Origin of the sequence: Shinella oryzae, from assembly GCF_023038235.1 — a bacterium.
Lineage (GTDB): Bacteria > Pseudomonadota > Alphaproteobacteria > Rhizobiales > Rhizobiaceae > Shinella > Shinella sumterensis.
Window position 1 is genome coordinate 801,452 of record NZ_CP081988.1, and the last position, 56,237, is coordinate 857,688.

Consider the following 56,237-nt stretch of genomic DNA (forward strand, 5'->3'; position numbering starts at 1 on the left):
TGCGCTTCTTTCCGGCAACTGAGCCGATCGCCTGCCTTGCAAGCCCGGTCGCGCCGGGCTTGCTTTCCAAACGGGAGATGATGATGACAGCCACGCCCGATGACGGCCAGCGAGCCGGTACAGCCGTCGACGCCGCGCACTCGCCGTTCCTGCCGCGTTTGCGCCCGCGGGGCGCGGTGTGGCTGACCGCTCCTGCCGTTCTGGTGCTGCTCGTCGCGCTTGCCTATCCACTTGGTATCGTGGTCTGGCGCTCCTTTTCCGATCCGGCGATCGGCATTGACAACTACGTCTGGTTCTTCCAGTCGGCCGTCAACCGCACCGTCTTGCAGAGGACCTTCGTCGTCGCCGCCTGGGTCACGCTCGCCAGCCTCATCTGCGCCTATCCCTACGCCTATGCCATGACCATCGTCGGCAGGAACATGCGGCTGGCGCTCATCCTGTGCGTGCTGGTGCCCTTCTGGCTCAGCGGCGTGGTGCGCACGCTCGCATGGGTCATCCTCCTGCAGGATTCCGGCGTCATAAACTCCATCCTGCGCGGCATCGGCCTCTCGCCCGTAAAGCTCATCCGCACGCTTCCGGGCGTCGTCATCGGCATGACGCAGGTCCTGTTGCCCTTCATGATCCTGCCGATCTATTCCGTGATGAAGGGCATAGACACACGTCTGCTGCAAGCGGCGCGGAGCCTGGGTGCCCGGCCCTGGAAGGCATTCCTCCAGATTTACGTTCCGCTCTCTCTGCCCGGCGTTTACGCCGGCGCGATCATCGTCTTCATCCTCTCGCTCGGCTTCTACATCACGCCGGCGCTGCTGGGTGGCCCGCGCAGCATCCTGTTATCGTCGCTCGTGCAGAACCAGGTGCTCAGCCTGCTCAACTGGGGGCGCGGCGGCGCCATGGGTGTCGTGCTCCTCGTCGCCACTTTCGTGCTGCTCGCCATCGCCGCTCCGTTGATGCGCCAGAAACACACATCCTCGCGCAAGGAGGCGTGACCATGCCGTCCTTCCCGCGCATTCTTCTCGGACTCTTCTGCCTGCTCGTGGCGATCCTGCTTCTTGCGCCGACACTGGTCGTCATTCCGATGTCGTTCAACGCAAACAAGTCACTCGCCTTCCCGCCCGTCGGCTTCAGCTGGCAGTGGTACGGAAATTTCTTCAGCAGCCCGGATTGGACGACGAGCTTCTCCAACTCGCTGATCGTGGCCATCATCGTGGCCGTCGTGGCGACCGTAATCGGCACGCTCGCGGCCTTCGGTGTCAGCCGCGCCGCCGCGCGCACGGGCGGCCTGCTGCGTGCATTGCTCATCACGCCGATGGTCGTGCCCGGCGTGGTGCTAGCGATCGGCATTTATGCGGTCTATCTCGATACGCACCTCGTCGGCACCGTCACCGGCTTCGTGCTGGCACACACCATGCTTGCCATTCCCTTCGTGCTGATCGCCGTGCAGGCGAGCCTCGAGGTCTTCGACCGCCGGCTGGAAACGGCAGCCTCCAGCCTGGGCGCCGGCCGCCTGACCGTGTTCCGTACGGTGACGCTGCCGCTGATCCTGCCGGGCGTGCTATCAGGCGCGCTCTTCGCCTTCATCACATCGTTCGATGAGATCATCGTCGCGCTGTTCATCACCAGCCCCTATCTCAAGACGCTGCCGGTGCAGATCTACACGTCGATAACGCGCGACGCTGACCCAACGGTCGCGGCCGTCGGCACGCTGCTCTTCCTCGCCACGTCGCTCATCATCATCGCCGGCCTCCTCTTGGGCATGCGCCGCGAAAGGACCTGACCATGCCTGTTTCCCAACGCTCCGCGGGTGCCGCGATCGAAATTCGAAGGGCCTCCAAACGCTACGGTCGCTTCACGGCACTCAACGACATCGACCTGCATATCCGTCCCGGCGAATTCATGACCCTGCTCGGTCCATCGGGCTCCGGCAAGACGACGACGCTGAACCTGATCGCAGGCTTTACCGACATCACCTCAGGCGTACTCGAAATCGGCGGAAAGAGCGTCACCGGCCTGCCCTCCCACAAGCGCAACATCGGCGTGGTCTTTCAGCACTACGCCCTCTTCCCGCACATGACGGTGGGCAAGAACGTCGCCTATCCGCTGACGCTGCGCGGCATCAAGGGCGATGAACGCGACAAGCGCGTCCACCGTGCCCTGGACATGGTGAAGATGGCCGACTTCGCCCATCGCTACCCGAGCGAACTTTCGGGTGGCCAGCAGCAGCGCGTGGCGCTCGCCCGCGCACTCGTCTTCGATCCGCCGCTTTTGCTGATGGATGAACCGCTTGGTGCGCTCGACAAGAAGCTGCGCGAGTGGCTGCAACTGGAGATCAAGCGCATCCATCGTGAACTCGGCACCACCTTTGTATATGTCACGCACGACCAGGAGGAAGCCCTGGTGCTGTCCGACCGTATCGCCGTGTTCAATGGCGGCCGGATCGAGCAGATCGGCACGGGGCGGGAACTCTATGACAGCCCGGCGACGCTCTTCGTCGGCCGCTTTATCGGCGAATCCACAATTTTGCGCGGAACCGCCGAGATTTCAGGCGGCGACACGGTCATGACCATCGGTGGCCAGAAGGTTCTCGCGCATGGCCATCTGGCCGGTGACGGGCGCCCGGTCATCCTTCTGCGGCCCGAGCGTTTGGCGCTGAAGCGCACCGGCGCGGATATCGTGTCCGGCGAGAACCGTCTGGCAGGTACGGTCGTGGAAGCGATCTATCTCGGCTCCGGCTCGAAATATGAAATCCGGCTGGCCGACGGCACCACCGCGGTCGTGCGCAGCCCGCTGGGCTCCGCGGATTTCGCGATCGGCGACACCGTCGACGTTACCTTCCTGCCCTCCGATCTTATCCTCCTCCCCGACGATGCCAGCGCCGACGTGACGCTGACCTGAACCGAAAGCTCTGCCATGGACGTCAAGACCAACGGTAACATCTCCTTCTGGTATGCCGATATCGGCGGCTTGCCGCTGAAGCGTTCTCCCCTGCCCGGCGACCGCACCGCCGATGTCTGCATCATCGGCGCCGGCTATACGGGCCTGTGGACCGCCTACTATCTGAAGAAGGCCAATCCTTCGCTCGACATCGTCGTCGTGGAGCGCGAATTCGCCGGCTTCGGCGCATCCGGCCGCAACGGCGGCTGGCTTTCCGGCGGGTTCGGATGGTCGCGCGAAAAATACCTGAAGACATCTACCCGTGGCGCCGTTGTCGACATGCAGCGTGCCATGGCGGGTACGGTCGACGAGGTGATCCGGGTGGCGGAAACGGAAGGCATCGATGCCGATATCCTGCGCGCCGACAACCTGACCGTCGCCACCAACCAGCCGCAACTCGACCGCGCGCGGGAGGAGTATCAGTTCTATCTCGACTGGGAGATGCCGCCCGAGCAGATCGAAATGCTGTCGGCTGAAGAGGCCGCGAAACGCATCCGCATCGCAAACGTGAAGGGCGGCTTCGTCATTCGCGATATGGCGCGCGTGCAGCCGGCGAAGCTCGTGCGCGGGCTCGCCGCGGTGGTCGAGCGGCTTGGCGTTCCGATTTTCGAAGGCACGGCCGTCACCGTTTTCGAGAAGGGCCGCGTGACGACCGATCGCGGCACGGTGCACGCACCCGTCATCATCCGTGCCACGGAAGGTTTTACCGCCGGCCTGCCGGGAGAAGAGCGCACCTGGCTGCCGCTCAACAGCGCGCAGATCGTCACCGAGCCCGTGCCTGACGCGCTGTGGGAGCAGATCGGCTGGGAGGGGCATGAACTGCTCGGCGATGCCGCGCATGCCTATTGCTACGCCCAGCGCACCCGCGAGGGCCGCATCACCATGGGCGGACGCGGCGTGCCCTACCGCTTCGGCTCGCAGACCGACGTCAACGGCCAGACACAACAGGCAACCATCGAAGCGCTGCACGCCATCCTGACGCGCCTGCTGCCGCAGACGAAGTCGTTGAGGATCGACCATGCCTGGTGCGGCGTGCTCGGCGTGCCGCGCGACTGGTGCACGACGGCCGGCTTCGACCGGCAGACGGGGATCGGCTGGGCCGGCGGCTATGTCGGCCTCGGCGTCTCCAGCTCCAACCTTGCCGGGCGCACCCTCGCCGATCTCGTCCTTGGCCGGGAAACGGCGCTGACCGGCCTGCCGTGGGTCAACCGGACGGTGCGCAAATGGGAGCCAGAGCCATTCCGCTGGCTCGGCGTGCATTCCATGTACCAGCTCTATCGAATTGCCGACGAACGCGAATTCGCCGGCCTTGCCCAAACATCCAGGCTCGCCGCGATCGCGGACGCTATTACCGGCCACTGACGCCTTTCAAGGACATACTCAATGATCAATTTCGAGAATTTCGGCGACCTTCACGACCGCGAGATCGGCGAATTCACGCCAAAACCCACGTCTATCGCCGGCGACCAGATGGAGGCGACGCTGGAGCTGTGGAGCAGTGCAAACGGCCAGATGGAAACGGGTATCTGGGAATGCACGCCGGGTCGCTTCACCGCGGACCGCAGCCAGAATGCCGAAATCTGTTACATTCTCGCCGGCCGCGTGACGCTTCACAATGGCAACGGCACCTCCCGGGAAATCGGTCCCGGCGAAATGTTCGTCCTGCCGCTCGGCTGGCGTGGGGAATGGACCATTCACGAGCAGACCCGCAAGATTTACACGATGGTCGCAGGCGGCGTTTGATGTAAGCTGAAGGAGCCGGTTCCTGAGATTGAATTGATTAGTTTCAGTGTCAGGAACCGCTCTTATGAACATCTCCAGACCAACGGTGCTGTTTGGCTGGAACAAGCGGTTCGGAGTGAACGCGCTATTTCCGCAAGGGAAACCCGTCAGACTTCAGAGTTTCGCCAGCTTTCGGATGAAAAGCCCGAAGAGCTCTGCCTGGCTCGTGATGTTCAGCTTCTGGTGGATGTTCTTCCGGTGAATTTTCACCGTCCCTGAGGTGATCTTAAGCGTCGCGGCGATCGATGCGTTGGAATGGCCGCGCAGGATCAATGACGTTACCTCGATCTCGCGCGGTGTCAGCACGCCGTTCGTCATCCGGTTCAAAGTATCATTGATGGGATCGTGTCCCGGCACGGGGCCCGCACCGGTATTGCTGCCAACGACACTCCAATGTCTCTCGCAGATGGTTCGAAGCAAGGGCTCAGCGCCGCGGATCAGGGAAAGATCCCGTCGGCCGAAGGCTGGCGCGGTGACGGGACGCGTGAAGCTGATGACAATTCCGGTCCAGTTCGGCGTGCGGCACAGAATACCGACCTCATCCCTGATGCCCGTCAGGACATAGTGCTGGCGATAATATTCCGAGCTGTAGAAATGATCCGGCGCCATGTCCTTCAGCCGAAGGATCGACGTTTTCTTCGTATCCAGGGCAGCGCCATAGAAGGGGTCGAGCAGGTAGGGACCGGCGGTATAGGCGTCGATGATGGTTCGCGCCCGCTTCGGATCGATGTTGTGGTAGCAGCAGACAGGCTTTTCCGCGCCGCGATAGGCGAACACCATCAGCACGTCGAAATCGATGATGGTTGCAAGCGCCGCTGCTAGGCTTTGCCCAAAGCTTTCCGTACCGACAGCCTTCATGGCGCCCGCAAGCGCGCTGTTCCATGCTGCAAACCCCTGATCCAACCGCTGCCCCTTGCCCGTTTGCCGACGTCGAAACCGACAGGCGCGTTCTATCCCCCCGGGGATATTTTCACGCAACGACATCACGCCCTAGGCTAACCGCAACAACGGGAACAAGTCATGCCGAAATCTCCGGATACGAACAAATCCTTCGAAACGAAACTGCAAGAGATCGGTGCCCGGTCGGTCCATATCGGCATGGTGGACCCGGAAGGTGAATTCCGCGACAAGCTGGTCTCCGCCGAAAAGGCGGTGAAGCTTGCCAAAGACGGCTATCCGTTCTGCGAGGTTCTCTATTTCTGGGACATTGCCGAAAACACCTATCGCGATGGATCGTTTATCGATCGGCCGGCCAAGCTCGACGCGACGACGATCCGCACATATCCCTTCGCCGAAAACATGGCGCTGTGCATCGCGGATTTCGACGGCGAATTCGGCCGTCGCTCGCCACGCAATGTCTGCCTGGAGCAGATCGAAAAGGCTGCCGAACTCGGCTTTGATGTGCATGCCGCCTTCGAATTCGAGTTCTTCGTTTTCGACGAGACCGCAGAGAGCATGAAAGCGAAGCAGTATCGCGATCTCACGCATTTCGCGCAGGGAAACCGGACCTATTCCCTTCAGACGTCCGCGCTTCACGGCGATCTTCTGGCCGGCCTCGAAACGACGATGGAGACCATGGGCGTCAGGCTCGATGCCATCCACACGGAACTCGGTCCCGGCTGCTTCGAAGCGCCGCTCTATCATGCGAAGGGTATCAAGGCGGCGGACGACGCGATGCTTTTCAAGAATTTTGCCCGTGCGTATTTCGCCCGCAATGGCAAAACGGTGAGCTTCATGTCGAAGCTGTCGCCCAAGCTGTCCGGTCAGTCGGGCCACCTTCATCTGTCGTTGCGCGACCGTGATGGCCGCCCGGTCTTCTCCGACACATCAACGTCTGACGGCCTCAGCAAGGCGGCGCGGCATTTCCTTGGCGGCCTCCTGAAGCTCATGCCGGAGCTTCTGGCCATGTGCTCCTCCACCATCAACGCCTACAAGCGCCTCGTGCCGGGCGCCTGGGCACCGACGGCAGCCAATTGGGGGGTGCAGAACCGCACTGCTGCCGTGCGTGTCATCAACGACCAGCCCGAAAGCACCCGCATCGAGTTCCGCGTGCCGTCGGCAGACACCAATCCTTATCTGGCCCTGTCGATGATGCTGGGCGCGGGCCTCGCCGGCATTCGCGAAGGCATCGAGCCGCCACCGGGCAGCGCTGCGGACTTCTATGCATCGAAACCGGCGCCGGAAACCGTCTTTCCGCGCGATCTCCACGAGGCAGCCACCCGCTTGCGCGCGAGCAGCAAGGCAAGAGAGCTGTTCGGCAGCGATTTCGTCGAGAGCTTCGCGGAAAGCCGGGAGGTGGAGCATGCGGAATATCAGCGACAAGTCAGCGAATGGGAGATCCGGCGCTATCTGGGCGTGGTCTGATGCCGCGCCCCAATGAATGATCAAGAGAGGAAGAAAAAATGAAAAAGGGAACAGCAGATACCAGCTCCAACATCGGCGCCATGAAGCGCCGGTCCGTGCTCAAGGGCATGGGCGGTCTCGGCCTCGGCCTGGCCGCAGCCGGCAGCGGCTTCCTGGCGTCACGGCGTGATGCCGCAGCGGCCGAAAGCCTCAACTACATGTGCTGGGAAGGTTATAACGCACCCAGCATTCTGGAGCCGTTTCAGAAATCGAAGGACGCCTCGATCTCGATCGACCTGATCACCGACTCGGCCGGCGGTTTCGCCAAGCTCGCAGCCGGCGCATCGCGTGACTTCGACCTCGTGTCCTCAGACAGTCCCTGGATCCAGCGCATGGGGCCGGCGGGCTTCTGCCGCTATATAGACGAAGCCGATTTCGCCGACCAGTTCGCCGAATTTTACCCGCAATTCCGCGCGCCCTTCGCACCGCTCGCATTCGAAGGCAAGTCGACCGGCCTTCCGACGCGCTGGGGCTGGGTCGGCCCGACCGTCAACACCAAGTTCGACAAGCTGGAGACATGGTCGAGCTACGCGCCTGTCTTCGACAGCGCCTACAAGGATAAGATCTGCCTCCTCGACTGGGGTGACTGGCCGATCATGCCGCTGGCGCTCTATGCCGGCATCAACCCCTACGAGGAGCTGGACGATGCAGCGCTCGAAGAGGTCCGCAAGGTCCTGCGCGCCGCCTTCAAGAACACGCGCGCCATCGTCGCCGACCTCGCCGTGGCGCAGAAGGGCCTGATCGACGGCTCTTTCCGCGCCCTTATCGGTGGCGGCACCTATGCGACCTCGGCGCTCCGCATGAAGGGCCACGACTTCATCCAGTCCATCGTGCCCGAGCCGAAGAACGGCTTGAAGCAGGGCATCATCTGGATGGAAGCGACCGGCCTGATCGACAACGGCAAGAACTCGCAGATCGCGGCGGACTTCCTGAAATACATCGTGTCTCCCGATGTCGCCAAGCAACTCGCAATCACCGAGGCGACCTGCAACCTCGTGCCGAACAGCAAGGCCGAGGCGCTGTTCTCCGAAGTGGAGAAAAAGGCCTTGCAGATGGACTACATGTGGACGGCCTGGGACAACAGCCAGTTCCACACCGTAGCGCCCAATATCGACGACATGCTGGCGATCTGGCAGGAAGAGCTCGCCGCTCGCTAGTCGCGCAAAACAACGACAGGCCGCCCGAAGGGCAGGCCTGTCCGTTCCCATTGCAGATATCAAGGAAATCGAGCTTGGCCAGCCCCATCATCGATGCATCCGGCATCGTCAAGGACTATGGAACGGCGCGTGCGCTTCACGGCGTTTCGCTGCAGATCGGCACCGGCGAATTCGTTGCGCTCGTCGGTCCGTCGGGCTGCGGAAAGACGACGCTGCTGAAAATCCTTGCAGGTTTCGAGGAGCCGACAGGCGGGCATCTTCAAATTCAGGGCAAGGATATGCGCGGCGTACCGGCGGCAAGCCGCCCCACGCGTATGGTTTTCCAGAAACTCGCGCTCTTTCCGCACAAGACGGTCGCGCAGAACATCGGTTTTCCCCTCAAGCTCCAGAAGGTCGGCAAGACGGAAGCGAACGGTCGCATTCGCGCGATGCTCGACCTGATGCATCTGAAGCCGGACTATCTCGAGCGCTATCCCGCACAGCTTTCCGGCGGCGAGCAGCAGCGCGTGGCGCTCGCCCGTGCGCTGGTGTCCCAGCCCGGCGTGCTGTTGCTGGACGAGCCCATGAGTGCGCTCGACGCCAAGCTCAAGAAATCCCTTCAGGCGGAACTGAAGAAACTGCACCGCGAACTCGGCACCAGCTTCGTGCTCGTGACGCACGATCTTGAGGAGGCGATGATGCTGGCGGACCGCATCTGCGTGATGCGCTCAGGGCACGTCGTTCAAGTCGGAACGCCCGCTGACATCTACTACCGTCCAGCCAACATGTTCGTCGCGGGCTTCATCGGCGAGACCAATTTCCTGCCCGTGACCGCAAGCGCCGCCGGTGACGGGATGGCGGTCGTTTCGCCCTTGGTCGCCGCCGGGAAAACGACCATCGCGTCCGAGCATGTCTCACCGTCCCTGTCCGCGAAAGGCACGGCGCTTCTTGTCCGCCCCGAGACCATTCGTTTCGTCAAGGGGGATGCCGCTCCCGGCGAATGGGTGCTGGACGGTCACGTGGAGGAATATTTCATCAAGGGTGCGTCGACGCAGTACCGTGTCCGCGTCCACGGGCTCGACAACGCCGTCATTCTGGACCTTCCCGGCTCGATCGTACTGCCGGCCGCTGTCGGCGAGGCGGTGCGCATCGGCTTCGACCCCACCCAAGCCTTCCTTCTTTCGGAGTGAGCATGAGGATCGAACGCAAATCCTGGAACGATCCGGTTTTCGTCGCCACGGTCGCGCCGCTCGCGCTGGTCATGGTCGCGTTCTTTCTCGTGCCACTCCTGATGACCGCGGTCCTGACCTTCCAGACCACGCAATATTACCGGCTCGTCTGGACGTGGGACCTCAAGATCTGGACCGAGGTCTTCTCCAAGCCGCATTACTGGACGATCATGCTGCGCACGGTGGCGATGGCGCTGATCTGTGTCGTTCTGACCGTGCTGATCGCCTTTCCGGCCGCCTATGCGCTTGCCACGCGGCTGAAGACCTTCAAGACGCAGATCCAGATCCTGATCATCTTCGCCTTCCTGACCGATGCGGTGCTCAAGACCTTCGGCTGGATCCTCATCCTCGACAAGAATGGCGTGGCGAACTGGCTGCTGATGCATTTGGGCTTCCCGCCGGAAATGCTGAACCTGCTCTTCACGCCGACCGGCACCATGATCGGCATGGTCTACAATCTCGTCGCTTATCCCATGTTCACGATCTACCTGTCGCTGGTGCGTATCGATCGCGACCTGATGCTCGCGGCCTATGATGCCGGGGCGTCGCGAATTCGGACCTTCTTCGAGGTTACTCTGCCGCTGTCGCGGCCGGGACTTTACTCCGGCGCGGTGCTGGTCTTCGTGCTCAGCCTTGGCGCATTTCTCGAACCCAAGGTGCTGGGCGGCGGCACGTCTCCGCTCGCATCAGAACTGATCCGCCAGAGTTTCGAGACCCGTGTGAACTGGCCGCTCGGCGCGGCGCTGACCATGGTGCTGATTACCATCGGCGCGCTGATGCTCGCCGCGTGTGCGGCATTCGCCCTTCGCCGCCCGTCCACCGGGAGGAGACCCGCATGATGTCGCAACGCATGCGCAACGCGCTCGTCGATACCACACTGGTCGGCTCGGTCGTTCTGCTTCTCGTGTTCTTCTACGCGCCGATCGCCACGCTGGTCGCGTTTTCCTTCACGTCGAGCCGCGTGCTGACGCTGCCGATCGAAGGTTTCTCCCTGCAATGGTATGGCGAACTGTTCAACAAGCCGGACTTCCTGCCCGCCGTCCTGAACTCCGCCGCGGTTGCAACGATCTCAACGCTCTTCGCGACGGTACTCGGCACGGCAGGGGCCGTCGCATGGGTCAGATACCGTTTCCGCCTGCAGGGTGCATTCCGCGGGCTCACCTTCGCGCCGCTCCTGTTTCCGCAACTGCTGCTCGGCGTGGTCATGCTGTTGTGGTTCTCGGTGCTCGGCAGCTGGCTGGGTTTTTCGACCGGCCTTGTCACCGTTATCATCGGCCACGTCGTCTACATCACACCCTTCGCACTGGTTGTCGTGGCGGTGCAGGTCTACGGCTTCGACGAGACGCTCGAGGACGCTGCCCGGGATGCCGGCGCAAGCGGTTGGGAAGTCTTCCGCGAGATTACGTTTCCGCTGCTCTGGCCCGGCATCTTTTCTGCCGCCATCTTCTCCTTCCTGCTCTCGTGGGGGAATTTCTACGTCTCCTATTCCCTTGCGGGAACGGCGCGCACGCTACCGATCTTCGTCTATAGCGGCATCGCAGTCGGCTCGTCGCCGATCTATCCTGCGCTCGCCACCGTCAATCTCGTGCCGGCCCTTCTCCTGGTCATCGTCGCCGAAGTGCTGCGCCGCCGCGCGCTGAAGCGGCAGGCTTCCAGCATCGCCACATCCTAAAAAGCAAGGTTCCAACATGCCTGTTGATACACCCATCGCCACCAGCAACTGGAGTTTTCCCACGGCCGTGCGCTTCGGGAACGGCGGCATCGCTGGCCTGGGCGAGATGGTACGCGAACTCGGCGCAAGCCGCCCGCTTGTCGTCACCGATGCCGGTCTGAAGGATCTTTATCCCGTACAGCGCACGCTTGAAGCGCTGAAAGCGGCAGGTCTTGCGGCCGGGCTCTACTGGAACGTCAAACCCAATCCGACCGGCGGCAATGTCGCCGACGGCGTCGAGGCCTTTCGCGCCGGCGACCATGATCTGGTGGTGGCGATCGGAGGTGGCAGCGCGCTGGATGCGGCCAAGGCAATCGCCTTCATGGCCCGCCAGACGATCCCCATGTGGGATCTTGAAGATATCGGCGACAACTGGAAGCGCGCCAACACCGCCGGCCTCGTGCCTGTCATCGCCATTCCGACAACAGCCGGGACAGGCTCGGAACTCGGCCGCTCCTCGGTGATCACGCATGAGGACGACAGGCGAAAGGTAATCGTCTTTCATCCGCGCATGATGCCCGAAATCGTCGTCATGGACCCGGAGCTCACCGTCGGCCTGCCTGCGCATATCACGGCCGCAACAGGCATGGACGCCCTGTCCCACGCGCTTGAAGCGCTGAGCGCCCCCTCCTTCCATCCCATGGCGGAAGGCATTGCGCTCAACGCGCTGCGGCTGATTCACAAATGGCTGCCGATCGCCACGCACGACGGCAGCAATCTGGAAGCACGTGGTCAAATGCTGATCGCTTCCGGCATGGGCTGTGTCGCGCTGCAGAAGGGCCTGGGCGCCATCCATGCGCTCGCTCATCCGCTTGGTGCTCTCCACGACGCACACCACGGCCTGCTGAACGCCGTGCTGATGCCATATGTCGTCGCGTTCAATGCCCCGGCGATTGCAGATAAACTCGAACTGCTGGCCCGCGTTCTGGATCTCCCGCGCAAAGACGCGGACGGTGTCATAGACTGGATCGTTTCACTGCGCGGCGACCTCTCCATTCCGGACAAACTATCGGGCATGGGATTGAAAGACATCAACCTCGACAAGGTGGCGCAGATGAGCCTGCTCGATCCCTGCGCCGGCGGCAATCCGGTCAAGCTCGACGAAGAAAGTGTGCGCGGCATTCTTTCTGAAGCGAAGTAGCCCCGACATATAGAAACCGATTTCCCAACCTTGCCCCGGTCGTGCGACTCCGGCAGGCGAGGAAAGCCTGACAAGGCGGCAGGACCTTGCCTCGCTTAACGCGAGGCGAGATCCTGCCGCCTTGCTTTCGTCTGGCCGACGCCACTTGGCTCAGTCCGTCGGCCTTACTGCCCTTCTCCTCCAATCGGAAATGCCGTCGCGGCAGAGCCCGTGAGCGCTTCCCGGCCTCCATCCTCCACTGATCTGCGAAGCAAACCACGCACGCGTTGGAGACCGTTTTCCGCGCAGGCCGGAACATCGGAGCAAAATCATTTGACGTAACGCCGCAAATTCACTATTTTGATTGAGTTCAATATACTGAACGAAAGCGGAGGATGGACGTGAGCGGACGCGGAGTGGAGCGTGTCTTGGACATGATTGAGTGGTTTGCCGCCTCACCGGAAGGCGCAAGCCTCTCCGAGATCGCGGCTGCTCTCGCCATGCCCAAGTCGAGCGCGCTTCTGATGCTGCAGTCGCTGACCGAACGCGGCTACATTCATCGTCTTGGCAGCGGCGAATACCAACTGCTCAGGCTGCCGGGCGAAATATCGCCGGACGGCCGCAATTACGGTGCACTCATCGCTCTCGTTTCGCCCTATCTTGCGGACGCAGTCCAGCAGAGCGGCGAGACAGGCTTTGTCGCCGTCCTGGAAGGCCCGTCCATCCGCTATCTCAACAAGGTGCTGCCGAAACGCGAAATTCTCTATGATCGCGATATCGGTCCCACACGCCCCGCGCATAAAGTCGCCAGCGGCGTGGTCCTGCTGGCAGCCGGAAGCGACGCGGAAATCGAGGCTTACGCCGTGTCCGCCTCACTGTCCGAGGCAGAGCGTTCGAAGCTCCTGGACGCCGTCGAAAGCGCCCGCAAATCAGGCTTCTACGTCAATCCCATGGGGATCGTCGAAGGCGCAGCGGGCGCCGCCGCGCCGATCATGGGCGCAAACGGCAAGGCGATCGCCGCGCTCAACATCTCCGGACCTCAGGTCCGGTTCGTCAAGAATTCCGACCGCATTTCTGAAGTGGTCCGGGAAACGGCGGTGACGATCAGTGAGGAGCTGGCGCGCCGCAGTCGTCGTTTATCCAAAGGGAGGTAAGAATGAAAATCGTGGCTCTGACAGCCGTTGCAGGTCTGTTTGCCGGCATCGCCGGTTTCGCGCAGGCGCAGGACGTGCCGGCCGGATATCCGGAAGACTACGCCAAGATCATCGAGGGTTCGCGCTCGGAAAAGGGCCTGATGATCTATTCCAACATGGCTGACAACAATTGGCAGCCGATCATCGCGGGTTTCACCGCAAAGTATCCCTGGATCAAGGTCGAGACCGTCGATCTCGGCTCCGGCACCGTGCATTCGCGCTGGGAAGCCGAGAAGGGATCGAGCGCCCGCACCGCCGACGTGCTCGTATCGGGCGCCAACGACCGCTGGGCGGCGTATGGCAAGGACGGCCTGATGGACGATTACAAAAGTCCGGAAGCCGATAAGCTGCCGGAATTCGCGCGCCCCTATCCGGGCGTGAACGTGCTTTCCACCGATCCGCTGGTCATTACGTACAATGCGGCCCTTCTGACGGAAGATCAGCGCCCGAAGGGCTTTGCATCGCTGGTAGAGGCCGCGACGGCCGATCCCGGCAATTTCAACGGCAAGATCACGACCTATGATGCGGCCCGCAACAGCTTCGGCCTGACAGCCTGGTGGGCCTATATGAACAAGAAGGGTGATGCCGGCTGGGACGGCCTGCGCAAGATCGGCCCGATGATCCGCGGTGAAACCTCCGGCGGCCCGATGAACGAAAAGATCGCCACCGGCGAATATCTGATGGGTATCGCCGTGTCCGGCATCACCATCTTCCCGCGCCTCGAGCAGCCGGGCGGCGAGATTCTCGGTTTTGCCTTCCCCGACGACGGCACGATCATGATGCTGCGCGGCATGGGCATCCCCAAGGGCGCGGCCAACCCGAACTCCGCCAAGCTGTTCGTTGACTACGCGCTTAGCCAGGACGGCCAGACCCAGGTCGGAAAGGGCGGTCTGGTGCCGTATCGCGAAGACGTTCCGGAAGACCAGGTTCGCTACACGTTCCAGAAGATCGGCGAGATCGTAGGCGAGGACAATATCATCACGGCCGGCTTCGACCAGCGCCTGATCACCGAAGCGGGTCCCTTCGTCGAGAAGTGGAACGCCGCGCTCGCCGGCAAATAAGCCGACGCGAAGGGCCGTCGTCCGGTCGGCCCTTCCACCAACCCTGACAGGAAAATTCGATGACGGATCTCAGCCACCCCGGCGCGGCCGGACGGGGGATAGACCGATCACAGGCGATCTACTGGGGCGTTGCGGCGCTGACGACGATCCTCGTGTTTGGTCCGATCACCCCCATCATCTTCCAGGCCTTCCTCGACAAGCCGCTCTATGACGACAGCGCGGTCGTCACGATCGGCAACTTCACGCGCCTTTTCAGTGAACCCGGCATGGCCGGCGTGTTCTTCAACACGCTCTATTTCGGCGCGCTGACCATGATCGTGGCCCAGGTATTCGGCGCCGTCATGGCCGTGCTTGTCGGCAGAACCAATCTACCGGGCCGCAAGTGGCTCGGCGAGATCTTCATCTGGCCGCTCTTCGTCTCGAACCTCGTCATCGCTTTCGGCTGGTTCACGATGTACGGCCCGTCGGGCTTCATAACGCTTGCTGCCAAGACATATCTCGGCGGCGCGCCGTGGAACCTTTACACCGTGACCGGCATGGGGATCGTCGCGGGCCTCAGCCAGGCGCCGCTCACCTATCTCATGTGTCTGGCGGCCGTCACCAAGGCGGATCCGCTGCTCGAAGATGCGGCGCGATCCACCGGCGCAGGTCCCTTCCGGGCACTGTTTTCCGTCACCATTCCCATGATCCGCCCGGCGATCATCTACTCTGCGGTGCTCAACTTCGTCGTCGGCATCGAGATGCTGGCGATCCCGCTGCTCTTCGGCGGACCGTCCGGCATCCAGACGGTCACGACCTTCCTCTACAATGCGGGCATCAACGCGGCGGTCCGGCCTGAATACGGCATCGTCGGCGCTGCGGCGGTGATCCTGCTCCTCGTTGTCGCCTTCCTCGTCTGGCTCCAGGGCTTCCTGATGAAGGGTGCAGGCCGTTTCGTCACGGTACGCGGCAAGGCCAGCCGCCCCTCGACGCTCGATCTCGGCGCTTGGCGCTGGCCCGCTTTCCTGTTCGTCTTCGCCTTCGCGTTTCTCACGATCATCTCGATCTTCGGAGGCATCTTCATGCGCTCGGCCGTGAGCTTTCTCACGCCCCTTATCCCCTTCTGGAAAGTGCTGACGACGGCGAATTTCGAGCATGTCCTGGGTTCGGCCAACTATGTGCGCTCGATCGTAAACTCCGTTCTCGTGGCAACGATCGGCGCGGCGATCGGCACCTTCTTCATCCTGGTGATCGCGCTCGTTGCCCGCCGTTCGGATTTTCGTCACAACCGGGCACTCGAATATATCGCGCTTTTCCCGCGCTCGCTCCCGGGCATCATCGCCGGCCTCGGCTTCTTCTACGCGGTCATCTGGCTTCCCGGAGCGGATGTCATCCGCGGCACGATCCTCGTCCTGATCCTCGCCTTCATGATCCGGTACATCCCGGTCGGCTTCGGCGCCATCGCGCCCGCGCTCGCCCAGGTCGGCGAAGAGCTCGACCGTGGCGCCCGCATATCCGGAGCCGACTGGTGGACGACGGTCACGCGCATCATCGTGCCGATCCTGAAACCCGCATTGTTCAGTTGCTACGCCCTGCTCTTCATCCACTTCTTCAAGGAATATGTGACGGCAGCGTTCCTCTATCAGCCTGGATCCGAAATCATCGGGACCACCATGCTGCAGCTGGTCGCCCAGGGCGATAACGGCCCGGTCTCCGCACTCGCAACCATTCAAGTCGTCATTACCGCCGCGTTCGTAATCCTTGCACGCCGCGTCATGGGAGCCAAAATCTATGGCTGATCTCGTTCTCCAGAACCTGACCATCAAATACGGTGCGGTCACGGCCGTCGACAACCTCAACATCCACGTCGCATCCGGCGAATTCCTGACGCTGCTCGGACCGTCGGGATGCGGCAAGTCGACCTCGCTGTTTGCCGTTGCCGGCCTCAACCACGCGACCTCGGGCACCATCCGCGTCGGCGAGCGGGTGCTTTTCGATGGCAACCCAGGCAACACCGTCCCTCCGGAACGGCGCAACATCGGTCTCGTCTTCCAGTCTTATGCGCTGTGGCCGCACAAGACGGTTGCCGAAAACCTGGCTTTCCCGTTGACGCTGCGAAAGATCGGCCGTGCTGAGCGCGACGAGCGCATCAAGGAAGCTTTGGGTCTCGTGGAGATGCTGCCTTATGCGGATCGATATCCGTTCGAACTGTCCGGTGGCCAGCAACAGCGCGTGGCGCTTGCCCGCGCGCTCGTCTACCGGCCGCCGCTTCTCCTGCTCGACGAGCCCCTGTCGAACCTCGATGCGAAATTGCGCGAGCGCGCCCGCGTCTGGCTGCGCGAGTTGCAGGAGCGGTTGAACGTGACCACCATCTACGTAACGCATGACCAGGCGGAAGCCCTGGCCGTCTCCGATCGCATCGCCGTCATGAGCATGGGCCGGATGCGCCAGCTCGGCACGCCGCGTGAGATCTACGAGCGCCCCGCCGACAGCTTCGTCGCCGACTTCATCGGTTCGTCGAACTTTTTCGATGGCACGATGCTTGAAAACGGCACGGACAAAGCCCGCATCCGTCTGGCTGACGGCAGCGAGATCGTCACACCGCCGGGTGCCGCGGCAAGGGATGGCTCCGTGGTCGTCGCCGTCCGCCCGGAAAAGATCGAGCTTTCCAGCGCGGCCGGCCAGAACACGATGCGCGTCTCGATCGATCAGCGGACTTACCTCGGGTCGGTCTGGCAGTATGCCGTGCGCTCCGGCTCAATCGAGTTCCGCATCCAGACCCCCGTGGAACTGAAGGAGGATTCGGTCCTGGTGCATATCCCGCAGGAACATTGCGCGGTCTTCCCCGACAAGCCCGGCGCGAATTGAGGTCCCCGATGGCAGACAGCAAGAAAACCGTCCGCTTTCAGGCAGACCGCATAGGCCCCCTGCACGGGATCCGTGTCGTTGACCTGAGCCGCGTCGTCGCCGGCAACATGTTGTCGCTGCAGCTTGGCGATTTCGGTGCGGATGTCATCAAGGTCGAGCCGCCGCAGGGAGACTCGCTGCGCGAATGGCGCGATAACGGCTATTCGCTGCACTGGAAGACCTATGGCCGCAACAAACGCTCGATCGTACTCAACCTGCGCCAGCCCAAGGCCCTGGAAGCCCTGAAGAAGCTATTGGCGAAAGCCGACGTCTTCATCGAGAACTATCGTCCGGGCACGCTTGAGAAAATGGGGCTTTCGCCGGAAAGCCTGCTCGAACTCAATCCGAGGCTTGTCATCGCGCGGATATCCGGCTTCGGGCAGGACGGCCCCTATGCGGAACTGCCCGGGTTCGGCACGCTGGTTGAAGCCATGAGCGGTTTTGCGTCGCGCACCGGCTTTCCCGATCGCGAGCCCGTACTGCCGCCGCTTGCCCTGGCCGACATGATCTCCGGCCTCACCGGCGCAAACGCCGTGATGATGGCGCTGTTTGCCCGCGAGCGCGGCGATGCTGCCGGCCAGGTCATCGACCTGTCTCTTCTCGAGCCGATCTTTGCGTCGCTTGGCCCGGAAGCCTCGATCTATCAAGTCACCGGCAAGGTCAAGCAACGCTCCGGCTCGGGCTCCAACACGGTATCGCCGCGCAACGTCTATCTGTGCAGCGACGGGAAATATGTGGCCCTGTCGGGATCCACCCAGGTCATCGCAATGCGCATCTTCGACATCATCGGCCGACCCGACATGAAGGACGATCCACGTTTTTCCACGAACATGGAACGGGTCCGGCATCGTGAACTGGTCGACGCCGCCCTTGGGGCATGGTTCGTCACCCGCACCCGGGACGAAGCCCTCGCCGTAATGCGCGGCGCCGGCGCTACCGTCGGACCTGTCTACGATATCGCCGATATCAGCACCGACCCGCATTTCGCCGAGCGGGAGATTATCGTGGATGTCGAGGATTCCGATCTTGGCAGCATTTCACAACACAACATCTTTCCGCGCTTTTCCGCGACGCCCGGAGTCTTTCGGCATCCGGCGCCTGATGTCGGTGAGCAGACCGAGGCGATCCTTTCCGAAATCGGCATGACGCCGGCGGATCTGGAGGATGAGGCGTGATCTCCTCGCTGCTCTATGTTCCCGGCAACGCACCGCGCTTCCTGGAAAAAGCCGGACAGCGAGGCGCCGATGTCGTCATCATCGACCTGGAAGATGCCGTGCCGGAAAATGCCAAAAGCGAGGCCCGGGACGGTCTGGCGAAATGGGTGCCGGAGATCAAGAAAGGCGGCTGCCAGGTCTATGTTCGTGTGAACCAGTCCGACCGGCTGCTCGACGATGCAATCGCAGCCGTAACAGCCAATGCCGACGCGCTCTATATCCCGAAGGTCAGCAGCGTCGAGAGCCTCGTTCATCTGGCGGAAAGCCTTTCCGGGCATGAAGGCGATCGGCGCCCGATCGGCTTCGTTCCTCTCATCGAGGACATGACGGGTCTGCTGGACGTCCGGACGATCGCCCATGGCCCGCGCGTGTTCGCTCTCACGTCCGGCGGCGAAGACCTTGCGACGGCGATGGGTGCAAAGCCGACGCCTGAAGTGCTGCGCTATCCCAAGTTGATGATCCATTATGCGGCCAAGGAAGCGGGGCTGCTTTCCTTCGGATTGCTGAGAACGACCGTGGATTTTGCCGACAAAGCCGCCCTGCAGGCTGCCGCCCTGGAAGCGCGCGACTTCGGATTTGATGGTGCGACCTGCATTCATCCGTCGGTCGTGCCCATCCTCAACGAGTGCTTCGCGCCGACCGCAGAGGAAGTCGAATGGGCCCGCAAGGTCGTATCGGCCAGCCGGCAGGAAGCGGCGGCAGGGCGAGGCGCCTTCATGCTGGACGGCCAGTTCGTCGACGCGCCAATCGTGACGCGCGCCGAAAATCTACTTCGCAGATCTGAGAAAGGACGAGCCGCCACATGACCCATGATATCATACAGGGCGTCGAGTATGGCACGCGAGGCCGGCGCATTCTCGTGAGCCACAACAAGATCGCCGAAAAGGCGATCAGGCTGCTGAACCAACACGATATCGACGTTTTCTTTTCCCCGCCCTACGACCCGTCCGACGTTGTGGCGAAGCGCGCCGCCGAGCTGGAAATCGACGGCCTGATGGTGCGCCAGGGACGCATCAACGCGGAGGTTATCGCCGCATCGCCAAAGCTCAAGGTCATCGCCAAGCATGGCGTCGGCGTCGACAATGTCGACATTGCGGCGGCGGCCAAGCTTGGTATTCCCGTGCTTCGGGCGATGGGCTCAAATTCTCGCGCCGTCGCCGAGCACACGATCGCACTGGCGCTGAGCCTGATCAAGGAAGTGCTTCCGCTCGACAGGGCTGTGAAGCGCGGCGAATGGCCGAAGCCGACCTTCACGGGCAAGGACGTCCTCGGCGCCACGATCGGCCTGATCGGTTATGGCGGGATCGGCAGGGAGACGGCGCGAATGGCCGAAGCGCTCGGTATGGAGGTCGTGGTCCACGATCCCTTCGCACCGGAAGCCGCCGAGGCCGATGGCTTCGTATCCATCGGCGATATCGATGCCATGCTGCCGTTAGTCGACGTGCTGAGTATCCATTGCCCGCTCACGGCGACGACGCGCAATCTCATCGATGCGCGGCGACTTGGAATGATGAAGAAATCGGCGGTCCTTGTGAACACCGCACGCGGGGGGATCATCAACGAAGCGGACTTGGCGCAGGCCCTTGCCGGCGGCACCATCGCAGGTGCGGCCCTCGACAGCTTTGCCACGGAGCCACCACCCGCTGACAGCCCGCTGTGGACATTGGAGACGCTCATTGCGACGCCGCATATCGGCGGCGTGACCTATGGGTCTGCCGATGCGATGGCGGTCATTGCCGCCCAGCACATCATCAGCGTTCTCGATGGCAACCCGCCCGATCAGCGCTCGATCGCCACTCCAACCGAACTGTCTGCCTGAGGCTTGCAATGACTTATGGATTCCGCATCAAACTGAACTGGGACCGCATCGAGCCTTCGCTCGTGGATGCCTTCGGCAACCTGCCCGTTGCCAATGTCAGCGATTCCATGTCGCGCATCTGCGGGCTCGGCACGAGCATGCGGCCGATGCACCGTTCCGGTACGCTCGCCGGCCCGGCTTTGACGGTGCGCACGCGCCCGGGCGACAACCTGATGCTGCACAAGGCGATCGACATGGCGCAGCGGGGTGATGTCATTATCGTTGATGCCGCCGCTGATATGGCCAATTCGCTGATGGGCGAACTGATGCTCGCGCACGCGATCCGGCGCGGTGTCGCAGGCTTCGTGCTCAACGGCGCCATCCGCGATGCCGAGGCGTTTCTGGAGCACAATCTGCCCACCTTCGCGGTCGGCGTGACGCATCGGGGGCCCTATCGCACAGGCCCGGGCGAAATCGGTCTTCCGATCGCGATCAACGGCACGGTTGTCGAGCCGGGCGATCTGATTCTCGGCGATATCGACGGCGTGGTCTGCGTGCCGAAAGCGCACGCGGCTGATGTTCTCAAGGGAACGATCAAAAAGCACGAGGCCGAGGCCAAGCAGATGGCCGAAACCAAGGCCGGCACCGTCAATCGCGACTGGGTCGACAAGGCGCTGAAGGAAGCTGGCTGCGAATTCCTGGAATAGCCGCAAAAATGGCCTGGAGCGCTGCAGGCGCCAAGGCACCTTCAACGACGTCAGCCGGGCGATTCTTCGCCCGGCATCGGCCACGCTTGGAGCGATTGTTACGAGGCCATCTGAAGTCGCGAAGCGCCTGGCGTGGCGGCATCATCGAAACGGAACTGCCCCACCAAATCACGCAGTTTACGGGCTTCGGCAGCAAGGTTCATGGACGCTGCGGTGGATTGTTCCACCATGGCGGCATTCTGCTGGGTCGTCTGGTCCATGGTGTTGACGGCCTTGTTGACTTCCACCAGGCCAACCGACTGTTCCTTGGCCGCCGTGGCAATGGCGTTCATATGCTGGTTGATACCGGAAATGCGCTCTCCGATCTCGTTGAGCGCGACGCCCGTCTCGCGCACAAGGCGCACGCCGCTTCCAACTTCCGCAGACGACGTGTTGATCAGCGCCTTGATCTCCTTGGCGGCTGTCGCAGAGCGCTGCGCGAGTTCACGGACTTCCTGGGCGACAACGGCGAACCCCTTGCCGGCTTCCCCGGCACGCGCGGCTTCGACGCCGGCGTTCAGCGCAAGCAGGTTGGTCTGGAAGGCGATCTCATCGATGACCCCGATAATGTTTGAAATCTGTTGCGAGGAGCTCTCGATCCGCTGCATCGCTTCCTCCGCCTGGCGTACCACGTCAACCGATCGGACAGCGCCATGGTCAGCCTCCGTTGCGGCCGCGCGGGCCTCCTCGGTGCGTTTGCTGGAATTGCTCACGTTCGCCGTGATTTCATCGAGTGCGGCCGCGGTCTGTTCGAGTGAGGCCGCTTGACGTTCCGTGCGGTGAGCAAGATCGTTGGCGCCGGACGAGATTTCCTGCGTGCCGCCGTCGATGGCCGAGATTGCCTGGGAGATCGCCATCAGCGTTCCGCCCAGCTGGCTCAGGGACGCATTGAAATCGTGGCGAAGGCTCTCGAAATCCGGCGAAAACGGCTCGTTGAGCTGGAAAGCAAGATCGCCTGATGCCAGGCGCTTGAGGCCACCGGCGAGGCCGGAGGTTGCGATGCGCAGCCGCTCAGCCGCGTCGGCCTCCGCCTTCTGCTGCGTCGCGATACGGTCGCTCTCCGCCTGCTCGCGAGCCTGCGCAGCCTCCATCTCGAGTTGGCGTTTGGCAATCGCCGCCTTGCGGAACACCTCGACCGCGGCGGCCATCGTCCCGATCTCGTCCTTGCGACCAAGCCCGGCGCAATTCACATCCGTATCACCATCGGCAATTTTCACCATGCCTGCCGAGAGCTGAAGAATAGGAGCCGTCACGGACCGACGGAAGAAGACAAAAAGGGCGATGGACAGGATCAGCGTCAGTCCGAGAATGGCTTTCAGCATGTCGTTGATGGTGTTCGCGGTCTGGGTGCTCTGGTCGGAGATCGATGCGGTGACTGTCTCGATTTGATCGCCGGCGTGCTCCATCGCGCTTTCAAGCGCCGAGAACTGCGTCATGAAATCCGGTAGCGCAGTCATCGCATCGACAGGGCTTTTCTCCGCCGCTGCCACCATCTTGGTGGCGCTGTCGATGTAGGTGAGGAGCGGCGGCTCGACATCTGCAAGCGCCTTCTGCGTGACGGGATCTTTCGCCAGCACCTTGTTCTCGTCGATCACGCTGCGGAACGAGGCGATATGCTCCGCGAGATCGGCTTTCACCTGGTCGAACTTGATACCGGCCGCGGGATTGGAGGCATGCAGCGCGGCAAGTACATCGGCGCGAAGGGCGTCATGCATCATGTCGGCCTGCATGTGATTGCGAAGGATCTGCCCCGACCCGGCAATGTCGACGGCATCCGCATTCATCGTAGACGCCGACCAGATTCCGACGCCGGCAGCGCCCCCTGCGATGAGAAATATGGCAATGCTCGCGGCGGTGATCTTGTGTTGAATTGATGCCATTGTGCTGTCCCCAAAAATATGGAGCCATTATGTTAGATTACCCTTAATAAGCGGTGAACCCTTCAGGTTTGCAGCAACTGCCGCAACCGGTGCAATTTTTTCCGAAAAACTCTTGAAACGCGGATTGCTTGCAACCAAATCGACTGCCGCCAGCCGCTGGATAGGGCTGGTTTGCTGGAAGCGTCGTCTTTCGGCGCTCCGTACCCATGTTGCTTCAAGGAGGATATGGCTATGGCAACATCTTACGATTACGCACCGCTGTTCCGCTCGAGCATCGGCTTCGATCGGGTCTTCAATCTTCTGGAAAACGCACAGCGTGCCCGCTCGATCAGCGACTGGCCGCCCTACGACATCGCCAAGACCGGCGATGACAGCTACCGGATATCGATCGCGGTCGCGGGTTTCGCACGCGACGACCTCGACATCACGTTCCAATCCAATCTCCTGACCGTCACGGGCAAGAGACAGGAGGCGTCTGCGGAAGGCTACCTCCATCGAGGCATCCCCGCACGCTCCTTCGAACATCGCTTTGAGCTCGCCGATCATGTCCGGGTGAAAGCTGCGGATCTGAACAATGGCCTCCTGTCGATCGATCTGGTTCGCGAAATCCCTGAGGAAATGAAGCCGCGGAAGATCGCCATTCAGAGCGCTCCGGCGCTTGAACAGTCTTCCGCCCCGGCGCAGATCGAGGCACAAAAAGCCGCGTGAGCAGACGCCGGTCGGAGGGCGCCGTTGCGGCGGCGCCCATGCACATCCAAGGCAAGGAAGGAGAAGCTGGATGAAACCCGATATGTTCGAGCAGCCCCTGTCGATTCTTGTCGGCCTCGGCTTTCCGGCCGAGGTGCGTTCGGTAATGGAGGCTTACCGGCACCTCGTCGAGTGGCCGGCGTCGTCAAGGGACACCGCCCATTCGGTCGCTCTCAAAGCTTGCAACGCGGCGCTGCGAGGCGAGATCGAAGCGGAAACGGCACGCGGCCTGTTCGCTGCCTTTGCAGAAAAACACGACCTGCTTGCACCCGACAGCCATATTCTTGCAGCATCGCGATTGCATCGAGACCGTGATCCGCATGTGCGCTAAGGTGCACAATGGTGAACGATGACATCGGTGAGCCGGCATTGAATTGCGGAGAAGCCCGAAATGACCGTCGAAGAGATCCTGTTCGATCCGAGTGAATGGGTACCCAACAATCCGCGGCTCCCGGTTCTTCTCTACGGATCGGTCGAAAGTGAAAAGCCGTTTGAAGCGCTTTTTGCGGCCAATGGCTGGACCGGCGTCTGGACCAACGGGGTTTTCGACTATCAGCATTACCATACGAGAGCCCACGAGGTCCTGGGTGTGTCGAAGGGAAACGCCACCCTGCTGATCGGCGGGCCGGGAGGCCGGCACTTGCATGTCTCGAAGGGCGATTGCCTCGTCCTTCCGGCGGGCACCGGACACCAAAATCTCGGCTGCTCTGACGACTTCGAGGTGGTGGGCGCATACCCACCTAACCAACATGCTGATATCCAAACATCTGCCGCCTCCGCCGAACAACTCTCGACGATCGCGTCTGTGCCCCTGCCCCGTACCGACCCGGTGTGTGGTTCATCAGGTCCATTGCTCGCCCGCTGGAGGTAGAGACCGTCGATCACATTCAAAAAAATCACCAAGGTTTTAAGCCGTGTAGGCGTCCTATGGGCGAAACGACTTTCCCTTCGGGCGCGGCCGAGCGCTGAGCGAGAAAAAGAGGACTTTCCATGTTCAGGCGCTTTCTCAGCACGTTTGGAAAATCATCGTCCGTCAAAACGCAATCGTCACCCGCAGACTTGGCCCAACTCCAGGATGCCGTGGTTCACAGCATTGTAGGCGACATCACAGACCTTCATGACGGAGAATGGGGCGCTCGCGAATGGGTTCACATTGCAGTCAACCACGAAGTGCTGATCGAGGAAGGGCGTCGATCGAGTACCCAAACGGCCGTGCTGGCGCGTATTCCTGGAGGTGAACTAGAGGACTTGAGCTTCCGCCTTGGCGCCGGCTCCAAAGCAAAACTGCTGGAATTGCGCGACGCCATGAGCAATGATGAGAGAACGTGGACGATCGTGGACCTCACCATCGAACGGAACGGCCACTACGCGTTCAATTTCAGCTATGAGCCACCGCCACGCCTCAACGGAAACCTGCTGCACAGCCCGCTTTCCGGCATCCTTGATCGCTACAAGACGCAAAATCCTTGAATAGACGCCAGCCCGCTCCACTTTGGTGAAGGAAACGGGCGAAAACGATATGAAGTTCAAACGACATAATCTGACGATCTCAATACTCTTTATCTCATTTGCCGCACATTGCCGTCATCATTTGTCCGCCGGAACGTTGCTGATGCGGGGTAGCGGGAAGGATGTTCAGGCGTGCGATTGATCGATAACGACGTCGCGGTTCCACCTGAGACAACCGAAGGATTGATCCAACGGGTGAAGCGGGGCGACGCGCGCGCCTTCGAGCAGCTTGTTTCCGATCACTATCGATTTATCTACAAGACGGCATTCCGCTGGCTGGGACATACAAGCGACGCCGAAGATGTGACACAATCGGTGTGCATGAGGCTCGCGGACGCGATCTCCCGCTTTGACGGACGCTCAAAGTTCACGAGCTGGCTTTACGCAATCACGCTGAACGCCGTACGCGACCTCCAGCGCAGTCACCAAAGGCGAAGCCGGCAGATCGATGCCATGGCGACGGTGACGCGCGAGGAGATGGGGCCAGAGCAGGAAGACCGACTGCGTGTCGATGATATCTGGCGCATCGTACGCGAACTACCGGAAAAACAACGCGATGCCGTTCTGTTGGTGTTCGGCGAACAGCTCTCGCAATCCGAAGCCGCCGCTATCATGGGATGCAAGGAAGTGACCGTTTCTTGGCACATTCATAACGCCCGAAAGTCGCTAAGAGGTCTGCTATGATGGCCAAACCCGATCCATTCGAGCTGCTTCAGCACATCGTTGCCCCTGAACCCGATGCGGAGGCCATGAAAGCGACGATCGCCCAAAGCCGTGAAGCCTTCATTGGTCGCTCCGCATCCCGGACAGCGCATCGCCGAAGCTGGGCTGATCGCATGCTGGACTGGCGTTTCTGGCTCGTTCCCGCTGGTGCAACGGCGCTGGTGGTGATTGCTGCCATCGCCTTCGCGCCGGAGCTGATGCCGGGTAGAGATCGGCAAACTGGTCCCCTGGTCGCGGACAGCGGCGGGGATGACACGCCTCCCATTTTCTCGCGCAGCAGGCAGACGGCGGAGAATAATCATGCCGCGAAAAAGGACGGCGAGCGCATGGGCATGCGTCCGGCACCCGGAACATCCCCTGATACACCTGCTACAGCCACAATTGTTGATGGGGACAATATCCGTATCGGCGTGCGGTCCACACCGTCATTGCTGGAACTTTACCTGCCGGATGTGGTCGGCGCGCCGGTCATCGACGAGCAGGGCGTCTTGCCGGGCGAGCTTGCAAAGGTTGTTACCGCCTTCGAAATGAAGCAGATGAGCGCCATCGCCGTTCGGTTCCAATCCGATGATGTCCGCTTCTGGCGCATCTATCGAAAAATCGACGGCGTGTTCAAGCGGGATCTCGAACTTTCGGCTGTCGTATCAGATGCACCGGATCGGACAGAGGTGGAACGCCGGCTCGTCCAATCGCCTTGAAAGGACGACTGCCTGCTGCTCTTCAAGCGCTTTTCGTGAGGGCATGCGGAGGGTCCGCGTGGGTTCGGAAGCGAAGTGGTTCGCATGCCGCCTCTCATCAATCCTTTATGGACACGGAAGGAAGCTTCGCGTTGACGAGCGCGAGAACGGTGGATGAGCGGATGGACTTAAGCTGTCCGAGCAGAGCCTTGGCTCCAACATCGCCGTATCCGCGACGGCTAAGAGCGTAGAGCACGACACCCTCACCACCCGGTCGCGGAACGTAGCGATATACATTCCATTCCACGACGATCGGATTGGCCTTGAGATCGCTCAGCAGGAAATCCAGCACCACTTCGCCACTTTGCTCATTCTGACGAATATCGAAATTGGCGACGGGATCGGTGCCCTTGCGCTGCTGCACGAGCTTCACTTGGCCGTTCGCTGCATCGATCGGCCGCAGCGGGCTGGTCACCGCCTCGACAAGGAACATCTCGGTATAGGTCTCCACCGATTGCCCGGCGGGCACGTATTCCTGTTTGTAATAGCCGCCGCCGGGCGCGGACGACCAGGCGAGCTCGAAGGTCTGCCCCTCGAAGGTGATCGGTCCCGGCACCCCCAGTCTTTCGACAATTTCGCTTTGCGCGAGAGCCGGCGCCCAGACCAGGACAATCGACAGAAGGATGGCGAGACGTTTCAGCATCGATGGCACGGCGGCACTCCTTTCGAGGAACGTAACGTGTTTGTTGATAAGACGTGTCGATATCGTGCGACCTTGGTCGCCGCATCGCCGTTCTCATTCTTTCAGCCAGTGCACCTGACCATCGATGATGATTTCCTCTGGACGAGCCGGATCATCCCCCTCGAAGACCGCCGCCAGATGACGTTCCTGCCCGTCCGGACCATCGATCAGCAGCGTATAGCCATCGAAGGCGTACTTGGACGTAGTCACATCGTCCTTGCCGACGACCGTAATGTAATGCGTACCAAAATTGCCGGCAACGAAGCCACCACGACGGTGGACCACCTGCCCGTCGGCTTTGAAGGCGTATTGGCGATCGCTTCGACTACCGCCCATGCCGACATTGAGGAAATAGTAGGTCTGGTCGAGCCTCTGGCCTTCCGGCACAGACATGAGACGCCGCGCCTTCGAAAGATCGATTTCCTCACCGTCCTCGGCCTTCAGCTTTATACTCCCCCAGCTTTTCCGCCACGTAAACCAGCGACCAGGCTCGCGCGCACGCGAGCGAGCGGTGTCGAGATCGGTGAAGGCGAAGTTCCACTCATGGCGATAAGCCGTACCGTCGCGAAGCAACACATAGATGTCTTCCTGTCGCGACGTATAGCCATTGCCGAAGCCATCGAGCCGGTTTTCGAATTCCGCGTCGTAAAGCACGCGGTCGATATCGCCCACGGAAATGCCTTTGCCCGGGCCTGCAAAGGCTTCCTCGAATTCGAGGGGCCGTAACATCAGTCCTGCGCTATCGTCATCAATGGACGCGAGCACGGTTTTTGCGGCATCGTGAACGAAGAGACGGCAGTCGCGCAGTCCCAACACCCCGCCTTCCGCCTCGTCACGCACCCAGCGCACCTCCCCCACCAGGATACGCTGCTGGCCGATTTCGCGCTCCATATTGGCTTCCTGCGCATCGTCGGAAAAGGACAGGCAGTGGGCCGAAAACCTCGATTGCTGATCATCCCGCCATTCACGCATCTCAGATTTGCCCGTCACGCGGCCGTAAAGGGCCGTTGCGGGCCGCTGCTTCAGCCATGCCAACGCATGCTCCTCGCGCGCATTGCGCAGGTCGCGGTCGTCACGGGCGCCTGCGCTGGAGCCGATTTCATCCATCTTCCCGGCCAATCGGGCGGAAAGCACGACCAGCGGCACCACCTCGACCTCGGCGCTCGCTGAATCGGCCGTTTCAGCCGCCACCGCTATGCCGAAATCCTTGGCGTAACGCAGGGCATGGCGGACCGGGCGCGCGATATCGTAAGCGTCCTGACGCAGCTGATTACGGAAGTCCGAGCAGATCGAAGCGTCTGCTGCGACGGCGGCGTCGATTTGCTTTCGTACTGGGCCCGACTGGTCTTCGATAGACTTGAGGAGGCCTGGGATCTTTTCGCCGGCCGCCCTGAGGAGCCTCTTGTAGCCGGCAAGATCAACCCGATGGGCCCAACCGGCCATCGCATCGCGCCGAGACGCCCCGCTGGCCGGATCATGTCTGTCGCAGGCGCTCATATAGGCTTCGGCCTGTACAGCGCCGCTGACAGCCTTGCCGAAGGCCGCGTAGAATTCGGACACGTCGTCGGCAAGCACGGGAGCCGCCAGAAGCAGAGACACGAACGATGCGAGGACGCGCCGTATCATCATCGGCAATCTCCAATGACCTGCTCGACATGGAGCACGTTTCCGGCCATGCGACCATGAACGAGCACGCAGCTGTTTCCCTCCCAGGCCGCCATGATCCGTCGCGCATCCAACGTGTCGGCCCTGAGTTCGGGGAGGCTCTGCTGCGACCACAGAAGGCCTGCTGGTCCATCCGGCAAACGATCCGCCGGCGCTATGCCGCGCCATGGACATGGCTGCCTGACGCAGACGATGTTGGTCTTGCCGACGAACAGGCGCTCGTTCGGTGAAGCGACGTCGGTCGACTGGACCGGTGCGGCGGCTAGCAACACCAGGGCGACGATGGAAAGAACATGGCGCATGACCGAGACCTCACCGGTTTACGAGGCCGTTCGCCTCTCGTTTACGGGGAATGTTTTCCCGATCAGCCTCGACCTCTGCACGAAACTGTGCGAGGCCGTCGCGCACTTTCGCCAGCGCTTCCGCATGTTCGCTCTTCGATGTCACGCCGTTTGCGTTGGCGGCATCCCATTCAAGCGCCCAATCCATCGCGGCAAGCCATTCGTCCACATTACCGGCGATATACTCGTTGACGGGCCGTCCGACCTGCTCGGTAAGCGCGCTGAAAAGCACGTTTTCGTTCCCCGCCGCACTGCCGGCCGCCTCGATCAGGAAACGATAACGCAGCTGTCCGGCATACATCCAGTTGGCGGCCTCCTGTCCCTTTCCTTCTGCCAGAAGCCGCGACGCCAAAACATAGAGCGCGGCAGGATGGACTTCTGTCGCCTTCGCCTCGATCTGGGCGTTGCTCAACTTTGCCAGATCCTGTTGAGCCTGCGCTGGCGACAGCATTGCAGCGGCGAGGAGGATGGACATCAGCAGTCGTTTCATGATCCTGGTCCTTTCGTTCTCGCAGATAGGACGCCGGCGAGGTGCATACTCTTGGTCGAACGACGAAAAACCGTCCCATCAAGAAAAAATACAGGGACGAGACTAAAATGGGACGCATGACCGTCGTCAAACAGGAATACAAGTAGCAGGAGACATCATGCGACGCAGCCTCATCACCGCCTGCCTATTGCTGGCAACCACATCCTCGGCCTTTTCAGAGAATCTGGACGCGCTCCAGCAAGGCCTTACCCGCATGCCCGCAAGTGTGTTGGCGCAACCGGTCGCAGACCAAGCCTATTTTGTCGGCATAGACGCCATGAACGCGCTGCAGCAGAGCGATGCGGCGGCGCGAATCTTTTCTCGTCTCGTGCGCGGTACGGATCTCACGCCCCTCGAAAGCCTCGCGCAAACCGAGAGGAAAGAGTGGGAAACCAAGGCGGGGGTGACGATCGACAAACTGCGATATTTCGTGGGCTTTGGCCGGCCGCCTGCGACGGTCACGATCTGGGGGCTTTCCGACGCAGCCGCTGCCGATAACATGATTGACGCCCTGCAGGAGCGCGGGTTCGAAACGGCCGGCGCCGGCGTCTTCGGCAACGGCGAGCCGATGAAGTTCGATCCGCAGAAGCGCGATCCGGCCGACCCCTGGCGCACGATGATCGGCGCCGCGCAGTTTGCCGCTGTGAAGGAGAACACGGTGGTGCAGGCAAACATGCCCGCCTATGCGGTCAGCACTGCGGGAACCCAGCCCGGCGCGGGCGACAATCCGATCATCGGAACCGCTCTGGCAGGGCTGCATTCATCGGTGTCGGACGGTCGGGTGGTGCAGGCGGTCGTCATATCGCCCGCCTTCGGCATTACGGGCATCGATCCGTCGCTTGTCCTTTCACCGTCCGCGGACATCGCCGAAACACGCAAGAAGATCGAAGCGCAGGCCGCCGAACTCGGCGCCGGCATCCCACCCTATCTTGGCGGCATCATCACCGACATCCAGCTTGAAACGCCGGCCATCGGTATCTCTCTGGCTTATGCCGATTGCGCCATTGCCCAGAGGGCCGCCGACATGATCGCCCAAAGATGGACGACGATGGCCGGCGACAATGCACAGGGCAAGATCACAGCAGGGACCGCTGAAGGCATCGACGGGCTCTGCGCCGCCACCGTCAAGGTGGTGCTCGCCGAGCCGGGCATCGAAAGAAACCCGGCCTACGCGCAGATCTTGTCGTCCTATTTCACGCGCAAGGCCGGCATTCTCAACATCGGGACGCAGTAAGCCATCGGCCTCAGTTCGCCGAGTAGGACAGGTTGCAGACGGACGATCCGACCTTCGTCAGCTTGATCACCTCCGCGCCGTCGACCCAGTCCGAGATGCTGATCGCACCCGCGCCCACGGCGTCGGCGGCGCCGTAGCGTTCCGCCAACGCCGCCCCCAGCGCATCACACGCCGCGACGTCGGCGGGATTGAACATGACGAAGCGCAGCGTTTCATCGGTGTCGAACAACAGTGATACCTGACCCGGCACACCCTCTATCTCGCGGGAAAGCTTGACAAGCGGCGCGTATTTTTTATCCGCCTGCTCATAGATTTCGTTGCTGGCCGGCGCATGTTCGACAGCACCGTCAAGCACCGCGATCGCCTCCTTGGGCGACATGCCCCATCGCGTCGTTTCCCAGCCTGCATAGGCCGGCGCGGAGACCGAAAGGCACAGGGCGATGGCCGCAAAACCGGAGCGCGTTGTGATCGTCATGGCGTTTCCTCTTGTTGAACCCGATCATCAGACGCACGCCGGACTGCAAACCTTGGTCGAAACCTTCCCGCGCGAGCAAGGCTGAGGGTGGTTTGCAACGGGTAGTGCTATTGACGCGTGCCGTTGGCGGGCCGCCTCCAATAGGCCGTGATCGACGTCTTGCCGAGACGTGGCAGTCTCGCCGACAGGCGCGCTCGAAGTTCGGCGGCGACGCCATGCTCGCATCCCGCCCAGACGCTGAGTCCGCTTGCTTTATCGTCGAGCTGCGTCTCCACCGCATCAAGGATCATTGCGGGATTTCCGGCCTGACGTCCGTTGCGCAGTAACCACTCTATATGCAGACCTGGCCCGGGACAGAGATAGGCTGTTTCGGCGATATCGCTGACCTCGACGACAGCTTTTACTTCCGCTTGTCCGGCAAGCGATTCCGCTATGCGGGCGATCGCAGGCAGCGCCGTTTCGTCTCCGATCAGAAGCAGCTTTTCCCCGGGAGGTGTTCCACCGCCGCCCGGACCTATGAGGCCGGCTATCTCACCCGGTATCGCTCGGTGTGCGAAGGCAACGCCTGGGCCGGATGTCGTTTCGTGATGCAGCACGAAATCGATGGCAAAGGTGGATGTCCTCTCATCAACCCACCGTATCGTGTAAACGCGGCTGGAAAGCGTGTCGTCCCCGGCCGGCCAGGTCAGGCGGCCACTTGCCGATTGGCGCGGCCAGCGCGGCACCTTTCCGTCTGGCGGGAAAAGCAACCGGACATGATGGTGGTTCGTGTTCAGGAATGCTGGCAGCCGGCCAGCCCGAAAGACGACGCGTCGCATTCTTGGCGTGACCGCTTCCGTGCGTTCGACGCAAACCTCCTGGAAATTGGCCGGAACGGTGTCTGTTGCGCCCTCACCCGACCATTCGACCTGTGCGTCCGCAGCGAACTCGAACACGTGATCTGCAATGAAGGTTCTTATGACGGCGAGTTCCGATGCCGTTGACGCGGTCGCCTCGATGGACAAGCCCGCTAGAGACCGCCGAAGGCGCACATGCCCATACTCGCTCGTGATGTCAGCGCCATCAGCTTGGCGCTCGACTTGAGCATGTGTCTCGAGATGGTCCAGGAAGACCGTCAGGAAGAGATCGGGGTTGGCCAATTGCACATCGGCCGTTGTCTGCATGGCTCGCGTCATGCCTTTTCGCCCTGCCGAAGCGGCAATTCACGCTGATCGAGCTTCGCCAATTGCCGATAGGCAAGTCCTATGCCGGCGAAGGAGACGAAAGTCGCAATGCCGAACAGGATGGCATAACCCAGGCGATCTGCGAGGAAGCCGGCGATGGAGGCCCCGACGAGATAAACGATGAGTTCGGCACAGGTGAGAATGGTGAAATCGGTGCCGGGCTGCTCGTTGGAAGACGACTTCATGAAGAGCGAATAGATGGCAACGAGTTCCATGTAGCGGATCAATGACTGGAAGGCCGAGGCGCTCATGGCGACGATCGGACCGGGCAAGACATGGGCCGCGCAAAGCGTGAACACGAGGAAACAAACCGTTCGGAGCACGCCGAGTGTCACAAGCGCGGCTTTGAGACCGGCCTTGCGAATGAGAAATGCACTGATGACGGCGCCGACCAATCCCGCCGTCGCCGCCGTGCCGCCGCTGAGATAGCCGATCCATTCAACCGGCAGGCCGATATCGACAAGGAACGGCCCTTCCATGCCCCGAACAAGGCCCTCGCTCGCGCGGTAGGTCAGGGCAAATCCAAGAATGATCCAGGCATTGGGACGCATAAAGAAAGCGCGCAGGGTCGCTGCGGGCTTGCCGGAAAGCACCTGCTGGTGCTCTCGCGTCTCCCGCATCCACACCGCTGCGGCAAGCGGCAGGAGCGATAGCGCTGCCACGATGAGGATCGTCATCGTCCAGCCGATCCTGCCGAACAGGACGAGTGCCATCGTTCCGCCCAGCACAACGCCCAGGGCAACCGCACCCGCCTGAATGGCGTTGCCGACCGAACGCGTCGCGCCGTCGAGATGACGCACCGCGTATCCGTCCGTCGCGATATCCTGCAGAGACGAAAGAACCGTGATCGCCAATCCAATGGCGAAAAGCGGCCCTGCCCGGGACGGATCGAAGAACGCCATCGATGCGATCAGGGCGCTAACCAGGAGCTGGGTCGGAATGACCCAGCCGCGCCGATGCCCCAATCGCGCCAGCGGCGAAATGCGGTCGACGAAAGGGGCCGCCAGGAACTTCAGCACCAGCGGCAACATCAGGAGTGAAAAAAGACCTATGGCCGTTCGGGACGCGCCGGCATCCCGCATGAGCGGCGGCAGAGCTACGATCAGCAGGTAGGTCGGAATACCCTGCGCGAGATAAAGGCCGCCGAGGACGGCGTAGAGCCGACCCCGCTGCGCATGTGTTTGCTCTTGAACCGACACTTTAGAACGCCTTGGTCAGCGATACGGCGAAGGTGCGACCGCGGCCCTTGTAATCGAAGATCGCCTCGTTGGCCAAAGCACCGTAGAGCGCCTTGGCGCGGGAGCCCCAGATCGTCGTATATTCCTTGTCGAACAGATTATGGACGCCGAAGTTCACGGTCGTCGCGGTATCCTCGAAGCGGTAGGCGCCGACGAGGTCGAAGAGCGTGTAGCCATCGATCTTGTAATCGTCCTTGTCGGTCAGGTCGAAGACATGCTGGCCCTGCAGGCGCAGGCTGAGCGCCTCGCCGCGCCAGCCGATATGGCCGCCGAGCTTGGAGACGCTTGCCGATCCGACGCTGTCGTTGCTCCAGCCTGCGTCGCTCTTTACCTGCGTACGGACCCACTGGCCAAGCGCCCCGATTTCGAAGCCGTATGCGAGATCGACGCCGACCTTGCCTTCGATACCATAGACGCGTCGCTCCTGGTCCTGCATTTCAACGGCGAGCGTCGTGCGGTTCAGCGTGATGGATCGATCCGACAAAGAGTAGAAGGCGACCGTATCGAAACGATAATCGCCCTCGTCCAGCCGATAACCGAGCTCGAAGGAGTTCGTCTTGATGGCCTCGAGAGCCGATTGCGCAACATTCACGCTGTTGGTCAGCGTATAATGGCCGCCCGCCAGCGAATATGCACCGAAGCCGTAGTATTTGGCGGGATCGGGCAGTTCAAAGCCTTGGCTGAAATTCGCGTAGACCTGTTGCGTGTTCGTAATGCTGTAGGTCGCACCGGCATTGAGCAGGACCGCGTCGTAGCTCACCGAACCGCCCGGAATGGCGTCGGCGGAGGTGGCCGTACCCTGGAGAATGGCGATCTGCTGCTGGGCGCCGATGAAGTCGCCGACCTTCGTGTCGACATATTGGTAGCGGACGCCGCCATTCACCGTGAGCGCGTCGTTGACCTCATAGGAGGCCTCCACAAATCCCGCGACGGTGCTGACATCGAGGGCAGGATACAACCCCGTCACGCCGATCGTGTCGAAGTCCATCGCTCCCGAGGTCAACGCCGTCATCAGGTCGAAGATGTTCTGACGGGAGGAGAAGGAATCCCGGTCGGCATCGACACCATAGGTAATGCGCAGACCATCCGTCGGCTCGGCCACGAGCGCAGCCTTGATGCCATAATAGTCCGTGTCTTGCGAGCTGCCATAAAAATAGGTGGACGATGGGAAGGGATGGAATTGCACCTTCTCCGACCGGTGGAAGGCCTGCAGCATCAGGCTCTGCCCCAGGAAATCGTCATCCGTGTAGGTCGCGTTCAGCATCGTGCGGCGTGTGCGGGGATTGAAATCGGAACTGTAGCCGCTGCGCGCTTCAAAGAGGCTGGGATCCGAAAGCGCGGCCAGGAACGGCCCGAAGTAAACGCCGTATTCGGAGTCCTGACGGCTGTCGAAAAACTGTCCCGTCACTTCAAGGCGCCTGTTGGCGTCGATCTGATATCCGATCGAACCCATCAGATCGAGGCTCCGGTTGTCGGCGGTCGAGGTCTGCGTGATATCGGGCATCAGCAAATTGCCGCGGCCGTCATAGAATGTACCCGTTCCAAGGCCCGAAACTGCAAAACGCGCGTCCCAGTCCTCGCTCTTGTACGTCACTGCGGCGGCCGCGTTCTTGTCCAGATCGCCGCTGCCGGCAAATCCGCTCTGCGCACCCGCCGTCACCTCTGCATGCAGTCCCTCCTCTGCAGTCTTGCCCTTCTTCGTGATGATGTTGATGATGCCGCCGGTGGCATTTCCGCCATAGATGGATGTGGCGCCGCTGAGCACCTCTACGCGTTCGATATTGAATGGGTCGATCGAGTCGAACTGTCGGCTGACCCCACGCGCAGAATTCAACGAGACGCCGTCGATCAGCACGAGTGCGGCACGCCCGCGCAGGTTCTGGCCGTATGACGTACGCGAACCGTAGCTCGCAGCGTCGAAGCTCGGTATCTCGTGGGCGAGGATCTGCTGCAGATTCTCACCGGATCGCGCGCGGCTCTGGATTTCCTCGGCCTCGACCACATGGATCGTCTTTGCCGTTTCGGAGATCTGCTGCGGTGCGCGGCTGCCTGTCACCGTGACGGCCTCGAGCATGGTCGCGCCCTGGCTGGTGGTCTGTGCGGTCGCTTGTGTCCTATCGAGCGCGTCCTGCGCATAGGCCGGCAGCGCCGCAACCATGGCCACCAAAGAGACACCAAACCGAAGTTCCAAACGCATGAGTTCATCCCCGAGACGTTGACAAGCACCAGATCAAGGCCGATTGCCAAACAAGATTAATTTAGTCATGTTTATAAGCGTCTCGGCTGGATTGCGCAGATTGTCGCGAACATGACTTGGACAGAAACGAACGGAATCGGATTTTTCTGAAGTGCATCGCAACCGGCAGATCACCCCACTCAAGTTCGGCGCAACGAGAGGTGCAGAGTATCCCAAGGGTCTCTGGCGGCTCGTCCTGCGGGAAATGCTCGGCGATATCGACGTCGAGTCCGATGCCATTTTCGAAAAAGCGTCCGGCCTGTTCTTCGCCAGGCTCGGTCTTTCCCTGACGACACTTTACCTGCCGGCGACCGCCGTGCGCTTCTGGACGACCGGGCTTACGGAATCGGGCCTCGTGATCATGCGCGCGATGGAGGGGCCGCTTGTCGTCGAGCAGCGCCGGCACCGGGTCGAGGCCCCTGAAGGCGATGTCATCTTCGCGATGGCGGACGCGCCGCTTACCATCGAGTTGCCGCTCGGGGGGCGTTTTGACTGCGCTTATCTTCCAAGCCACGTCGTGAATGCGTCGGATATGCAGCTTTCCGCCATTCTCATGCAGCAGATTTCCGCAAGCTGCCTGCCGTTGCAACTGTTGATAACCTACGCGGGCTACATGCTGCAGCAACAGCGGCAGAATGACAGGCACGCCGATATGATGGTGCGCCACTTCTACCAGTTGCTGCCCGTACTCGTGGCTGAACTTGCCGCCGACACGAAGCGGACCGGCAGTCCGGACCGACTGACGGCAATCAAGACGGCGATTGCAGCAAACCTCGCGGACAGCACATTTTCAGTTACCGATGTCGCCCGACAACAGGGTGTTTCACCACGCGCTATTCAGAAGCTTTTTCAGCGGACCGGCACCACGTTCTCGCGCTACCTCTCAGAGCGCCGCCTGGAGGGTGCAAAAGACGCCCTTATGTTGGGCAACGGGAGCATGTCCGTCACACAGGTCGCATTCGATTTCGGTTTCGACGACCCGGCCTATTTCAGCCGGGCTTTTCGTAAGCGATACGGGATCTGCCCGAGAAATCTCCAGATTGCCGCTCGCAAGTCAGCGTAGGCGTGGCCGCTTGGGCCCATCGCTGAATCAACTTCCTTAGTGAGCACGATTTCGGCGGATGAGAGGGCGTGCGAACCACGCCTCCTCTTGACGCCGGAAACAAGCGCGGACATAAAGTTGCACGATACAACTTTATAAGGTCTGCGCATGGTGACGGGCGTATCTCAGTCGACAATCGATGCACTCAGGGCAGCATCCCGCCAACTTGTCCGGCAGCTTGGCTTCATGGGCGGAGACTTTGCTGGCACGGAGCTCCCGCCCTCTGCAGTCCACGCTCTCATCGAAATCGAGAAGGGAACGGCAACGGCGCGCGACCTGACCGCAATTCTTCACCTTGAAAAATCCAGCGTCAGCAGAATGCTGCGCAAGCTCGTCGAATCCGGCGACGTGCAATGGGTTGCCGGCAAAGAGGATTGTCGAACCAAACTTCTTTCACTGACATCGGCTGGACGAAAACGCCTCGCTGCCATCCACGCCTTCGCCCGCGAGCAGGTTGCCGGAGCGCTGGACCGTCTGGAACCGGGGCAAGATCAAGTTGTTCTCGACGGCATGCGGCTTTACGCCCGCGCACTGTCGCCCCCGGACGACACTGCCCGATCCGAGGGTATCCACGTGCGGGATGGGTATCGGGCCGGCCTCATCGCTGAGATAACCGGGCTGCATGCGCTCTACTATTCTCAGGCATACGGCTTTGGTCAGCCTTTCGAAAGCGTCGTCGCGAGCGGCTTGGCCGAGTTTTGCGGCCGCCTGGACAGGCCGACAAACCAGATATGGGCGGCAATGCGTGATGGCCGGATCCTTGGTTCGGTCGCCATTGACGGCGAGGATATCGGGCCGGATATCGCCCATCTCCGGTGGTTTATCGTCGATCCCGCCCTTCGCGGGATGGGGGCCGGGAAGCGCCTCCTGGATGCAGCTTTGGCCTTTGTGGACGCGCATGGCTTCAAGCAGACGCATCTCTGGACCTTCGCCGGCCTCAACACCGCTCGATATCTATACGAATCGCGTGGCTTCGTTCTCGCGGAGGAACAGCTTGGAACCCAGTGGGGCAACGAAGTCCTCGAACAGCGTTTCACGAGAACCAAGCCTTGAACATTCCCGAGTAAACCCGATCGCCAGCACCCAAGAACGTCATAAACCGCGCAGAGGGCGGGACATTACCGACACTGGCGCCGGGGACCTCCGTCGAACGGCTGGTATGTATTGTCTTCAGGGCGGTAAGACCTGTAGCGTTTGCTGCACCTGGAAATATGATCGTCCAGATCCGCGGTGACTTGCTCGCCGTTGAGGCCACGGTTCCCGAGCGCGCGATGGGCGCTTAAAAGAACCTCTTCAGCCGCGCCGGCTTCCGGTTCGGACACATTGCTTTCAACCGTCATGTACGGCGAAATGCAATGCCTCCGCTTGCCGTTGTAGGGTTGATAGGTGCCATCCTCGGCTCGGTATGAACTATACCGCGCCATGCACCATTCGACGTGTTCGCGGGGTAATGCTGCACCGTGCTGGTCTTCGCCTGCTGCGATCGATCCCGTCAGAACATCGTCCGCAATGTCGCTCGCTGCGACTTTCGCAGTCTCGGCATCGGGCCCTGCACTCTCCGGCCCGGTATGCAAGACGACCGATATCGGACGGCCATCGACGCGCTCCAGTTGCTGGTTGTTCCGTGCAACGACCGTAGGATTGGCCGTCCACAGATCCGATACGCCCGCAGTCGTTGCAACCGAAGTCGATTCAGGCGCGGAGAGGTATAGAAGAGCACCGAACGCACCTGCTGCAAATGTAACGACCGAAAGCAGAACGCCGGCGATCATGGCTGCCATCGTTTTCATGATTGTCCCTCCATGTAAGGCCGGGTCCGGCAAGCTTTCGTCGGCTTAGCGCAGGCCGAGGAACGACAGGATTGCGATGACGATGACGATCAAACCGACGATGTAGATGATCCGATTCATGGCTCTTCTCCGAAATAATGTGCAGCGCTTCGCTGCGTTTGAAATAGGCCACCACGTCAGTCTCCGGCAGCAACTTCAGCCGGTTAGGTAGCGCTACCGAAACGACGCTTCATGAAACTGGTTCCTGACCGACGCGCAGATCAGACCTTTGTCCCTACACGGGTTGGCATTGGTCCAGCGCCGGAACCTTGCCTGCTCAGGCAGATTTCTTTCGTGTCCAACCCAAAGGAGTGGAACAATGAAACTCAATCTTCTTGCCTCGGCTGCCATCGCGGCCGCTCTCTTTACATCGCCGGCTATGGCCGATGACAATGAAGCTGCCGTGACCGGCGCTGCTGGTGGTGCCGTGACCGGCGCCGTCGTTGGCGGCCCCGTGGGCGCCGCCGTAGGTGGTGTTGTCGGCGCCATCGCGGGTACTGCACTCAATCCGCCGCCGCAAAAGGTTGTCACCTATGTCGAGCGGCAGCCGGTTCCGGCCGACACGGTCGTCGTCAAGGAAGTGGTAGAAGTCGGCAAGCCCTTGCCGAGGACCGTAGTCCTGACGCCGATCCCCGAGGATCCGACCTACGCCTACGCCGTGGTGAACCAGCAGAGGGTCATCGTCGATCCCAGCACGTACACCGTTGTTCAGGTTCTGAACTGATACGCTCCGCCTGCCCTTCCCCCCGGGAAGGGCAGGCGATTTATCGATGGAACTAAAGGCCGCTACGCTCGTTTGCGAGTTCAGCTTGTTGCACGATTTCGCAAGGAGGCGAGGAGACCGAGGGTGCTTACGCGCGTGAATGCATCAGATCCCGCGTGTATAGATCCGACGCGGGCGCCCGCGCGCTCTTCGGTCTGGGGTCGTCAAACTCTCGCCCGTCAATTCTTCATCGTCGGCAGTGCATTTTCCCTTGTGGCGATGGCGCTTGTGGGGCTGTTCGTTACCAATCTCATCGAGCAGGCAGTTACGCGCAACGCCGCCGCTTCGACGGCTCTCTACGTCGACAGCATCATCGCCCCCCTCCTCCCGGATATGGCAAGCAGTGAAATTCTCGATGAGACAAGCAGCCGCGCGTTGGATGAAACCCTGGCACAGGGTCCATTGGGTGAACGGCTCAAGGCCTTCCGGCTATGGTCTCGTGACGGCCGGATCCTCTATTCGAGCGATCCGCTCCAGATCGGCGAACAATTCACCCCGAGCGCGGATTTGCAGAAGGCGCTCGGCGGAGAACTCGTCGCGGAATTCGACGAAGTCGATGATATCGAGAGCAAGGCAGAACGGGAGTCAGGCCTTCCGCTGCTCGAAATCTATAGCCCGCTGCTTCAGCCCTGGTCCGGCGAAGTCGTCGCCGTCACGGAATTCTACGAAGTCGCAGAGGGGTTGAAAGTGGATCTGGCCGTGGCTCGCTGGCGGAGCTGGAGCGCGGTGGCGGCGGTGACACTTGCGTTCTTTCTCACGCTGTCAGCCATCGTATTTCGCGGCAGCCGGACCATCGACCGTCAAAGTATCGAACTTAAATCTCGTGTCGCGGACCTCACACAGCTTCTCAGCCAAAACGATGCGCTGAAATCCCGGATCCAACGCGCGGCTGCCGCCACGACCGCCCTCAACGAGAGTTACCTTCGCAATCTCGGCGCCGACCTCCACGATGGCCCGGCGCAACTTGTCGCCTTTGCCGCGCTCAGGATCGATAGCGGCCTGTTGTCCGATCCCGCCACCTCCACGGAACGCCGCGAGAAAGAGGTCAGCGTGATCAAGACCAGTCTGGATGAGGCAATGACCGAGATCCGCACCATATGCAGCGGTCTCGTGCTGCCGCACATCGAGTCGGCCAGTCTTGAGGACATGTTGGAGGAATTGCTCAACAGTTATGGCGCGCGCACGGGCAAGTCGGTCGAACTGCGCAACAGCGCGACAGTGGCGGTTCTACCGGTCGCAGCCAAGATCTGCATTTACCGCTTTATTCAGGAAGCTCTCAACAACGGTTACAAACACGCGGCCGGTGCGGGCCAATGGGTCGACATCGCGCGACATGATGATGTGATCGAGGTCCGGGTCGGCGACGCGGGACCAGGGATTTCACAGCCGAGTTCCAGTAGCCGTATTGGTTTGGCCGGTATGCGGGACCGGGTGGAAAGCCTGGGCGGAACGTTCGGCGTGGCGACGACCGCTGCAGGCACCATAGTAACGATGCGCTTGCCGCTGCATGACATGGAGACATGAAGATGAACACCATCCGCGTTGCGGTCGTCGACGACCATCCCATCTTCCGCGAAGGGGTGGCAAGTTGCCTGACGGACATCGGCGGTTACGATATCGTCGGCGAAGGTGGCAGTAGCGAGGACGCCCAGGCGATCGCCCAGCAGTCGAGTCCCGACGTCATGCTGCTGGATATCTCGATGCCGGGCGGAGGTCTGAATGCGGTGGAAGCGATCCTGGACCGGCAACCCTCGCAGAAAATCATAATGCTGACCGTATCGGAATCGCATTCCGACATTGCGACGGCCTTGAAACTGGGTGCCAAAGGCTACGTGCTCAAAGGTGTAGGGTCGCGAATGCTTTCCGAGATCGTGCGTGCCGTCCACGGCGGCGAGATGTATCTTTCGCCCGCGCTGTCCGCACGAATGATTGCCGGCATTTCACAAACAGGAAACCCGTCAAGCGCGACAGGGATTCATGAGCTTACCGAGCGCGAGCGTGATGTGCTGCGTCTTGTGGCAGCAGGCCTGAGCAACAAGCGGATTGCCCGCGATCTCGACCTTCATGAAAAGACGATCAAGCACCATTTGACGCGCATATTCGCCAAACTCAAAGTCAGCAACCGGACCGAGGCGGCTATGGCATTCCGGGATGCAGGCGAAGCGGCTCGGCCTTCCGCCGGCTAGGGTATGATGGTCTTCAACCAAAGGCGCATGCGATCCTGCGTTGTCGCCTTTCGGTTGACGATCGTGCGGCCTTTCGAATCCTTCATGATGAACCGGCCTTTGACCACCTGCTCGAGATAGCCGTTGCGATAGCGAACCGCGACGGAGTTGCGTGTGACTTCCTTCTTGGCCACGGAAGCAGCGCGCCCCTTTGCCTTGCCACCGGACGCATTTTTTCCTTTGCCGCCCTTGCTATCGGGCCCGCCTCGGCTACCGGGCCCTCCTTTGCTGTCGGATCTGCCGTTGCTCTCGGATCCGCCCTTACCGCCGCGGCCACCGCCATTTCCGCCACCGTTTCCGCCGCCGTTGCCGTTCTTTGCATCCACGGTGGCAAGCGTGAGGGACGGCGTGCTTGCTGTCCATTCCACACGAACGGGCGCCGCAGCAACCGCCAGGGCTATGCCGATCGTAAAAACTGCTGTTGCTGGTTTGTAGACCTTCATCATGCACATCCTGCGCTTTCGTCGGGCAAACGCGCAAGAGCATTTTACGTTCATTGCGGCAGTTCAATGGGGCTGATGCCGGAACGCAGGTACCCGATCGGCCAGCCGGCACAGGCCTTTGGTCCGATACTCCCTCTGCAAAAGCCCCGCTCCAGGAACAGCCGGCGGTCTCTTCAGTTGACGGCTCGGTGCGCATCAAGGCGCGCAGAACAACAAACGGAGGAATAACCTGATGAAAACTGTATCGAAGAATACGATCGCCGCTCTCCTGCTGAGCAGCACCACCGTCTTCCTGGGTGGAACGGCCATTGCCCAGCAACAGCCGGCCGGTGACGCCGGTTCGTCACAGGGCGGCGCAAACGTCATCCTGCCCCAGGATGGGGCGTCGGGACAGGCGGATACGAGAACCGGCGCGACCACTCAGGCGGAGGAACGCAACGGAGGCGCCGAGGCTGCCGCGCAAGGCTCGTCAGAGGTCGAGAACGGCGGCAAGAGTGCCGAGACGGCCGGCTCGACGGACAGCTCGGTGGAAGCAGGAGAGGCAAAGTCTCCAAAGCTTGACGCTAACGGCGCCGCATCGACCACGACAACGACGGAAAAGAACGCCGAAGCTGACGTGCCCTCGTCCAAGTCTTCCAACGAGGCTTCGACAAGCGAGCCGTCGAACGAGACCACGGCGAGCATCGATATTACGACCGAGCAGCGTACGGAGATCCGCAACGTCATCGTGGAAACCAAGGCGGAGCCGGTCAAACTCGATATCGACGTCAATGTCGGCGTCGTTGTTCCAAGGACGGTCGAGCTTCGTCCGCTGCCGCCTCGGATCATCGAGATCGTGCCGGCCTACCGCGGTTACGAATATTTCGTGCTGGTCGATGGGCGGATCATCATCGTCGAGCCGGGCACGCTGAAGGTGGTTTACGTCATTTCCGCTTGAGCCGACGCGAGATTGAAAGGGAGGGGCGCTTTCCGATGCCCCTCCCTCGACAGAAAAGGACACGGATCATGACAAAAAGCTCATTCGACAAATCGCCCGACCAGGAGTTCAGCGTCGGTCTTCCCGTGGGAATTATCGCCTTCTGCATGCTCGGCATCTCCGTCTATCTCGCCGTCTTGGGCGCGGACATTCCGCCGCCCTCCACGAAGGTATACGTGACCGCCGACGTGACCGGCCAACCGTGATGCGAGGCGTCCGCTTTGCATATCTGGCCGCAGGCCTTCTGGAGTTCCTGAAAATGAGCAAGTCCTGTTATCGCTATCTCCTGACCCGGCTGGAGAACAACGAACCGACGATCGCCTCGCTTGAGCAGACGATCGAGGACATCAAAGCCGTTTTGGCCGCAAGCGATGTCCCGATTCCGGCAGGCCTCGCCAAACTCCATCAAGTCGGCACGTTCAAGATCGTCAACGACGTTCCATCCGGGAAGATCGAGACCATTCTCATGGCAAGAGCGGAGATCGGCGATGCCGGCGTCTCGTCTCGAGATAAGCACGCACCGTAGCCAATACCCGCGTTCTTTCGAACCAGAGGACAATGTCCCGACACTGCGGCTCTCCGTGAACGCGGAAGACCGTGGATAATTTCGCCCCTCTCTAAACGTTGCGAGAGAACAACACGCCTTGTTTCGCGTTCCAATGCCAGCAACGGGAGTGGCTCATGCATCAACGAACCGGCTTTCAAGTCCTTGCGCGGATTGGCTATGTCGCTCGCGGCATCGTCTTTGCTCTTCTGGCGGGCCTGGCGTTGTTCACGGGAACGGCAACGACGAAATCCGCGCTCGATTCTCTTCTCACGCAGCCGTTCGGTCGATTATGGCTTGGTCTGATCGGCCTGGGCCTTGCCGGCTTCGTCGTCTGGCGTCTGGCGCAATCCATTGCGAATGCCGACAATCACGAGCAAAACCTGAAAGGCTACGTGATCAGGATCATGTTGCTTGGCAGCGCGGTCGTTTACGTCGGTCTTGCCTATTACAGCTTCGACCATGCCCTTGGTTTTGCGGCTGCAAGGAGCTCCGAAGGCGAAAAGGACCTGGCCGGTTGGGCAATGGCGCAACCGTTCGGTCGTTATCTGGCGGCATCGATCGGGCTCGGTTTCGTGATTGGAGGCGGTGTTACCGTCTGGAAGGGCGTGACGGGAAAATACAAGCGATACCTGGAGCCAAACGTAAAAGAGAACAGGCTCATCAATATCGTATGCGTATACGGGCTCAGCGCGCGCGGTGTGCTTTTCGCGGTTGCAGGCGTATTCTTCTGCTATGCGGCGTTCACGATCGATCCGCAACAAGCAGGCGGCATGGCCGATGCGCTCGACTGGTTGCGTCAACTCCCATTTGGAAGCGTTCTCTATGTGCTGGCGGCGATCGGACTGCTTTCATTCGCCGGGTATAACGTCATCGAAGGACGGTATCGCATCGTCCGCACGCCCGACCTCAATACGCTTCGGAAAATCTCGCCGTTGAACAGTGCGCCCTAGCTTGTCAGTCTTTGGGCATGTGTCACGACGTCTGCAATGGTGTTGCGAAGCCACAGGTGAGCAGGATCGCTCGCGCGACGCTCATGCCAGACCTGCACAAACGGAAATGGCGCTATCGGAAACGGCGGCTCGAAGAAAACCAGGGAGGGATCGGTTTCATGGAGTGCGAGCGCATTGCGCGCGACCGTCAGGACGAGATCCGTTCCATGGATCAGCCGCGGTGCGTTGCCCCAATGGGGCAGCGTGACCACGACGTGTCGCGTATGGCCCAGAGCGCGTAAAGCCATGTCGATTTCGGTGTTCGTGCCGTCGTTCATCGCAACGAGAACGTGGGGGCTTGCAAGATAGCCGTCCATATCGAGGCGGTCCTTGCCCGCCATCGAATTGCGGTCCGCCACGCAGACGAAGTGCTCGATGGCGAGCTGCCCGGCTTGCAGCCGTTCGGGAAGATCAGGAAAGACGCCCAGGGCGAGATCGCACTCGCCGTCCAGCAGCAGCCGAAGCATGGCTTCCCGGCTCGACTGGGTCACCACAAGCTCGATCCCTGGCGCCTCGCGACGCAGCCTTCGCAAAAGACCGGGGAGCACAACGGCGGAGCCATAGTCCGACATTGCAAGGCGGAAACCTCGTTTCTCACGCGCGGGGTCGAAGCCGTTCGGACCGAGGACCTCCCTCATCTGTCGCAGGGCTTGCCCCAGAACCGGCGCGATCTCCATTGCCTTGGCACTTGGGACAAGCTGACCACCGCGGCGTACGAGCAGGGGATCGTTGAACAGAAGACGCAGACGCCCGAGCGCATGGCTGACTGCCGGCTGGCTCATATTGAGCCGCGTGGCTGTCCGTGACACGTGCCGCTCGGCCAGAAGGGCATCAAGGACCACAAGAAGGTTAAGGTCGACGCCTCGGAGATTATTCACATCATGCATAGCGGAGATATTAAATCGGAATTTCCATCAGCACACCAAATAGTGCACGTGGTGGGCATCGGAGGTTATTCGCCATGCAAACCAATACAATATTCCTCATCGTCGCTGCCGTCGTGACCGGTGCGGTCGTTCCGTTTCAGGCAGGAGCAAACGCGGCTCTCGGACGGTCGCTTGGTCATCCGCTTTGGGGCACGCTCGTATCCCTTTGCGTCAGCCTGGCCTGCATCCTGCCCGTCATGCTTTTGACGAAGGTGCAGTTGCCGACCCTGTCGAACCTCGCCCACGCGCCGCGCTGGATATGGATCGGCGGCATTGTCGGCGTCGTCTACATCACCGGCGCGCTCATGCTTGCGCCAAAACTCGGCGCGGCCGGCTTCATCATGGCGGTCATCGCCGGGCAGATGCTCGCATCGATCATCATCGATCGATGGGGCCTCGTCGGCCTGCCGCAGCAACCCGTTTCATGGCCCCGCCTTGCCGGTCTCGGCCTCATCTTTCTCGGGCTGATCGTGATGCAGTTGCAGACATTCTGGCTGAAGCCGCCTGCCGGTTCGTGACGGCTCAAAGCCTGCGCCGATAGCTGCGTCAGAGCGACAAGGCAACGAGATGAAAAAAGTTCAAGCACCGCCGGATCACGACGTCCCACTTTCAGATGGCTTCACGTTCGAAAAGTGATGCAGCGCTATCAGCCATGCGCTTTCCGTCTCCGTCACAACGAAGGAGGTGCGAACCCTGTTATGCACGATCGTGCCGTCCATATGGCGATTGACGATATCGCCGAAACCCTGCGCGATAAACAGGCCCTCTCCCAGAGAGCGGATGTGCTGGTCGATGAGGGAAAGCGTCACGCCATGGAGAACGCCCTCATAGCTGCGGAAATACGCCTCGACATCCAAGCGGCCGACATAAAGCCGGGGGAGCAAACCAAAAAAAACGGCATCGTCCGTGTAGATCCGCGAGAGCGCCTTGCTATCCCAGGTCGCCGCGGCATCGTTCCACCGCTGCTCTATCTGATTGAGGATTATATCATGCATTTGAAAACAGATGCTCTCGGACGGAAACCTAGCGGCAGCCATCATGGGTTATGTTTCGGGTCGGATGGAGGGTAGAGCGTGGCGCCTGCCGTCAGCGGTTGCCCGCCGACGGCATCCTGGTTGCGAGGATCAGTCGTAGTATTCAGCAGGAGCCTTCTTGAAGGCCTGCCAGGTTTCCATATCGTGGCCGGGCACGACGATCGCATTTTCCTTCTCGACGATACGCCGCAGCCTGCGCACGGATGCCGCTGCCTCGCGCGCCGAGGTGAGTGCACCCGGCAGGCATTTTTCGTTCCAATGATCCATCGTGTAGGCCGCATCGATCGCCAGCAGGATCGGGCCAGTGTTCGGCAACCGCACCATGATCGACTGGTGACCGGGCGTATGCCCCGGAGACATGAACGTCTGCACGCTGCCGTCGCCGAACACGTCGTACTGGTCTTCGTCCTCCATCACGTCCCAGGTGATGCCGTCCTTTGTCAGGTCCTTCTTGATATAGCCGCCCTGCATGAACCAGTCCGCGGAGAAGGCCCAGTCGATCTCGCGGCGCTGCACCAGATGGCGCGCCTTTGGGAAATTGCCGCAGGCGCCGGAATGATCGAGATGCAGATGCGAGTGAAGCACGAATTTGATGTCGTCAGGCCTCATGCCGATCTTGGCGAGCTGGTTCACGCAGCCCTCAGCCGGATCCATGATCGGGTAGTACTTCTTGGTCGTCTCGCCCCACCAGCCTTCCGGATCGTGGGCCGCCTCGACGGCCGTACCGCCATCGATGACGATGTTGCCCTTGGGATGGACGATCAGATACCACGGTATCGGCGTGAAGAACGGATCCTGACTGTAGCCGAGCTTAATGTCGACTTCCTTCTGTCGGATCTGGCCGGTCTGGAACATGTAGAGCCGGATATCTGTGCTCATGGGGTCTCCTCCTGTCGTGAATAGGCTGCGGCTAAGCCGCGGTTTTCGATTTGCCGCTCAGCGTGACGGCCAGAAGCTCATCGTAGGTCCAGTGGGTCTTCGGGGCTTCCGCGACGCACTTGCCGTCGTGAATGACCATCACGCGATCGGCAAGCACCAACGTCTCACGCAACGATGACGACACAAGCAATACTGCCGCGCCATCCTGCGCAAGCTGCAGGATGATGTCGTAGATTTCTTTGATCGCACCGACATCCACGCCGTTCGTCGGTTCCACGATGATGTAGAGCGATGCACCGGCACTCATCCATTTGCCGATGACCACCTTCTGTTGGTTGCCGCCCGAAAAGAAACGGACCTGCAAGGCGGCGTTGCGCGGGCGAACCGCGAGCTGGCCCATCACGTCGTCGGAATATTTCCTTATCGCGCCGGGACGTATGGTCAAAAACCGCTCAAGCCTGTTCAGTACCGGAAGGCAGATGTTGTCGGCAACGGAGAGCGCCGGGAAGAGCGCCTGCTTGCGCCGATCCTCGGGAATGAGGGCCACGCCCGAACGGCGCGCGGCAATGGGTGTCCTGACGTCGATGGCCTTGCCGCGCAGCCTGGCCTTGCCCGCATGGCGCACGACGCCGCCTAGTGCGCGCGCTACATCCTCCATGCCGCCGCCGACCGGCCCCGTAATGCCCAGAACCTCGCCCACTCGGATGGTGAAGGAGAGAGGCGACAGGTTGGCCGTCGCCAGTTCCGTGACCTCCAGAAGAACCTCCGGACGAGCCCGGCTGCCATCATTATAGATCGACAATTCCGAGCGATTGCGATCGACCATCAGCTCGGTCACCCGGTCCTCGGTGACTTCGCCGCGGTTCAGCGTCCCGGAGACCATCCCGCCGCGCAGGATCGTTGCCCGATCGCAGATTTCCTGCACCTCCTTGAGGCGATGGGAGATGTAGACGATGGCGATGCCCTGCTTCTTGAAGCGCTCGATGATGCGGAAGAGCACTTCCGATTCCGCCGCGGAAAGGCGGGCCGTGGGCTCATCCAGCACGATCAGCTTGTATCGGCGATGAAAGAGCGTCGCCAGCGTAACCAGTTGCATCTCGGCGGCAGAAAGCGTGCTGGCCATGCGGCGCGCATCAAGGTCGATGCCCATGTCGGCCAGGATCGCGGTTGCCTCGTCATGGATTGCCCGGTCGCTGACGCCAAACCGACCCGGTTCGTTGCCAAGCAGGATATTCTGCCCGACGGTGAAGCTGGAAACGAGTTCGGCGTCCTGGTAGACGGCGCCAAGACCCAGGAGGTGCGCTTCGGGCGGGCTGGAGACCCGCACAGACGCGCCTTCGAGGAGGATCTCGCCGGCGCTGGGTGAATAAACGCCCGTGAGGATCTTGATCAAAGTCGACTTGCCGGCACCGTTTTCGCCGAGCAGACCGTGCACCTCGCCGGCAAGGAAGCTGAGGCTCACGCCCTTCAGCGCCTTGGTGCCGGCAAATTCCTTTTCGAGATTTTTCAGTTCGACGAGTGCTGTGTCAGTCATGGTCCTTACCTCAGATGAACTTGAGGTGGACTTCTTCGCGGTTGAGAAGCGCGTTTGCGCCGACCGCGATGATGAGAACCAGCCCCTGGAAGATGTGGCGGGCGGCAAACGGGAAGCCGACCATGTTCATGCCGGAATCCACCATGTAGAGGAAGAAGACGCCGACGAGCGTGCCCAGCAGATGGGGCTTTCCCTTGCCGAGGACAGTCGCGCCGAGGAACACGGCAGCGAATGCCTCCAGCAGATAGCCTTCGCCACCAACAGGCTGCGCCGACGAAGAAATGGATGTCACGATCACCCCGGCAATGCCCGACATGAGAGCAGACAACACAAAAGCGAGGATGACCCAGCGATAGACGTTGATGCCGGAGTAGAAGGCCGCCATCGGATTGTCGCCAACAGCAGCGATATAGTGGCCGATGCGCGTGCGCGTCGCGGCGACCAAGGCAACGAGGAACACCGCGAGCAGGATCAGAACCGGAACGCCGATAATGCCGAGCTTGCCCTGGCCCAAATAGAGGAAGGCCGTCTCGTCATAGCCTACCGGCACCTGATAGCCGCCGGTGATGAAGATGTTGATGCCCGAAAGAACGAACATCACCCCCAATGTCACCACGATGCCGGACAGCCGGCCATAGGTGACGAGAACGCCGTTGACCGCACCGATCAGGCAGGCGGCAACAAGCGCGACGGCTATCGCGGCCCATGGCCCAAGGATTGGAATGAGGAAGGCGACGAGGATCGACGACGTGGTCACCGTCAGGCCGATCGACAGATCGAAGCTGCCGGAAATGACGACCCATGTCAGGCCGAGCGATACCAGTGCACTGACGATCATGGAGAACAGGATATTGTTGAGGTTCGATACGGTCGCGAAATAGGGCGAGGCGATGGAAAAGCCGACCGCCGCCAGCACGAGCACGATGATGGTTCCCCAGCGCCGCAGAAAGCGCATGGCAGCGGACTCCTTTCGTCCCGCGGCCTGTGTTTTTTCCAAGGCGTTTCGCGTCGTCTTCGCCTGCGCGAGGCTTTCCTGCTCAGCTTGCGTCACTGTTCCGTTCCAGTCGTTCTTGATCGATAGAGGGCAAGTGCCGGCCTAAGCCGCAACGACCTACCCGTTTGTTATGCGATAGGAGACGCATGCGGCGGGCGGGAAGACGGTGCCCGCCGCATGCCAGGCCGGCCCTTAGCCGCCGAACTGCTTGAGCAGGGCGATCGCCTGCTCGTCCATGCTCTTGAGTTCGGCAAGGGCCTCTGCCGCCTGATCCGGCGTCTTGGTGATGACCGGAATGCGGTAAACGAGGTTCGGGACATCCTCGCCCCGGGCGAGTTTGACGGCGAGCTCGCCGGTCTTGCGGCCGATTTCGGGGAACGGCGAGTCGCAGCTGAAAACCACCGGAACCTGCTTGGCGGCCCAGGCTTCTAGGAACTGGGTCGACAGGTAGTGATTGAACAGCGGAACATCGTCGCGGTTCATCTGCTTGAGTGCCTGCCCGGCTCCGAGCGTGAAGGGCCACCACCACGAGATGAAGCCGGCCAGCGAGCCGGGCTCGGGATTGGCCTGCAGCAGGGACAGCATGTTCTTGCGGCCCACGGAGATTTCGTCCGTCGTGCCTTGCCCGCCATCGATGAAAGGAAGGACCTTCATGCGCGGCTCGTAGCGGCACATCAGCTCGAACATGTCGACTTCCATGTCGAACGGCGTGAAGTAGCCGCGCTGTTCTGCGGTCTGGGCGAAAGTGCCCTGACGCTTGCAGTAGTTCTGCACGAAGTAGCCCAGCGTCGTGGCGGTGCCCCACACATCGTCCATGACGGCGGGCGAATCCTTCACGGGTATGGTAAAGCCGACCGTCTTGATGCCGCGCTTGTGGGCTTCGTCCGCGATATAGGCCGTCTCGGATTCCTGAGAGTAGATGCCCATGACGAGCGCGTCGATGCCGCGATCGAGGAGCGCGCGAGCAGCGGCCTGCTCGCTCGCCTTTGTCGGCTCGCCGCGAACGGTCACGACTTCGCCTCCGGCGTCGAGCACGGCCTTGACGATCTGCCAGCAGCCGCGCCGCCAGGGTTGATTGAATGGCCCATAGGTCAGCGGAACACCGATGCGCACCTTCTTGCCAGGCGCTGGTGGCGTGATCTCTTCCGCGCTCGCGACTGTCGCAGACCCGGCGAGGGCCGCGCCGCCGATAACGCCGGCCGCGCCCTTCAAGAGGGTGCGCCGACTGAACTGCGCAAATTCGGTGGCCTCCTCGGCAAGTCTTCGCAGCCGTACGGTGTGATCAAAGAAGCTCATGTTTTCCTCCCTGTCGCTTCGGATCTGGTCCCCAGAGGCCCGGCACTTTCCACCGGACGACGGCTGGACACGCTTCGCCGGCGGCGCTGGACCACCTCCGGCACCCTGCCCGCTTCGATCAACCGGAAACCCGTCGTGGCGACCGGCGGCCGCCCTCCTCTTATGGCCAATGAACCATATTACATGGTTGCCTGACAAGTGGTTTCTGCTATTCTTGCGGAAAAAGATGCGATGGGGCAGTTGCGGGCGGCAAAGCCTGTTAAAACCGCTCCGGACGGTAGAGTCAGGGAAACGAAAACGCTCGGAGGGCGCGCATGGTGCTAGATGACAGGGTAACACGCGGCCCGTCGCTTGCGGATTCGGTCGCCGGCCGCATCCGTGCCGACATCACGTCTGGAACCTATGCGAAGGGAGACAAGCTGCCGACGGAGCGTGTTCTTTCGGAGAAATACGGCGTGAGCCGGCCGATCATCCGCGAGGCAATCGGCTCACTGAAGCGAGATGGCCTGGTCGCGACGCGTCAGGGGCTTGGCGCCTTCGTCATCGAAACCAAGGAAATTGCCTTCCGGCTAGCGGGCGTCGATCTGACCGATGCGCTCGATGTGCAGAACGTCATCGAACTGCTGATGGCCGTCGAGTCCGCGGCGACGGCGCTTGCGGCAGAGCGGCGTTCCGAAACGCAGCTCCGCGAGATCGAACGGCGGCTCAACGCCATCCAGACGGCTTTCGACAACGGCGAGGCCGGCATCGAGGAGGACCTGGCGTTTCACCGGGAGATCGTCGATGCCTGCGGCAATCCGCATTTCCGGGAAATGTCGGATTTTCTCGAATCCCATGTCCGCAACTTCATCCGCAAGGCACGCGCCAGCACATTGCGCAATGCCCTCCTCAAACAGGTTCAGGCTGAACATACGGCGATCTACCGTGCCATCGCCAAAGCCGACCCGCAGGAGGCGCGGCTGGCGGCGGAAGACCACCTCCGCGGCGCGGCCGACCGCCTGACCTTGCTTCTCAAGGGCGCAGACGATGAACAAGCGTCGAGAACCGAGCCTCGGTGACGGAGTGCGATCATCGGCCTGAGCGCCAAACAAAGATATCCCAAGACGTCGGATGGATAACCGCAGCACGTCATCTCCCGTGACCTTGAGTTAGGTTCCGCCGCAGGGAGGGCAAAAGGCGTCTCTGCGCCAGGAGCTTTCCCCGGCTGCGCAGGAGTGGCTGCTCGCAGACGACATAGGCGCAGAGACCTGCGGCCAAACCGGCGCACATCGATGTGACGAAGATGATCGGCGGTGCGAGGCCGACAGCGCCGCCGGCCTTGGCCGCGACGGAGATCGCAAAGGTGTGCCAGAGATAGATCGAATAGGATGCGGAGCCCAGAAAGGCGGGAGCCTTCGCGAACGGCACGCCACGGCCGTGTTTTTCCAGAAAGGCAGTTCCATAGACAAGGGCGGCAGCGAGCGGACCGCACGTCCATTCGTCAAACGGCAGGTTCAGAATGCCGATCGCCGCAAAGCCGGCGAATGACGCGACGATGAGGGCAAGCGCCAGCCACCGGGGTGGAACATGCCTGGAAAGCCAAAGGCGGCCGATCATCATGCCAGCGACGAATTCCAGAATGATCGGCCTCGTATAGGTAGCAAAGAGGGCGTTGTCGCTATCCACCATAAAGCCGAGCGCGACGAGGAACACAAAGATCGCCGCGACGACGGCGAGGCGCACGCGGCCGGGCAAGAGCAGACACGACGCAAAGACGGCGTAGAAGAACATCTCGTAATTGAGCGTCCAGCCCTGGACGAGCACCGGCCAAAGCTCTCCGGTGCTCGGCGAGCGCATCGGGACAAAGAACAGCGACGCGACGATATGGCTGGCCGTCAGCACCAGATTGGGAAAGAGACCCGCGAGCGCTCCCGCCACCATCACCCCGGTCGCCAGCCAGTAGATGGGCACGATACGGCGGATACGCTCCCGCAGGAAGTGTCCGGGCGAAACGGGGCGCCGTTCGACGATCACCCACATGATGAAGCCGCTGATGACGAAGAAGACGTCGACGCCGGCCGCGCCGATGACAAAGGCGTAACCGCTTCGCTCGGCCGCATGGAAGGCGAGGACGGCGAGCGCCGCGAAGGCACGCAGATACTGAACGCCGTAGAGCGTTTCCCGGCGCGCTTCGGGGATGGCCGGGGACGTCATGCGGCCACCGTTCCGAGGCGAGGTCGGATCGGTCTTCCTGCCGGCACGAAGCGATGCGCGCGGCTTCGCCGCCCGTCCGTCAGCTTGCCGGCAGCAAAGTAAAGCAGGAAGGAACCGACGTGATAGGGGTTGAGGATATCGATCTCCACGAAGGTGCGCACCGCCAGCAATGCCGCGATGGTGAACAGCACCAGCGCCTCGCGGTCGCGCGCAGCTGACAGCAGCCGGCGCAGGTGACCCGTCAGCGTGACAAGGAGCACGATGGACAGCAGCAGGCAGCCGATCAGGCCTGTCTCGACCGTCGCGGCGATAAACGTGTTGTGGAAATGGAAGCCGCTGCGCCCGGCGATGAAGAACGCCGCCCAGAGCCGCTCGGCCTCTGCAAAACCCTGCACCCAGAAAGCCTGGTAGCCGATGCCGACAAGCGGCGCAGCACTCGCCGCCGCGATGCCCTGCTGCCATAGATAGGTGCGCCCGGTAAGCGTCGCATCCTTGCCGAAGACGCCGAGGATCATCTCGAAGCCACCGCCGTAGACGGCGGCGAGCCCGAGCCCCACGGTCAGCACGGCGAGCGCCGAAAACAGCATCTTGCGGTGGCGCGGCGCGAGCATTTCCAATGCGCGCAGCGCGACGCACAGACCGGCGACGGCGACGGTCGTGAGGACCGATGTGGCCGATTGCGAGGCCTTCAGGCAATAGAGCGCGACGAGCACGCAGCCCACGGCGGCCAGCTTCCAGACACCCCGCTCCATGCCGAGAAAAAGCGCGGCGAAGGCGAAGAGCACGGCGAGCGAGGCATAGAACCCGAGCTGATTCTTGGAAGCGAAGGCACCGACGAAGCTGTAGGTCCCGTCGAGCGGATCGAGATGATAGACGCCAAAGGCGAGCGAGTAGAACAGCACCAGCCCCGTGCCGATCAACCCGCCGCGCACCAGCGTGCGCGTGTCGACTACGCGCATCGCGATGAGCGCGCAAACGACGTGCGAGAGATACTGCAGCCCGGTGCGCATCGTCGCGCCCGGCGCCTGCGACCAGAACACGGACAGGCAGGCAAAAAGCGCAAACGCGAAGAGCCAGAGATAATGGGCATAGTTGCCGAGAACCCGCCGGTAATCGACGGCGACCAACGGCAGCCACAGGGCGTAATAGGCAAGGATCGAGACCTGGCCGAAGCGGAAGGAATAAGCGAAGACGAACAACGACAGTGCGACGGCGAAGGCGCCATAGGCCTCGTTGCCTTCAGGTCCGATGAGCCGGTGCTTCGCGATCCGCATGGTCAGTCTCACTGCGTCGCGAGACTGGCTTCCACCTTCACGATGTCACCGGGCAGGACCGGCGTCGTTTCGGTGGCGCGGATCTGCTCGGTCTTGTCCCCGACCGTGCGCACGATCGAATAACCGATATTGGCGGCGGAAAGTCCACCCTTCAGCGTGGCGGCATCGGCCGATTGCATCAGCGCCTCCGACATCAGGTCACGGCTGGTGCCGAGCTTCAGAGCGAGCGTATCTAGTTCCTGCTCGGTGTTCTGTAGCTCCTGCGCCAGTTCGGCATCCCTGTCATTCGTCAGGTTCGTCTCGTCCTGAGAGGCCTTGTTTATGTCCTGCTTGGCCTTCAGCGAGGCCGTGTCGATATCGAGCAGGGCGGCCTGGAGGTCGGCGGTGCGCTGTTCCAGCGCAAGACGCCGCGAGCTGATCGCGAGCCCCTTTTCCGCCAGCGTATCGACCTTGGAAAGGTCGCCCTGAACGAGTTCGAGCTGGCGCGTCTGGGTTTCGGACTTCTTGGCGAGCGAGTCGATTTCATTCTCAAGCAGCGACTTGAGATCAGCCAGCGCCGTCAGTTGCAAGCGCTGCCGCTTTTCCCGAGAGGCCATCAGCGCCTTCTCGCTTTCCATGATCGCCTTGGCCTCCTCGGACTTCGCGAGCTCCTTGGGCATTTCGATTTCCGTTGCGCCGGACATCTCCGCCACGATGCGTGCGCGGCGGATGAGCAGACGATTGCGCTCGGCGACATAGACAGCCGCCTCGCCTTCCGAGCGCAGGAAATCGCGAGCGAAGCGCTGGCCGGGATCCGCCCGGCGC

Annotated in this window: 59 protein-coding genes (2 of these 59 running past the window's edge); 38 read left to right on the forward strand and 21 right to left on the reverse strand. The window is 61.4% G+C overall.

All coding sequences use genetic code 11. The features are described from left to right. The 6 genes in view from K6301_RS19900 to K6301_RS19925 are tightly spaced (at most 58 nt apart) and all read left to right on the forward strand, a layout consistent with a single transcriptional unit that may run on beyond the window. On the forward strand, positions 1-22 hold the 3' portion of the coding sequence (locus tag K6301_RS19900; protein ID WP_425475429.1) for an extracellular solute-binding protein. It extends 1,016 nt beyond the left edge of the window; only the last 22 of its 1,038 coding nucleotides appear in the window; its start codon lies off the left edge, out of view; its stop codon occupies positions 20-22. A gap of 58 nt (positions 23-80) precedes the next feature. Then, positions 81-986 carry an ABC transporter permease gene (locus K6301_RS19905; RefSeq protein WP_425475435.1) on the forward strand — a complete coding sequence of 302 codons (906 nt, stop codon included), beginning with the start codon at positions 81-83 and terminating at the stop codon, positions 984-986. A 2-nt stretch (positions 987-988) separates the two neighbouring features. Further along, on the forward strand, positions 989-1,774 hold the full coding sequence (locus tag K6301_RS19910) for an ABC transporter permease (RefSeq protein ID WP_247222283.1): 786 nt from the start codon (positions 989-991) through the stop codon (positions 1,772-1,774). A gap of 2 nt (positions 1,775-1,776) precedes the next feature. Then, positions 1,777-2,892, forward strand: a complete 1,116-nt coding sequence (locus K6301_RS19915) for an ABC transporter ATP-binding protein (RefSeq protein WP_247222284.1) — start codon at positions 1,777-1,779, stop codon at positions 2,890-2,892. Between the two features lie 15 nt (positions 2,893-2,907). Next, positions 2,908-4,293: an NAD(P)/FAD-dependent oxidoreductase gene (locus K6301_RS19920; protein ID WP_247222285.1), complete on the forward strand. Its 1,386-nt coding sequence runs from the start codon at positions 2,908-2,910 to the stop codon at positions 4,291-4,293. A 21-nt stretch (positions 4,294-4,314) separates the two neighbouring features. Next, positions 4,315-4,674 carry a cupin domain-containing protein gene (locus K6301_RS19925; RefSeq protein ID WP_247222286.1) on the forward strand — a complete coding sequence of 120 codons (360 nt, stop codon included), beginning with the start codon at positions 4,315-4,317 and terminating at the stop codon, positions 4,672-4,674. A gap of 153 nt (positions 4,675-4,827) precedes the next feature. Here K6301_RS19925 and K6301_RS19930 read toward each other — a convergent pair whose 3' ends face one another. After that, positions 4,828-5,616 carry a helix-turn-helix domain-containing protein gene (locus K6301_RS19930; protein WP_247222287.1) on the reverse strand — a complete coding sequence of 263 codons (789 nt, stop codon included), beginning with the start codon at positions 5,614-5,616 and terminating at the stop codon, positions 4,828-4,830. Between the two features lie 117 nt (positions 5,617-5,733). Between K6301_RS19930 and K6301_RS19935 the strand changes: the two genes are divergently transcribed. The 14 genes from K6301_RS19935 to K6301_RS20000 all read left to right on the forward strand — a co-directional run bounded on the left by K6301_RS19935 (position 5,734) and on the right by K6301_RS20000 (position 21,171). Next, positions 5,734-7,077 (forward strand): glutamine synthetase family protein, encoded by a 1,344-nt coding sequence (locus K6301_RS19935; RefSeq protein WP_247222288.1) that lies wholly within the window; start codon positions 5,734-5,736, stop codon positions 7,075-7,077. A gap of 38 nt (positions 7,078-7,115) precedes the next feature. Continuing rightward, positions 7,116-8,273, forward strand: coding sequence for an ABC transporter substrate-binding protein (locus K6301_RS19940; protein WP_247222289.1), 1,158 nt, complete (start codon positions 7,116-7,118; stop codon positions 8,271-8,273). A 74-nt stretch (positions 8,274-8,347) separates the two neighbouring features. Further along, the gene (locus tag K6301_RS19945; RefSeq protein WP_247222291.1) at positions 8,348-9,442 is read left to right on the forward strand and encodes an ABC transporter ATP-binding protein; all 1,095 of its coding nucleotides are present in this window, start codon (positions 8,348-8,350) and stop codon (positions 9,440-9,442) included. Positions 9,443-9,444: 2 nt separating this feature from the next. Beyond that, positions 9,445-10,320, forward strand: a complete 876-nt coding sequence (locus K6301_RS19950; protein ID WP_247222292.1) for an ABC transporter permease — start codon at positions 9,445-9,447, stop codon at positions 10,318-10,320. Beyond that, on the forward strand, positions 10,317-11,153 hold the full coding sequence (locus K6301_RS19955; RefSeq protein WP_247222293.1) for an ABC transporter permease: 837 nt from the start codon (positions 10,317-10,319) through the stop codon (positions 11,151-11,153). The genes K6301_RS19950 and K6301_RS19955 overlap by 4 nt, the downstream gene beginning before the upstream one ends. 16 nt (positions 11,154-11,169) lie before the next feature. Beyond that, complete coding sequence (locus K6301_RS19960; RefSeq protein WP_247222294.1) at positions 11,170-12,333, forward strand: iron-containing alcohol dehydrogenase; 1,164 nt, start codon at positions 11,170-11,172, stop codon at positions 12,331-12,333. A gap of 380 nt (positions 12,334-12,713) precedes the next feature. Then, the gene (locus K6301_RS19965) at positions 12,714-13,466 is read left to right on the forward strand and encodes an IclR family transcriptional regulator (RefSeq protein WP_247222295.1); all 753 of its coding nucleotides are present in this window, start codon (positions 12,714-12,716) and stop codon (positions 13,464-13,466) included. Between the two features lie 2 nt (positions 13,467-13,468). Continuing rightward, complete coding sequence (locus K6301_RS19970) at positions 13,469-14,566, forward strand: ABC transporter substrate-binding protein (protein WP_247222296.1); 1,098 nt, start codon at positions 13,469-13,471, stop codon at positions 14,564-14,566. 59 nt (positions 14,567-14,625) lie between these two features. Next, on the forward strand, positions 14,626-16,344 hold the full coding sequence (locus K6301_RS19975; protein WP_247222297.1) for an ABC transporter permease: 1,719 nt from the start codon (positions 14,626-14,628) through the stop codon (positions 16,342-16,344). After that, positions 16,337-17,413: an ABC transporter ATP-binding protein gene (locus tag K6301_RS19980; RefSeq protein ID WP_247222299.1), complete on the forward strand. Its 1,077-nt coding sequence runs from the start codon at positions 16,337-16,339 to the stop codon at positions 17,411-17,413. Before K6301_RS19975 ends, K6301_RS19980 begins: the two co-directional genes overlap by 8 nt. A gap of 8 nt (positions 17,414-17,421) precedes the next feature. Then, positions 17,422-18,627: a CaiB/BaiF CoA transferase family protein gene (locus tag K6301_RS19985; protein WP_247222301.1), complete on the forward strand. Its 1,206-nt coding sequence runs from the start codon at positions 17,422-17,424 to the stop codon at positions 18,625-18,627. Beyond that, the gene (locus K6301_RS19990) at positions 18,624-19,472 is read left to right on the forward strand and encodes an HpcH/HpaI aldolase/citrate lyase family protein (protein WP_247222303.1); all 849 of its coding nucleotides are present in this window, start codon (positions 18,624-18,626) and stop codon (positions 19,470-19,472) included. Before K6301_RS19985 ends, K6301_RS19990 begins: the two co-directional genes overlap by 4 nt. Beyond that, positions 19,469-20,485 (forward strand): hydroxyacid dehydrogenase, encoded by a 1,017-nt coding sequence (locus K6301_RS19995; protein WP_247222305.1) that lies wholly within the window; start codon positions 19,469-19,471, stop codon positions 20,483-20,485. The genes K6301_RS19990 and K6301_RS19995 overlap by 4 nt, the downstream gene beginning before the upstream one ends. An 8-nt stretch (positions 20,486-20,493) precedes the next feature. Continuing rightward, positions 20,494-21,171 carry an RraA family protein gene (locus tag K6301_RS20000; protein WP_247222307.1) on the forward strand — a complete coding sequence of 226 codons (678 nt, stop codon included), beginning with the start codon at positions 20,494-20,496 and terminating at the stop codon, positions 21,169-21,171. A gap of 98 nt (positions 21,172-21,269) precedes the next feature. On the opposite strand, the gene K6301_RS20005 is transcribed toward K6301_RS20000, so the two are convergent. Further along, positions 21,270-23,090, reverse strand: a complete 1,821-nt coding sequence (locus K6301_RS20005) for a methyl-accepting chemotaxis protein (RefSeq protein WP_247222308.1) — start codon at positions 23,088-23,090, stop codon at positions 21,270-21,272. 231 nt (positions 23,091-23,321) lie between these two features. On the opposite strand from K6301_RS20005, the gene K6301_RS20010 reads away from it, so the two are divergent. The 6 genes from K6301_RS20010 (at position 23,322) to K6301_RS20035 (ending at position 26,767) form a co-directional block, all read left to right on the forward strand. Continuing rightward, positions 23,322-23,798: an Hsp20 family protein gene (locus tag K6301_RS20010; protein ID WP_247222456.1), complete on the forward strand. Its 477-nt coding sequence runs from the start codon at positions 23,322-23,324 to the stop codon at positions 23,796-23,798. Positions 23,799-23,868: 70 nt separating this feature from the next. Then, entirely contained in the window at positions 23,869-24,168 is a 300-nt protein-coding gene (locus K6301_RS20015) for a DUF982 domain-containing protein (RefSeq protein WP_247222309.1), read from the forward strand. 60 nt (positions 24,169-24,228) lie between these two features. Beyond that, on the forward strand, positions 24,229-24,708 hold the full coding sequence (locus K6301_RS20020) for a cupin domain-containing protein (protein ID WP_247222310.1): 480 nt from the start codon (positions 24,229-24,231) through the stop codon (positions 24,706-24,708). 119 nt (positions 24,709-24,827) lie between these two features. Then, on the forward strand, positions 24,828-25,307 hold the full coding sequence (locus K6301_RS20025) for a hypothetical protein (protein WP_247222311.1): 480 nt from the start codon (positions 24,828-24,830) through the stop codon (positions 25,305-25,307). A gap of 171 nt (positions 25,308-25,478) precedes the next feature. Further along, positions 25,479-26,030: an RNA polymerase sigma factor gene (locus tag K6301_RS20030; RefSeq protein ID WP_247222312.1), complete on the forward strand. Its 552-nt coding sequence runs from the start codon at positions 25,479-25,481 to the stop codon at positions 26,028-26,030. Further along, positions 26,027-26,767 (forward strand): hypothetical protein, encoded by a 741-nt coding sequence (locus K6301_RS20035; protein ID WP_247222313.1) that lies wholly within the window; start codon positions 26,027-26,029, stop codon positions 26,765-26,767. The genes K6301_RS20030 and K6301_RS20035 overlap by 4 nt, the downstream gene beginning before the upstream one ends. A 97-nt stretch (positions 26,768-26,864) precedes the next feature. Here K6301_RS20035 and K6301_RS20040 read toward each other — a convergent pair whose 3' ends face one another. From K6301_RS20040 to K6301_RS20055, 4 genes are all read right to left on the reverse strand, one after another. Next, positions 26,865-27,449: a hypothetical protein gene (locus tag K6301_RS20040; RefSeq protein ID WP_425475436.1), complete on the reverse strand. Its 585-nt coding sequence runs from the start codon at positions 27,447-27,449 to the stop codon at positions 26,865-26,867. A gap of 93 nt (positions 27,450-27,542) precedes the next feature. Further along, on the reverse strand, positions 27,543-29,063 hold the full coding sequence (locus K6301_RS20045) for a hypothetical protein (RefSeq protein ID WP_247222315.1): 1,521 nt from the start codon (positions 29,061-29,063) through the stop codon (positions 27,543-27,545). Positions 29,064-29,113: 50 nt separating this feature from the next. After that, positions 29,114-29,455: a hypothetical protein gene (locus K6301_RS20050; RefSeq protein ID WP_247222316.1), complete on the reverse strand. Its 342-nt coding sequence runs from the start codon at positions 29,453-29,455 to the stop codon at positions 29,114-29,116. A gap of 10 nt (positions 29,456-29,465) precedes the next feature. Further along, positions 29,466-29,984 carry a hypothetical protein gene (locus K6301_RS20055; RefSeq protein ID WP_247222317.1) on the reverse strand — a complete coding sequence of 173 codons (519 nt, stop codon included), beginning with the start codon at positions 29,982-29,984 and terminating at the stop codon, positions 29,466-29,468. 157 nt (positions 29,985-30,141) lie between these two features. Between K6301_RS20055 and K6301_RS20060 the strand changes: the two genes are divergently transcribed. Further along, on the forward strand, positions 30,142-31,257 hold the full coding sequence (locus tag K6301_RS20060; protein ID WP_247222318.1) for a hypothetical protein: 1,116 nt from the start codon (positions 30,142-30,144) through the stop codon (positions 31,255-31,257). Between the two features lie 10 nt (positions 31,258-31,267). Here K6301_RS20060 and K6301_RS20065 read toward each other — a convergent pair whose 3' ends face one another. From K6301_RS20065 to rhtA, 4 genes are all read right to left on the reverse strand, one after another. Next, on the reverse strand, positions 31,268-31,732 hold the full coding sequence (locus tag K6301_RS20065; RefSeq protein WP_247222319.1) for a hypothetical protein: 465 nt from the start codon (positions 31,730-31,732) through the stop codon (positions 31,268-31,270). A 107-nt stretch (positions 31,733-31,839) separates the two neighbouring features. Next, positions 31,840-32,895 carry a siderophore-interacting protein gene (locus K6301_RS20070; RefSeq protein WP_247222321.1) on the reverse strand — a complete coding sequence of 352 codons (1,056 nt, stop codon included), beginning with the start codon at positions 32,893-32,895 and terminating at the stop codon, positions 31,840-31,842. Between the two features lie 8 nt (positions 32,896-32,903). After that, complete coding sequence (locus K6301_RS20075) at positions 32,904-34,154, reverse strand: RhtX/FptX family siderophore transporter (protein ID WP_247222322.1); 1,251 nt, start codon at positions 34,152-34,154, stop codon at positions 32,904-32,906. Between the two features lies 1 nt (position 34,155). Continuing rightward, the gene (gene rhtA, locus K6301_RS20080) at positions 34,156-36,390 is read right to left on the reverse strand and encodes a TonB-dependent siderophore receptor RhtA (protein WP_247222323.1); all 2,235 of its coding nucleotides are present in this window, start codon (positions 36,388-36,390) and stop codon (positions 34,156-34,158) included. Between the two features lie 151 nt (positions 36,391-36,541). Between rhtA and K6301_RS20085 the strand changes: the two genes are divergently transcribed. Together K6301_RS20085 and K6301_RS20090 are read left to right on the forward strand one after the other, a co-directional pair. Then, positions 36,542-37,492 (forward strand): helix-turn-helix transcriptional regulator, encoded by a 951-nt coding sequence (locus tag K6301_RS20085; RefSeq protein ID WP_247222324.1) that lies wholly within the window; start codon positions 36,542-36,544, stop codon positions 37,490-37,492. Positions 37,493-37,639: 147 nt separating this feature from the next. Continuing rightward, a complete protein-coding gene (locus K6301_RS20090; protein WP_247222325.1) occupies positions 37,640-38,584 on the forward strand; it encodes a bifunctional helix-turn-helix transcriptional regulator/GNAT family N-acetyltransferase in 945 nt (314 codons plus the stop codon). 65 nt (positions 38,585-38,649) lie between these two features. Here K6301_RS20090 and K6301_RS20095 read toward each other — a convergent pair whose 3' ends face one another. Then, a complete protein-coding gene (locus K6301_RS20095) occupies positions 38,650-39,321 on the reverse strand; it encodes a BA14K family protein (RefSeq protein WP_247222326.1) in 672 nt (223 codons plus the stop codon). 358 nt (positions 39,322-39,679) lie between these two features. Here K6301_RS20095 and K6301_RS20100 point away from each other — a divergent pair, with 358 nt between their 5' ends. The 3 genes from K6301_RS20100 (at position 39,680) to K6301_RS20110 (ending at position 42,309) form a co-directional block, all read left to right on the forward strand. Next, positions 39,680-40,084 (forward strand): DUF1236 domain-containing protein, encoded by a 405-nt coding sequence (locus tag K6301_RS20100; protein ID WP_247222327.1) that lies wholly within the window; start codon positions 39,680-39,682, stop codon positions 40,082-40,084. A gap of 123 nt (positions 40,085-40,207) precedes the next feature. After that, complete coding sequence (locus tag K6301_RS20105) at positions 40,208-41,647, forward strand: sensor histidine kinase (RefSeq protein ID WP_247222328.1); 1,440 nt, start codon at positions 40,208-40,210, stop codon at positions 41,645-41,647. A gap of 2 nt (positions 41,648-41,649) precedes the next feature. After that, positions 41,650-42,309: a response regulator gene (locus K6301_RS20110; protein ID WP_247222329.1), complete on the forward strand. Its 660-nt coding sequence runs from the start codon at positions 41,650-41,652 to the stop codon at positions 42,307-42,309. Here K6301_RS20110 and K6301_RS20115 read toward each other — a convergent pair. Continuing rightward, positions 42,306-42,791: a hypothetical protein gene (locus K6301_RS20115; protein ID WP_247222330.1), complete on the reverse strand. Its 486-nt coding sequence runs from the start codon at positions 42,789-42,791 to the stop codon at positions 42,306-42,308. The genes K6301_RS20110 and K6301_RS20115 overlap by 4 nt on opposite strands. 232 nt (positions 42,792-43,023) lie before the next feature. Here K6301_RS20115 and K6301_RS20120 point away from each other — a divergent pair, with 232 nt between their 5' ends. The 4 genes from K6301_RS20120 to K6301_RS20135 all read left to right on the forward strand — a co-directional run bounded on the left by K6301_RS20120 (position 43,024) and on the right by K6301_RS20135 (position 45,264). Beyond that, positions 43,024-43,728 (forward strand): DUF1236 domain-containing protein, encoded by a 705-nt coding sequence (locus K6301_RS20120; RefSeq protein ID WP_247222331.1) that lies wholly within the window; start codon positions 43,024-43,026, stop codon positions 43,726-43,728. 68 nt (positions 43,729-43,796) lie between these two features. After that, positions 43,797-43,973: a hypothetical protein gene (locus tag K6301_RS20125; protein WP_247222332.1), complete on the forward strand. Its 177-nt coding sequence runs from the start codon at positions 43,797-43,799 to the stop codon at positions 43,971-43,973. Positions 43,974-44,026: 53 nt separating this feature from the next. Beyond that, positions 44,027-44,293: a hypothetical protein gene (locus K6301_RS20130; protein ID WP_247222334.1), complete on the forward strand. Its 267-nt coding sequence runs from the start codon at positions 44,027-44,029 to the stop codon at positions 44,291-44,293. Positions 44,294-44,448: 155 nt separating this feature from the next. After that, complete coding sequence (locus tag K6301_RS20135) at positions 44,449-45,264, forward strand: DUF1206 domain-containing protein (protein ID WP_247222335.1); 816 nt, start codon at positions 44,449-44,451, stop codon at positions 45,262-45,264. Here K6301_RS20135 and K6301_RS20140 read toward each other — a convergent pair. Continuing rightward, positions 45,261-46,190, reverse strand: a complete 930-nt coding sequence (locus tag K6301_RS20140; protein ID WP_247222336.1) for a LysR substrate-binding domain-containing protein — start codon at positions 46,188-46,190, stop codon at positions 45,261-45,263. The genes K6301_RS20135 and K6301_RS20140 overlap by 4 nt on opposite strands. A gap of 74 nt (positions 46,191-46,264) precedes the next feature. Between K6301_RS20140 and K6301_RS20145 the strand changes: the two genes are divergently transcribed. Next, complete coding sequence (locus tag K6301_RS20145) at positions 46,265-46,747, forward strand: DMT family transporter (protein ID WP_247222337.1); 483 nt, start codon at positions 46,265-46,267, stop codon at positions 46,745-46,747. A 75-nt stretch (positions 46,748-46,822) separates the two neighbouring features. Here the strand turns inward: K6301_RS20145 and K6301_RS20150 are convergent, their stop codons facing one another. The 5 genes from K6301_RS20150 to K6301_RS20170 all read right to left on the reverse strand — a co-directional run bounded on the left by K6301_RS20150 (position 46,823) and on the right by K6301_RS20170 (position 51,966). Then, complete coding sequence (locus K6301_RS20150; RefSeq protein WP_247222338.1) at positions 46,823-47,269, reverse strand: YybH family protein; 447 nt, start codon at positions 47,267-47,269, stop codon at positions 46,823-46,825. Between the two features lie 84 nt (positions 47,270-47,353). Beyond that, a complete protein-coding gene (gene attM, locus K6301_RS20155; protein ID WP_247222339.1) occupies positions 47,354-48,142 on the reverse strand; it encodes an AttM family quorum-quenching N-acyl homoserine lactonase in 789 nt (262 codons plus the stop codon). Between the two features lie 31 nt (positions 48,143-48,173). Then, a complete protein-coding gene (locus tag K6301_RS20160; protein WP_247222340.1) occupies positions 48,174-49,676 on the reverse strand; it encodes a sugar ABC transporter ATP-binding protein in 1,503 nt (500 codons plus the stop codon). 10 nt (positions 49,677-49,686) lie between these two features. Continuing rightward, positions 49,687-50,631 carry an ABC transporter permease gene (locus tag K6301_RS20165; protein WP_134646343.1) on the reverse strand — a complete coding sequence of 315 codons (945 nt, stop codon included), beginning with the start codon at positions 50,629-50,631 and terminating at the stop codon, positions 49,687-49,689. Positions 50,632-50,862: 231 nt separating this feature from the next. After that, positions 50,863-51,966: a sugar ABC transporter substrate-binding protein gene (locus K6301_RS20170; RefSeq protein WP_247222341.1), complete on the reverse strand. Its 1,104-nt coding sequence runs from the start codon at positions 51,964-51,966 to the stop codon at positions 50,863-50,865. A 314-nt stretch (positions 51,967-52,280) separates the two neighbouring features. Between K6301_RS20170 and K6301_RS20175 the strand changes: the two genes are divergently transcribed. After that, positions 52,281-53,024: a FadR/GntR family transcriptional regulator gene (locus K6301_RS20175; RefSeq protein WP_134646339.1), complete on the forward strand. Its 744-nt coding sequence runs from the start codon at positions 52,281-52,283 to the stop codon at positions 53,022-53,024. A 70-nt stretch (positions 53,025-53,094) separates the two neighbouring features. Here the strand turns inward: K6301_RS20175 and K6301_RS20180 are convergent, their stop codons facing one another. The 3 genes in view from K6301_RS20180 to K6301_RS20190 are tightly spaced (at most 8 nt apart) and all read right to left on the reverse strand, a layout consistent with a single transcriptional unit that may run on beyond the window. Beyond that, positions 53,095-54,159: an acyltransferase family protein gene (locus K6301_RS20180; RefSeq protein ID WP_247222342.1), complete on the reverse strand. Its 1,065-nt coding sequence runs from the start codon at positions 54,157-54,159 to the stop codon at positions 53,095-53,097. After that, entirely contained in the window at positions 54,156-55,433 is a 1,278-nt protein-coding gene (locus K6301_RS20185; RefSeq protein ID WP_247222344.1) for an O-antigen ligase family protein, read from the reverse strand. The genes K6301_RS20180 and K6301_RS20185 overlap by 4 nt, the downstream gene beginning before the upstream one ends. Before the next feature lie 8 nt (positions 55,434-55,441). After that, positions 55,442-56,237, reverse strand: partial view of a polysaccharide biosynthesis/export family protein gene (locus K6301_RS20190; protein ID WP_246665731.1) — the 3' portion only. The gene runs 425 nt beyond the window's last position; only the last 796 of its 1,221 coding nucleotides appear in the window; its start codon lies beyond the right edge, outside the window; its stop codon occupies positions 55,442-55,444.

Coding starts and splice junctions, on each gene's coding strand:
- K6301_RS19905 (WP_425475435.1), top strand. CDS start 81: ATGATGACAGCCACGCCCGATGACGGCCAGCGAGCCGGTACAGCCGTC.
- K6301_RS19910 (WP_247222283.1), top strand. CDS start 989: ATGCCGTCCTTCCCGCGCATTCTTCTCGGACTCTTCTGCCTGCTCGTG.
- K6301_RS19915 (WP_247222284.1), top strand. CDS start 1,777: ATGCCTGTTTCCCAACGCTCCGCGGGTGCCGCGATCGAAATTCGAAGG.
- K6301_RS19920 (WP_247222285.1), top strand. CDS start 2,908: ATGGACGTCAAGACCAACGGTAACATCTCCTTCTGGTATGCCGATATC.
- K6301_RS19925 (WP_247222286.1), top strand. CDS start 4,315: ATGATCAATTTCGAGAATTTCGGCGACCTTCACGACCGCGAGATCGGC.
- K6301_RS19935 (WP_247222288.1), top strand. CDS start 5,734: ATGCCGAAATCTCCGGATACGAACAAATCCTTCGAAACGAAACTGCAA.
- K6301_RS19940 (WP_247222289.1), top strand. CDS start 7,116: ATGAAAAAGGGAACAGCAGATACCAGCTCCAACATCGGCGCCATGAAG.
- K6301_RS19950 (WP_247222292.1), top strand. CDS start 9,445: ATGAGGATCGAACGCAAATCCTGGAACGATCCGGTTTTCGTCGCCACG.
- K6301_RS19955 (WP_247222293.1), top strand. CDS start 10,317: ATGATGTCGCAACGCATGCGCAACGCGCTCGTCGATACCACACTGGTC.
- K6301_RS19960 (WP_247222294.1), top strand. CDS start 11,170: ATGCCTGTTGATACACCCATCGCCACCAGCAACTGGAGTTTTCCCACG.
- K6301_RS19970 (WP_247222296.1), top strand. CDS start 13,469: ATGAAAATCGTGGCTCTGACAGCCGTTGCAGGTCTGTTTGCCGGCATC.
- K6301_RS19975 (WP_247222297.1), top strand. CDS start 14,626: ATGACGGATCTCAGCCACCCCGGCGCGGCCGGACGGGGGATAGACCGA.
- K6301_RS19980 (WP_247222299.1), top strand. CDS start 16,337: ATGGCTGATCTCGTTCTCCAGAACCTGACCATCAAATACGGTGCGGTC.
- K6301_RS19985 (WP_247222301.1), top strand. CDS start 17,422: ATGGCAGACAGCAAGAAAACCGTCCGCTTTCAGGCAGACCGCATAGGC.
- K6301_RS19995 (WP_247222305.1), top strand. CDS start 19,469: ATGACCCATGATATCATACAGGGCGTCGAGTATGGCACGCGAGGCCGG.
- K6301_RS20000 (WP_247222307.1), top strand. CDS start 20,494: ATGACTTATGGATTCCGCATCAAACTGAACTGGGACCGCATCGAGCCT.
- K6301_RS20005 (WP_247222308.1), bottom strand. CDS start 23,090: ATGGCATCAATTCAACACAAGATCACCGCCGCGAGCATTGCCATATTT.
- K6301_RS20010 (WP_247222456.1), top strand. CDS start 23,322: ATGGCAACATCTTACGATTACGCACCGCTGTTCCGCTCGAGCATCGGC.
- K6301_RS20015 (WP_247222309.1), top strand. CDS start 23,869: ATGAAACCCGATATGTTCGAGCAGCCCCTGTCGATTCTTGTCGGCCTC.
- K6301_RS20020 (WP_247222310.1), top strand. CDS start 24,229: ATGACCGTCGAAGAGATCCTGTTCGATCCGAGTGAATGGGTACCCAAC.
- K6301_RS20025 (WP_247222311.1), top strand. CDS start 24,828: ATGTTCAGGCGCTTTCTCAGCACGTTTGGAAAATCATCGTCCGTCAAA.
- K6301_RS20035 (WP_247222313.1), top strand. CDS start 26,027: ATGATGGCCAAACCCGATCCATTCGAGCTGCTTCAGCACATCGTTGCC.
- K6301_RS20040 (WP_425475436.1), bottom strand. CDS start 27,449: ATGCTGAAACGTCTCGCCATCCTTCTGTCGATTGTCCTGGTCTGGGCG.
- K6301_RS20050 (WP_247222316.1), bottom strand. CDS start 29,455: ATGCGCCATGTTCTTTCCATCGTCGCCCTGGTGTTGCTAGCCGCCGCA.
- K6301_RS20055 (WP_247222317.1), bottom strand. CDS start 29,984: ATGAAACGACTGCTGATGTCCATCCTCCTCGCCGCTGCAATGCTGTCG.
- K6301_RS20060 (WP_247222318.1), top strand. CDS start 30,142: ATGCGACGCAGCCTCATCACCGCCTGCCTATTGCTGGCAACCACATCC.
- K6301_RS20065 (WP_247222319.1), bottom strand. CDS start 31,732: ATGACGATCACAACGCGCTCCGGTTTTGCGGCCATCGCCCTGTGCCTT.
- K6301_RS20070 (WP_247222321.1), bottom strand. CDS start 32,895: ATGCAGACAACGGCCGATGTGCAATTGGCCAACCCCGATCTCTTCCTG.
- rhtA (WP_247222323.1), bottom strand. CDS start 36,390: ATGCGTTTGGAACTTCGGTTTGGTGTCTCTTTGGTGGCCATGGTTGCG.
- K6301_RS20090 (WP_247222325.1), top strand. CDS start 37,640: ATGGTGACGGGCGTATCTCAGTCGACAATCGATGCACTCAGGGCAGCA.
- K6301_RS20095 (WP_247222326.1), bottom strand. CDS start 39,321: ATGAAAACGATGGCAGCCATGATCGCCGGCGTTCTGCTTTCGGTCGTT.
- K6301_RS20100 (WP_247222327.1), top strand. CDS start 39,680: ATGAAACTCAATCTTCTTGCCTCGGCTGCCATCGCGGCCGCTCTCTTT.
- K6301_RS20110 (WP_247222329.1), top strand. CDS start 41,650: ATGAACACCATCCGCGTTGCGGTCGTCGACGACCATCCCATCTTCCGC.
- K6301_RS20115 (WP_247222330.1), bottom strand. CDS start 42,791: ATGAAGGTCTACAAACCAGCAACAGCAGTTTTTACGATCGGCATAGCC.
- K6301_RS20120 (WP_247222331.1), top strand. CDS start 43,024: ATGAAAACTGTATCGAAGAATACGATCGCCGCTCTCCTGCTGAGCAGC.
- K6301_RS20125 (WP_247222332.1), top strand. CDS start 43,797: ATGACAAAAAGCTCATTCGACAAATCGCCCGACCAGGAGTTCAGCGTC.
- K6301_RS20130 (WP_247222334.1), top strand. CDS start 44,027: ATGAGCAAGTCCTGTTATCGCTATCTCCTGACCCGGCTGGAGAACAAC.
- K6301_RS20135 (WP_247222335.1), top strand. CDS start 44,449: ATGCATCAACGAACCGGCTTTCAAGTCCTTGCGCGGATTGGCTATGTC.
- K6301_RS20140 (WP_247222336.1), bottom strand. CDS start 46,190: ATGCATGATGTGAATAATCTCCGAGGCGTCGACCTTAACCTTCTTGTG.
- K6301_RS20145 (WP_247222337.1), top strand. CDS start 46,265: ATGCAAACCAATACAATATTCCTCATCGTCGCTGCCGTCGTGACCGGT.
- K6301_RS20150 (WP_247222338.1), bottom strand. CDS start 47,269: ATGATGGCTGCCGCTAGGTTTCCGTCCGAGAGCATCTGTTTTCAAATG.
- attM (WP_247222339.1), bottom strand. CDS start 48,142: ATGAGCACAGATATCCGGCTCTACATGTTCCAGACCGGCCAGATCCGA.
- K6301_RS20160 (WP_247222340.1), bottom strand. CDS start 49,676: ATGACTGACACAGCACTCGTCGAACTGAAAAATCTCGAAAAGGAATTT.
- K6301_RS20165 (WP_134646343.1), bottom strand. CDS start 50,631: ATGCGCTTTCTGCGGCGCTGGGGAACCATCATCGTGCTCGTGCTGGCG.
- K6301_RS20170 (WP_247222341.1), bottom strand. CDS start 51,966: ATGAGCTTCTTTGATCACACCGTACGGCTGCGAAGACTTGCCGAGGAG.
- K6301_RS20175 (WP_134646339.1), top strand. CDS start 52,281: ATGGTGCTAGATGACAGGGTAACACGCGGCCCGTCGCTTGCGGATTCG.
- K6301_RS20180 (WP_247222342.1), bottom strand. CDS start 54,159: ATGACGTCCCCGGCCATCCCCGAAGCGCGCCGGGAAACGCTCTACGGC.
- K6301_RS20185 (WP_247222344.1), bottom strand. CDS start 55,433: ATGCGGATCGCGAAGCACCGGCTCATCGGACCTGAAGGCAACGAGGCC.